This is a genomic window from Tessaracoccus luoxuelianae, from assembly GCF_055326245.1.
In genome coordinates, this window is record NZ_JBUZNO010000004.1 from 1 (window position 1) to 56,335 (window position 56,335).

Here is a 56,335-nt window from a genome sequence, read left to right on the forward strand (position 1 = left end):
TGCCGCGGGTTGCGCGAGGGTCGTGTGTCGGCTCCGCTTGCCGCAGCGCGGTATGCCTTCGTGTTGAACGCTGTCCGCAACGAGCGGGTGGCCCCGTTCCCGCACATCAGGAGTGGGGCGCTACGGCCTTACCCTTGCGGTATGGCCCTGCCTCGCCACACGACGGACGCCGCCCTGTCGGCTTGGCTCGCGCCCCGGCTGCTGCCGTGGGGACCGGCTGGGGTTCCGGTGGGTGCCATGGTGCCGACGGGCTTCGCGGCGTATGTGCGGGTCCTGCACCCCCTGCCGGACGGACGCCGCTGGCGGGAGATCGCGGCGTCCAATGGACGCGTCCTGCATCCCCTGGCGCAGTGGAGCCACATGTTCGACACCCTGCGCCACCCGAACCTGTGGCCGCCGGATGGCCATCTCCCGCGCCCCGACCACGACGCGCTGGTCGCGCACCTGCAGGCGTCTGGGGACGTGACCTACGCGGTGTGGGAGGGCTACGGGTTCTGGGGAGGCGGCGCGGTCGAGGCGCACCACCCCGATCTGATGACCTACGAGGTCCCGGTGCCGAGCCGGGTCCCGGGGGGTGCCGAGCCGGTGTTGGCCCTGCCGCACCGGCGCTACCACCTGTTCCGGGCGCCCCTGGCCGCGCACGAGACGTGGGTCGAGGACGAGAGCTTCGGGCAGTCGGCGAACCTCGTATGGCCGGACGACCACGTCTGGTGTCTGGCCACCGAGATCGACTTCGGCTTCACGCTGCTCGGCTGCGAGCGCGCGGTCGCGGACGTCGTTCTCGCCGATCCCGCTCTTGAGGCGTTCGAGGTTGGTGTGGACGACAACATGAGCTGGTCCGGGGACGCCATCAATCCGGCGCCCCGGCGGGCCTGACAGCCGCCTCCGACCCGCCGACCGGCCCGTTCGACCCGGCCGATCCAGCTCGCCCCGCCTGCTGAACCGCCGCACGACGCGTGAACCGGGCACCAGACGATTCCACCTGAGCTGGAGTTGGTGAAGCGCGAACATCCGCTCTTGCCGCGGTGGGTGGAGTTCCTCGGTCAATCAAGGAGCTCGTCGGCGTGCCCACCATCGTCCAGACGCGAGCAGGACCGCCGCGGTCGCCAACAGCCACCACAGTTCGTCCATCCCCGGTGGATCGGCCCACGGGCCGAAGTAGAACATCGTGACCATGATGGCCGCCGTGACGATCGCCGCCAGGGCGACGCCGACGATCAGCTCGACGATGAATCGCATCACCCTGGGACTCCTTCACCTGCCGGCCGCGCGCACCACGCTTCCGTCGCGACTGCCCTTTCGCGATCACTGACGACGACGTAGCCCCAGTTGAAAACCGGCAACTCCGCTCACGACGAGCGAGCCGGCGAAGACCAGGGCTAAGCCCCAGACTTGTCCGGGCTGCAGCACCATGGTGGTGGACCACGGTTGGTCCGCTAGAGGGGCGTAGGCGAACCACCCGAAGGAGCTCGGTCCCGGCGCCGTCATTGCGAAGGTGATGATGCCTGAAGCAGTGAGAGCGGCACCGATGCCGCCTAGGACCAACTGCGCTACGGCTCGCGTGTTCGCCATACACAGCAGTGTGGCATGCGTCGAGCGCACCACTCCTGGCAGCAACTGGAAAGGCACTCATCCACCGCACCTCGTGGGTTCTCTTCATGCAGCAGTAGCCAGGTGGCACGGGCGCTTCAGCACGAGATCACTCACCGCCGTAAATCGGCCCGCGTCACCTGAGCGAGTCGACCCACAGGATGAGCGTGGTGCAGACGGCGACGGTCGCCAGGGAGACCGCGGCGTCGAGGGTGGTCACGTCGGTGGCGTTGAGGTCGCCCCAGCCGATGGCGCCGAACACGAAGCCTAGGGAGTTGTTCACCGCGTGCAGCACGATGGCCGCTTCGAGGCCGCCGGTGCGCCACACCAGCACACCCGCCGCCACCGCGAAGCCGGCCACGCCGATCATGCCGGGCGGGTTGTAGGCGTGTCCGACGACGAACAGGGGGAGGGGTAGCAGGATGCCCCACCACGGGTTGCGGAGCCAAGCGCCGAACACCTGCAAGGGCAGCGCGCGGAACGCAAACTCCTCGGCGGCGGCCTGGAGGGGCACGATCAGGAGCGCCCCGGCGATCAGCCACCCGCTGTACGGGTGCCACGAGGGCGTGATCGGCTCGCCGGCGACCCAGCCCACAGTGAGGTACCCCAACTGGACGGCAAGGTACACGCCGAGGCAGATCGCCAGCGAGCGGAGCAGCAGGCCGGTGCGCAGGCGTCCAGCGACGGACAGGAGTGTGCCGACGGGGCGGCGTCCGGCGGCCACGCCGATCATCACCGCGGGGATCAGCAGGATCAGCGTGACCATCAGCGCCAGGAACTGGTACGGGTTGTACAGGTCGGTCTGCTCATCCACCAGGCCTAGTGACGCCTCGAGCGCCGGGTTGATCAGCACGGCGGCGACTATCCCGGTGAGGACCAGCAGGATCAGGGCGAGGTAGGACACCGACGCCGCTAAGAGGGTGACCAGGGGGCGCCACCACCGATAGTTCGCCTCGGCGCGGGCGAGCCGGTGGTAGCGGGGAAGAGGAGAGGCCGAGGCCGCCGGAGCGGGGGTGGGCGTGTCGCGAATAGTGGTGGAGATCGTCATGGGCTCATCGTGTCGGGCGGCACTCCGAAGGCGGTATCGGTCGGCCGGGTGCCTCCGGGAGCCGAAGGGATGGTCTCCGATTCATACCGTCGGTCGACACCGCTCGCACCGCCGGCTGGCCTAGGGTGGCGCGGTGACCGTTCAACCCGCGCCTGCTGCCTCCGTGCCCCGAGGGCTGCGGGAGGGGAGCGTGGTGTTCCTGGTCGCGGTCGCGGTGTTCTCGATGCTGGGGATGGTGATCGCTCTGCCCGGGTATCTGGACTCGCCGCTGGGTGGGTGGCTTGGCCCGGCCGCGATGCTGGTGAACCTGGCCGGCCTCGTCGCTTCCCAAGTGCTGTTGCCGAAGGTTCTGGACCGGGCGCCGAGCTTCGTGGAGGCGCCGGATGAGGAACGCGAACGCCGGGTGCTGCGCTACGCCTTGGTGATCATCGCGCTGGCGGGCGTCTCTGACGGGGCGGGGCTGGGGGCCGCGATCGTGTTGGTGTCGATCGCCGGACGCCGTCGCTGGCCGCCGATCCTCGTGACCGTGGTCGCCTTCGGTGTCGCGTACGCGGTGGGCCGGTGGTTGATCGTCCCACCGGGGGCGAACACGCTGACGGCGTCCGAGGAGGCCATCGGGATCGCCCTGCTGATCGCGATCCTGGTGTTGTTCGGCCTCTACCGCGGCAGCCGGCGCGCCTTGTGGCGCTCGCTGCACCAGGAGGCCGTTCTGGCCCGGCGGGAACAGGCCGCACGCCTGCTGCAGGCCCGCGAGGCCGAACGCACGCGCATCGCCCGCGAGATGCACGATTCGTTGTCGCACCGCCTGGCCCTGATTTCGCTGCACGCGGGCGCCCTGGAGTACCGCGACGACCTCGACCCCGCCGCCGCCCGCGAGGCGGCCGGGGTGATCAGGTCGGCCGCGGAGAACGCTGCGGACGAACTCGGTGCGGTGCTGGCCGTCCTCCGCCCGCCCTCGGAGGGCACCTCCCCCGCGCCCACCCTCGACGACGTGGGCACGCTCGTCGACACCGCCAACACCCCCGGGAGCCCCGTCCACCTGATCCTCGACATCGGCCCCGGCGAACCCGTCCCGGCCGCGATCGGACACCTCTACCGCCTCGTCCAGGAATCCCTCACCAACGCCGTCAAGCACGCCCCCGGCCAGCCCGTCACGGTCACGATCACGGGAGCGCCCGACAGCGGCGTCCACGTCTCGGTGAGCAACCCGCTGCCGGCCACCCCGGCGGACGCCCCCGGGTCCGGTCTGGGGCTGGCCGGGCTGACCGAACGGATGGCCCTGATCGGAGGCCGCTTCACCGCCACACCCGACGCAGGCGCTTTCCGGGTGGACGCATGGTTGCCATGGGCCTGACCCAGATCCGGGTGCTGCTCGTCGACGACGAGCCGCTGATCAGGGCCGGACTGCGGATGATCCTCGACGGGGCCGGCGGCATTGCCGTGGTCGGTGAGGCCGCCGACGGGCTGGACGCCGCCGCGCGCGTCGCCGATCTGCACCCCCACGTGGTACTCATGGACGTCCGGATGCCGCGGTGCGACGGTGTCGAGGCCACCCGCACCATCCGCGCGCGAACCCACCCGCCGACCGTGGTGATGCTCACGGCCTTCGACACCGATGACTTCCTGCTGCGCGCGCTCGACGCGGGAGCCTCCGGCTTCCTGCTCAAGCACACGCCACCGGCCGAACTGGTGGCGGCCGTCCAGCAGGCCGCCGATGGGACGATGTCGTTCTCGCCGAGCGTCCTGCAGCGGCTGGTGACGCACGCCACGCGCGCACCGCAGCCCACGGCGTCCGACCCCCTCGACGGGCTCAGCGCCCGCGAAGCCGAGATCGCGCGCCTGGTCGCTGACGGGCTCACCAACGCCGAGATCGCCGGCCGCCTGTTCCTGTCACTGCCGACGATCAAGACCCACCTCGCCCGCATCTTCGACAAACTTGGGGTCACCAGCCGCGTCCAACTGGCCCTCGCGGTCCACGGACACACCGGCGCTAGTGGTCGTCACCGTTAGTTCGCCAGGGGTCTAGCCGGCCCAGGCACGCACATTGCATCGTTGTCCTCGATCGATGATGCCCCCGCATCGCCTCACTCCTCCGCCTTGCACTGCACGCACCTGAACCACCCATCCCCCCGACGAACTAACGGTGATGACCACTAGCCGGCGACCAGGTACTCCTCGTAGGTCAGCCGGTGTCGCGGGCGTGGTCGGTCATCGCTCACGTCGAGCCTTCCGATCGCGGCCGGATCAACGGCAACATGGCGGCATGATCAGCGTCCAGCAGCTCGGGACCTTCCGTGCTTTCAGGTGGCGAACCAGTCGCCGAACTGGTAATCAGACCAGGGCGGCTGACACGCGGTTTGTCGACGCCGAGCTTGCCTCGGCGCCGTCGACAGCCTGCCGAGCCACCTCAATGTCGGCCTCGCCGCCGAGGATGAACGTCAACCCTGTGCGGACCATCGCATCATCGTCGACGATGCCCAGCCTGATCAGAGTCTCCACCCGCCGGGCCGTGGCCTCGACCACGAATTCTCGCGCGTGGACGCCGTGACATACCGAGCCGCCCACGAGCTCGACCGGCTCGTCGCCGCCCACGATCCCCAGCCCGGCTCCCGACCGGTCAGGGGCGGCGAGGTCGGCCAGCGGGTTGCTGGCGCGGAGGGTGACGGCCGCGGGGTGACGTCGAGGGTTAGCGTCACCGGAACCCCGGGGGCGTGCTTGCGTGCGTTGCACCGGATGGCACCGAGACTGCGACATCCGGATCTGCCGCCCTCAGTGCGCTGCGATTGGATTCGCACTGTAGGTAGGGGGCTTGGCGGCGCAGAATCTGGCCATGACCAGTCCTGACCCTGTGCTGTTTCCTGTGCTCATCGACGCGCCACTGCTCCGCTCGTCAGGGCGGTGGCCGCGTACTTGGCTCGGTACCGTGGGCAGACCCGAGTCCATACTGAGTCGGACCTTCGCGCGTATCTGGTGTGGTGCTGCGAGCGGGTGCTGGAGCCGTTGGAGGCTAGTCGGGCGCAGATCGAGTTGTATGTGCGCTGGATGCAGGAAGTGCGACACTTCCAGCCCTCGACCGTGAGCCGTCGGGTCACGGTGATGGCAGGCTTCTATCGCACCTGCGTTATCGACACCAAGTCCTCGCGGCCTCGCCTGCTGACTACGTCAGGCGCCCCAACGTGCCGCCGGAGTCCCCGACTCTGGGACTTTCGCACCTTCAGTTCGAGGCCATGCTCAGCGCCTCACGGCTGTCGGCTAACGTCAACGACTTCGCCTTGGTGGTGATGCTGGGACTGCTCGGACTCCGGATCTTCGAAGCATGCGGTGCCAACATCCAAGACCTCGGTGAGGAGCATGGTCACCGCGTGCTGAAGGTTCACGGCAAGGGTGGCAAGGTTCGTCGCGGGACGAGCGGAGGGGCCGATTCTGCTCAACCGTCGCGGCTCTCAGATCGCCGCCCGACACGCAGACCCCAGAACCACCATGCGCTACGACCGCGCCCGCAAGAACCTCGACAGGCATCCCAACTGCATCCTCGCCGCCTACATGGCCTCCGGCACCTGACATGCCACGAACCCGGTTCGTACTACATTGTCCGACGCAAGGTACACTGGGCGACGTGGGAGAGGAACTCGACTGGGACGACGAGTCCGCGGCGTACATCCGAAATCGCGGCGACCGTTACCCCGGCGGGGGTGGCGTCGAACCGAACTGGGCGCAGGAGGTGATGGATGACCCCGACCTCGCAGCGTTCGAACCGGACCCGAAGTCACGGATGGGTGCTTCTCGATTCATCGGCTACTCCATGGCTGCCGGCAGAGTGCTGGTGGTCATCGCGTTCCGAGACGCTGATGGAGATCTGCACGGGATCAATGCGTGGCCGGCAACCGGTGCCGATCTGAGGTTCTATCGAGAGGGAACTAGACATGGCAAAGACAATTGACCCTGCGCTGGCGGCTCGGCTGCGAGATGACTCTGAGAGAACCCGCGAGAACGACTACCCGGAGGGGGCGCGACCGTCCCGCCCGAACCGGACGAAGGTGTACTCGATCCGGCTCAGCGAAGACGAGCAGGCCCGGGTGCAGCAGGCCGCCGATGCCCAGCACCTTCCACCGTCGACCCTGGTGCGTTCCTGGATCCTCGACCGACTCAACCAGGACAAGACCGCCTGAAGCCATCCGGATCTGCCGCAGCCAGCGCGTTCGATCCTGCCGAGATGAGCTAGTTGTTCTCCTGCTTATGTCTTCGGCCCGGCCAAGCACCTCGGCAGCGTCCCTGTTGCGGGCGTTCACCTGCTCAGCTAGCGCTGTAGTAGTCGCACTGAGCGGTGAGAGGGCAGTCGCCGCACCTGGGGGTGCGCGCGACGCAGACCTTCATGCCGTGCTGGATCAGCCACTCGTGGGCATGCTGGCGGTAGCACACGGGGGTGGCCTCGGTGAGTGGGTCGACGGTCTGCTCCGCGGACAAGCTGGCGTCGACGAGGCCGAGGCGTTGCACGAGGCGCTTGACGTGGGTGTCGACGGCGATGGTGGGTGCGGCATGCAGGGTGTTCATCAGAATGTCGGTGCACTTGCGGCCGATGCCGGGAAGCGCCATCAGCTCCTCGCGGGTCGCGGGGACCTCACCGCCGTGTTCGTCGAGGATCTGTCGGGCCATCGCCTTCAAAGTCTTGGTCTTGCGGTTGTAGTGCGCGACCGAGCGGATCGTCTCGCGCAGGTCGTCGTCGTCCATCGCGGCCAGCCCGGCGAACGAGTCAACCTTCTTGTAAAGGGCGACGGCGGCCTTGATGCAGCGCGGCGAGCTGGTCATGGTCGACAGCGCGACCGACACGGTGCTGCGGAACGAGTTGTCGGACAGCCCGTTCGTCATCCACTCGTCGTCGGACTCGGCGTAGGTGGGATAGGTCCCGGACAAGATCTCGTAGATCTTCTCGACGGTGCCGGGCTGTTTCACGAGGGCCTCCAAGCTGGAAGAGGTTGGGATGCCCGCTCGAGGCAAAACACGGGAGCCGTATCGAGGGATGTCGACACCGCTTTTTGGTGTGCCTCTGGACACTACCCGGCTGGGGCAGGGCTCCACCAGCCGGCTCGCGTGCGAGGCCGGCCGTGGAGAAGCACTGGATCCCAGGGTCCGCGGAGGCGGGACGCCAGTGCCGCCTCCCACGCTCAGGAGGCAGACCAGTGGGTGCCACTGTGGGCACGGTTCCGCGCCCTCGGCTTCGGCACCTGGCGGTGGCGTGTGGCCCTGTCCGCGGAGGCGTGCCCCGATGCTCGGATGTTCCGCGAAGGCGCGACGCCCTGGTTTCTAGGTGCGTCCATGGCAGTCGGCGGCGACTATTCGGCAGGTCTGATGTCGCAGTCGGTACCAGACCTACCGCTTGGTCCCTTCGCCGGTGAGACCAGGGGCCGTCCCGCTTGCTGAGGTGCCGCGGAGCGCGGCCCGGAAGCCCCAGGAACGTGACATCGTCAATTCGCGTTTCCGAGGCTCGTGTCTGCGCTCCTCGACCTCAGGCAACGGAAAGTGGCCTGGGTCAGGCGATCCTGCGCCTCACAGCCAGCGAGCCGTTCGAGCTAGCATGCCGGGCATGCCTGGAAAGTAGATCTTCGCTCGACAGCTCACACCTCGACGTGCATGGCAACGGTGTGACGGCCGCCCGCCGGGATCGACACCGCGTCTCCCTGCACGCAGCCGTACTCAACGCAGACGAACTCGGACCACTGGTCGCCGGAGACCTGCGAGCCGCCGGGGCCTGGGTTCCAGACGATCACGTTGGACGCTCCGTCGGCTGAGAGCCGCATGCTGCCCGCCGGGTCACTGAGCGTCACCGCCGGCGCGCCGACATACACGCGATCCACGTGCCGCCCCAGCGCGATCGGCGCATGTTCTGAGGTGGGCCTGGCGTCGGCCGCGAAGTCCCGGAACGGCACCCCCTCCAGCCCTTCAACCGAGGCGCGCCGGGCGTCGACGGCGAAGTACGGGTGCAGTGCCACATCCACCACCACGTCGCGCGTCGGGCTGGAGACCTCCAGGGCGGCTGTGAGCCTGTGGCGGTCCATGTGGACGTCCAGCCGGTAGCCGAGGTCCGGAGGATAGAGCTCCGCGCTCGGCAGGTGCTCGATCGCCGCGGGCTCCACCGTGAGGACAGCGCGGGCGCCGTCGTCGCTCTGCTCCAGCAGATCCAGCACCCAAGGCGCGCGGGCGACGAGCCCATGCGGGTAGGGCACGGGGAACTCGCCCCGGCCGGTGCCGAACCACGGCGCGCACACAGGGATGCCGCCGTGCCACATCCACCCGATCTGTGGCTGCGCCTCCTCTGCCATCCACAGCACCTCGCCTCGGCCCGACGGTGCCCACGACAGCACGCAGCCGCCCACCGTTGTGAGGCTCCCGCGTCCCCACGCCCCGTGCACCTGGTGGATGGTCATGCCGGCCACGCTACCCTCGCGGGACCCGCCCGTGAGCCCATACGATGTGGCTCATGCCGACGATCCGTCCCGCCCAGCCCCGAGACCTGCCGGCCATCACCGACATCTACAACGAGGCCGGCGTCGGGACCACCGCCTCCTACGCACTCGATCCCGTCAGCCTCGACGACCGCCGCGCCTGGTGGGAGCGCCTGACCGCCTCCGGATATCCGGTGTTGGTCCTGGAGGACGGCGACGAGGTGGTCGGGTATGCCAGCTATGCGCAGTTCCGCCCGCTGGCCGGCTACGCCCACACGGTCGAGCACAGCGTCTACATCCGTTCGGGCCGTCGCGCCGCGGGGGCCGGCCGGATGCTGATGCTGGCCCTGATCGACTACGCCCGTGGGCGGGGGGTGCACGTCATGGTGGGCGTGGTCGATGGCGCCAATGAGGAGTCCCTCACGTTCCACCGCAAGCTCGGGTTCACCGAGTCGGGGCGACTGCCGCAGGTGGGCCGCAAGTTCGACCGCTGGCTGGACGTGGTCTTCGTCACCTTGGTGCTCGGCGAGGCGCACCCCTGAGCCTCCCGTGGATGCGCAGGGGCCCCGTTAGCATGGACGCCATGGCCTACCACGCTGACGCGACCAACCTCGCCCACAAGGAGATCCTCACCTGGGAGGGCTTCGGCGCCGCCCAGCGTGAGCTCGCCGGCATGGTGGCCGACTCCGGGTTCCAGCCCTCGATCATCGTGGCCGTGGCGCGTGGGGGCATGCCGGTGGCCGGCGGCCTCACCTACGCACTCGGCGTGAAGCTCACCGACGTGATCAACGTGGAGTTCTATACCGACGTGGACCAGACACTCCCTGACCCCATCCTGCTGGCGCCCATGCTGGACACCGCCTCGATCGCGGGCAAGCGGATCCTTGTGGTCGACGACGTGGCGGACTCTGGCCGCACGCTCGGCCTGGTCATCAAGCTGCTGCGCGGCTTCGGGGCGGACGTGCGCAGCGCGGTGCTGTACGCGAAGTCCGGGACACTCCTCGAGCCGGACCACGTGTGGAAGCACACCGACGAGTGGATCGTGTTCCCCTGGTCCGCCGAGCCGCCGGTCATCGGCGAGGGCCCGCGCTGAGCATCTGCCCAACCTTTCCTGCGCGCCACGGCAACAGGTGGGAACCCTGGCAGCCCGCGCGACCGCGCAGGATAGTCTGGTCACGCACATTCGCGCGGCGCCTTGCTCGGTCGTCGCAGATCAGTTAGGAACCGAAAAACGTGACTCTTGAGTGGACCGAACAGGACACACGGGCCGTCGACACCGCCCGCATCCTCGCAGCCGACGCCGTAGAGAAGGTCGGCAACGGACACCCCGGCACCCCGATCTCGCTGGCACCGGTGGCCTACCTGCTCTACCAGAAGGTCATGAACACGGACCCCTCCGACGACCTGTGGCTCGGCCGCGACCGTTTCGTCCTGTCCGCCGGGCACGCGTCGCTGACGCAGTACACGCAGCTGTACCTGGGCGGCCTCGGCCTCGAGCTCGAGGACCTCAAGTCCCTGCGCACCTGGGGCTCCAAGACCCCCGGCCACCCGGAGTACCACCACACCAAGTTCGTCGAGTGCACCACCGGCCCCCTCGGCGCCGGTATCTCCAACGCCGTCGGGATGGCCATGGCCGCCCGCCGCGAGCGAGGTCTCTTCGACCCGGAGGCGCCCCAGGGTGAGTCCGTGTTCGACCGCCAGATCTACGTCATCGCCGGCGACGGCTGCCTCCAGGAGGGCCTCTCGTCCGAGGCTTCGTCCCTGGCCGGCACCCAGAACCTGGGCAACCTCACCCTCATCTACGACGACAACCGGATCACCATCGAGGGTGAGACCGACATCTCGTTCACCGAGGACGTCAACGCCCGCTACGAGGCGTACGGCTGGCACGTGCAGAGCGTGGACTGGACCAACGGCGGCACCGAGTACGTCGAGGACATGGACGCCCTGTATGCGGCCATCGAGGCGGCCAAGGCCGTCACCGACAAGCCGAGCTTCATCAAGCTGACCACCGTCATCGGATGGCCGCTGCCCAACAAGCAGGGCATGCACGCCGTGCACGGCTCGAAGATCGGCGGCGACGAGATCGCAGCCCTGAAGGACGCGCTGAAGTTCGAGCAGGAGCCGTTCGCGGTCGACCAGTCGATCGTGGACTACGCCCGCGCCAACGCAGCCGAGCGGGGCCGTGCGGCCCGCGCTGCCTGGGACGAGAAGTTCGCGGCCTGGTCCGCGGCCAACCCGGAGCGCGTGGCGCTGCTGGAGCGCGCCGCTGCCCGCAAGCTGCCGGAGGACCTGAGCCTTCCGGTGTTCGAGGAGGGCAAGAAATCCACCCGCGCCGCCTCCGGCGAGGTGCTCTCGGCCCTGGCGCCCCAGCTGCCCGAGCTGTGGGGCGGCTCCGCCGACCTCGCGGGCTCGAACAACACGACGATGAAGGGCGAGCCCAGCTTCCTGCCCGAGGAGCGCGCCACGCACGACTGGCCCGGCCACAAGTACGGCCGGACGCTTCACTTCGGCATCCGCGAGCACGCCATGGGCGGCATCCTCAACGGCATCAACCTCTCGGGCCTCACCCGCGCCTACGGCGGCACCTTCCTGGTGTTCGCGGACTACATGCGGCCGGCCGTGCGTCTCGCCGCCATCATGCAGGTCCCGACGATCTTCGTCTGGAGCCACGATTCGGTCGGGGTCGGCGAAGACGGCCCCACCCACCAGCCCATCGAGCACCTCGCCTCGCTGCGCGCCATCCCCGGTCTCGACGTCGTTCGTCCCTCGGACGCCAACGAGACCGCCGTTGCGTGGGGCGAGGTGCTGCGCCGCGCCGACCGCCCTGCCGGCATCATCCTGTCCCGCCAGGACCTCCGCACCATCCCGCGCGGCGAGAAGTTCGCCTCCGCGGAGGGCGTCGCCAACGGCGCCTACGTGGTGAGCGAAGCCGACGGGGAGGCAGCCGTCATCCTGCTGGCCTCCGGCTCCGAGGTGGAACTGGCGCTGGCCTCGCAGGACGCGCTGCAGGCTGAAGGCATCGCCACCCGCGTGGTGTCCGTGCCCTGCCAGGAATGGTTCGACGAGCAGACGCCCGAGTACAAGGAGTCCGTCCTGCCCGCCGCCGTCACCGCGCGGGTCAGCATCGAGGCCGGCATCGCCATGGGGTGGTCGAAGTACCTGGGCGCCAAGGGCGCCTCGGTCAGCATCGAGCACTTCGGGGCCTCGGCCTCGGGCAGCAAGTGCTTCGAGGAGTTCGGCTTCACCGTCGCCAACGTGGTAGCCACCGCCAAGTCGGTCCTCTGACGAGGACACCTGCACCTCCCGCCGGCGGCGCTCCCTCACCCGAGGGGGCGCCGCCGGCGGCGTCTATGCTGGGCGGCATGGGCATCAAGGACGTTGTGGGCAAGGTCATCGGCGACAAGACGATCGTGCTGGAACTCGACATGGCCCGCGGCGTGTTGGTGACCAGGCCCACCAACCCGATGCAGGCCATCCAACTCATCAACAGCGCCACGCTCGGGGCGCTGCGCCAACACCTCGCGGACGCTGCTGAGGACCCCCGGGTCGTGGGCCTCATCGTCCATGCGGTCCCCTCCCAGACCCTCCTCGCCCACGTCGAGGAGATCGCGGGCCTGGTGGAGGCCTTCGGGGAGAAGAAGCCGACGGTGGCCTGGGCCGAGTCCTTCGGCGAGCTCAGCGGCGGCCTCGCCGCCTACCGGCTCGCCGTCGCCGCCGACGAGGTCTGGGTGCAGCCCACCGGCATGCTCAGCATCCACGGCGTGGAGCTCACCATCACGCTCATGCGCGGGCTGTTGGAGAAAGTGGGCGTGGAGCCGCAGTTCGGGCAGCGCCACGAGTACAAGACCGCCGCGGACAGCTATGCGGCAGACCACGTCACCGAGGCCAACCGCGAGATGGTGCAGCGGCTCGGGCAGTCGCTGGTTGACGAGATCGTCGCCGCGGTGGCCCGCCGCCGCGGGCTGAGCGCGGAGCAGGTCTGGGAGGGGGTCAACGGAGCCCCGGTGACGCCGGAACGGGCACTCGAACTCGGCCTCATCGATCGGATCGGCTACCGGGACGAGGCCTACGCAGCGACGCTGGGCGCCTGGGGAGCGGAGCCGGAGCACCTCCTGTTCGCCCACCGCTACACCTCGAAGGCGGCGCTCAAGCGGAAGCTCCGGATGGGCCAGCCCAAGGTGGCGGTGGTCACCCTCCGCGGCGCCATCGTGACCGGCCGCGGCCAGCGCAGCCCCCTGGGCGGCGAGCAGGCCGGGGCGGACGTGATCGACGAGCACCTCCGTGCCGCCCTGCGCGACGATGACGTCAAGGCGGTCATCTTCGACGTCGAATCGCCCGGCGGTTCGGCGGTGGCGTCTGACTTCATCCGGCGGTCAGTCCTCCGGCTCCGTGAGGCGGGCAAGCCGGTGGTGGCCCAGATGGGCCACTTGGCCGCCTCCGGGGGGTACTATGTGTCGATGCCCGCCGACGAGATCGTCGCGCACGCCTCAACACTGACCGGCTCCATCGGCGTCCTGGGCGGCAAGATGGTGACTCAAGGCCTTTACGACAAGCTCGGATTGATCCGGGAGGCGCTCCCGATCGGCGAAAGCGCCGGCTTCCTCTCATCCGCCTCCCGCTTCTCCGACGCGGACTGGGAGCGCCTCAACGCCTGGCTCGACCGCGTCTACCTGGAGTTCACCACCTTCGCGGCGCAGGACCGGGGCATGGAGTACGCCCAGCTCGAGTCGCTCGCCCGCGGGCGGGTCTGGACCGGGGCAGACGCCAAGGAGCGGGGCCTGGTGGACCACATCGGCGGTAGGGCGCTCGCGGTGGAGCGGGCCTGCGCGTTGGCGGGCCTCGATCGCGACGGGATCAAGCTCACGCACCTGGGGGAGTCCGGGGTGCTCGCGCTGATCAAGCCGGCCACCTCCAGCGAGGCCGCGGCCGGCGGCATGGGTCTTCCTGACGCGGAGGGCATCCTCGCCGGGCTGGCCGCGCAGGCCGGTCTGCACGGTCACGGGGCGCTCAGCCTCCCCTGGGCCCTGCGCCTGCGGTAGCGGCATTTGGGGCTGCCGTCGGCGGTTTCGTACCATGGTGTACTGCGCGGCCTTTCTGCCGCCACTGAGGGGTGGATGTGAAGAGAGCGACAAAGATCGCCATCGGTGTCGGGACCGGGGCCGTGGTGGTGTTGGGTGGCGTCTACGTCGCGTCCTACTTCGTCGCGGGAAACCAGGTGCCCGTCAGGGCGTCGGTGGAGGGCGTGGCCATCGGCGGCATGTCTCCGGAGCAGGCGGCCGAGACGCTCCGCAGCGAGCTCGGCCCGGCGGTCGAGGCGCCCATAGCGCTCACCGCCGGCGACGTGTCAGTCCCCCTGGAGCCGGCCTCGATCGGGCTCTCGGCAGATTTCGAGGCCACCGTCCGCGAGGCGGGCGGCGGGTTCAGCTGGAACCCGGCCGAGATCCTGGCCACCCTGGCCGGCGGTGAAGAGATCGCGCTGGTGCGTGTCGTCGATGAGGAGGCGCTGACCGACGGTGTCGCTGCGGTCGCCGACCGCTTCGCCGTCGACGGTGTGGACGCCACACTCGCCTTCGCGGACGGCGAAGTGGCGCGCACCGAGGCGGTCGAGGGGCAGCAACTCGACGTGGACGCCACGGCCGACGCCGTCGAGGGCGCCTTCCTGGCCAGCCAGGACACCGCCGAGGCGGCCACCGCCGCACAGCCCCCGGCCGTCACTGACGCCATGGTCGACGAGGCCGTCACCGCCTACGCCGAGCCCATCCTCAGTGGGCCCGTCACGGTGACCCACAAGACCGCTTCGATGGAGATCGCGCCCGCCGCAATCGCCGGCGTGACCACGTTCACCGTCACGGACGGAAAACTGGTGCCGGTGATCGACGGCGAGGCCCTCTCTGCTGTGGCGGAGGGCGCGGAGAAGGCGCTGGGCCTGAACACAGCCAAGGACGCCGGGTACCGGTTCACCACCGGCGCGCCAGTCGTGGTGCCCGCGGTGACGGGGGAGACCCTGGAGTTGGACGCGTTCGTCGAGGCCGTCAAGACGGCGGCCACGGCAACCGGGGAGGCCCGCACCTTCGCGGCCACCGTCACCGTCGAAGAGCCCGAGTTCACCACCGCCGAGGCGGAGGCTTTGGCGCCGACGGAGGTGATCGGCGAATACTCCACCCGGTTCCCTTACGCGGCATACCGCAACACCAACCTCAGCCAGGCCGCAAACTCCGTCAACGGCACTGTGGTTCTCCCCGGCGAGATCTTCTCGCTCAACGACACGCTCGGACCGCGCACCGCGGCCAACGGCTACGTCGATGGCTACGTCATCAACGGTGGGCGGCTGGTCAAGGAGGCCGGCGGCGGCATCTCGCAGGCCGCCACCACCTTGTACAACGCCGGCTTCTTCGCCGGGTACGAGGACGTGGAGCACAAGCCCCACAGCCTCTACTTCGACCGGTACCCGGCGGGCCGTGAGGCCACCATCTACTACGGCGTCCTGGACATGAGGTTCCGGAACGACACCAAGTACCCGGCAATCATCCAGGGCAGCGTGACGAAGGCGAGCTCGGGAAGCCGTGGCACCATCACCTTCAGAATCTGGTCCCAGCGCACCTACACCAAGGTGGAGTCCACCGAACTGGTGAAGTCCGGCTTCTACACCGGCGCCGAGCGAGTGGTCACCGAGACCCCGTGTGAGCCGCAGGCCCCGATTCAGGGCTTCACCGTCACCTGGCAGCGCCTGTTCTACCAGGGCTCAGAGGTGGTCAAGCGGGAGAACTACTCGTGGAAGTACAGCGCCGGGGACCGGATCACCTGCGGCTGAGGGATCGGTACGAGCCATCCGCCCCCCGGCGCGGCACGCTAAGCTGTCCACGTCCGCCCTTGAAGGAGTGAAACGTGACGTACATCATCGGTCTGCCCTGTGTCGATCTGAAGGACCGCGCCTGCGTTGAGGAGTGCCCGGTGGACTGTATCTACGAGGGCAATCGCATGCTCTACATCCACCCTGAAGAGTGCGTGGACTGCGGCGCCTGCGAGCCTGTATGCCCAGTCGAGGCCATCTACTACGAGGACGACGTGCCGGAGGATCAGGCGCAGTTCTACGACGTCAACGTGCAGTTCTTCGACGAGATCGGCTCGCCTGGCGGCGCCGCCAAGCTCGGCGTGATCCCCAAGGACCACCCCATCGTCGAGGCGCTCCCGCACCAGGGCGAGTGATGGCCCTCGGGGCCCGGCTTCCGGACTTCCCCTGGGACACGCTGAGTGACGCCAAACGGGCCGCATCTGCGCACCCCGACGGCCTCGTCGACCTGTCCGTCGGCACCCCCGTGGACCCCACGCCCCACCTGGCGCGGGAGGCCTTGGCGAGTGCGTCTGACGCGCCGGGCTACCCCACCGTGTGGGGCGCGCCGGCCACACGCCGAGCCATCCTTGACTACCTGGAGCGCCGTTGGGCGGCCGTCGCGCTGCCCGTTGAGGGCGTGTTGCCCGTCATCGGCACGAAGGAGCTGGTGGGGTGGCTTCCGACGCTGCTGGACCTCGGCCCATCCCACGCGGTGGTGTTCCCCGAATGCGCCTACCCCACCTACGAGGTGGGCGCGTTGACCGCAGGGTCGCGGGCGGTGCCGCTGGACGACCCCTCGCGCATCCCCGAGGACTCCAGGCTGATCTGGATCAACTCCCCAGCCAACCCCACTGGCCGCATCCTGTCGCTCGACGAGATGCGGGCTTTCGTGGCGGCTGCGCGGGAGCGCGGCGCGGTGCTCGCCAGCGACGAGTGCTACGGCGAGTTCGCGTGGGACGCGGAGCCGTTCTCGGTGCTGGACCCGCGCGTCAACGACGGCGATGTCACCGGCCTGCTCGCGGTGGGCTCGCTGTCCAAGCGGTCCAACGCCGCCGGCTACCGCGCGGGCTTCGTCGCGGGTGACCCCGCTGTGGTGCAGCAACTGGTGGCCGCCCGCAAGCACCTCGGGATGATCGTTCCCGCGCCCATCCAGGCCGCGATGGTCGCCATGCTGGGGGACCAGGCCCACGTCGAGGAGCAGCGCGCCCGCTATCTGGCCCGCCGCGCGGCGCTCAAGCCGGCGCTGGAGGCGGCCGGTTTCCGGATCGAGCACTCCGAGGGATCCCTGTACCTGTGGGCGACCCGGGACGAGGACTCCCGCGCGAGCGTGGCCTGGCTCGCCGAGCGGGGCATCCTGGTTGCGCCAGGAGACTTTTACGGCGTCGCGGCGGCCAGGCATGTGCGCGTCGCTCTGACGGGAACGGACGAGAGGGTCGCGGCGGCAGCCGCGCGCCTGGGGGCCTCTCGGGATTGACACGGACGGGCGATGTCCTTACTGTTTCCCTGTTGTCGACACGGAGGAGGTGCTGCAGATGTTGATCCACTCTGCGGTTCTCGGTCGGCCGCGCGCGTACTTCGCCCGCTGACCTGACTCCGCCGGGGCACAAGCCCCTCGTGACGCACTGGCGTCCCCACCTCCATCCAACAACCTTGCCGCGTCGTTGATCGACGCACGTCAGGACCCCCTTCATGCATGCATCGCCGCGCGGGCGCTTCGATTTTCCGCCCGCCATCCCTGCCGACCCGCGCCCGGACGTGCGCTCTCCCAGTCGGTTCCTGTTCTGGCTGATCCGCTCTTACGGCTGGGTGGTGCCTGCCATGACGTTGGCCGCATCGTCGTGGATGGTGCCGGCGGCACTGACCCCCTGGCTGCTGGGCCGTGCCATCGACGCCGGCGTGGTCGGCGGCGACAGCTCCGCCACCCTCGGCTGGGTCGCGTTGCTGCTGGGCGTCATCGCGGTCGGCGTCGTCGGCGGCATCATGTTCCACACCTTCGCCGTGCGGATGTGGTTGCTCGGCATCTACGGCATCCAGCGTCGAGTGTCGCGGCAGTCCGTGCACCTCGGGCACGTCCTCAACCGCCGCGTCCCGACCGGAGAGGTGCTGAGCGTGGCCTCCTCGGACAGCGACCAGTTCGGCGCCACCATCGACTCCTTCGGGCATGTCATCGCGGCGGCGGTCAGTTTCCTGCTGGCCTCAGCGCTCATGCTGACGACCTCTCCGACGCTGGGAGCCGTCGTGCTCGTCGCCACCCCGGTGCTTCTGCTCGCCTCGACCCCGGTGCTGCGCCCCCTCACCAGGGCCCAGAGCGCCGAGCGGACCGAGAGCTCGTCGCTGACCACGATGGCCACGGACATCGCCACAGGCCTGCGGATCCTCCGCGGGATCGGCGGGGAGCGCACCTTCGCCCGCAACTACGAGCGCCAGTCCCAGAAGGTGCGTGCGCTGGGGGTCCGGCTCGGCACGTGGCAGGCGGTTGTCGAGGCGATCAGCATCCTGCTCTCGGGCCTCCTCCTGGTGGCGCTGGTCTACCTGGGCTCACGCCAGATGCTGGAGGGGGCGCTCAGCGTCGGTCAGCTGATCAGCTTCTTCGGGTACGCACTCTTCCTCACCTCTCCCATGCAGACCTTCTTCGATTTTGCGCAAAAGTGGGCACAAGGCCTGGTCGCCGCGCAGAAGACGTTGTCGTTCCTGGGGGCCGATGTGCCTTGGCGCGCCTCGGGTCAGGAGCTGACCGGTGTCCCGGTGCTCCGGGACGAGGAATCCGGTGTGGTCGTGCATCCCGGGCGGATGCTCGGGGTGGTCTCGGCCGACCCGGACGCCTCCGCCGCGCTCGCGGACCGGCTCGGCCGCTACCTGCCCGAGGCCGCCGTCGAGAAGTCGGAGGACGAGGACCTCACCGGACGGGCGCTCAAGGCGTCGCGGCGCGAGCGGCTCGCAGCCAGGGCGCGGCGCGCGGAGGCCGACGCCGAGCTGGCTGCCCGACCATGGGGCGTCACCGCCGACGGAGTGGATTACACGGACCTCGACATGGCCGCGCTGCGCAGGCTCGTCGTCGTGTCCCACACCGGCGCAGGCCTGTTCGCGGGCACCCTTCAGACCGCCGTCGACCCGTGGGGCACCCACAGCCGCCAGCAGGCGGAGCGGGCGCTGATCGTCGCTTCCGCGGAGGACATCTACGACGCCATGCCGGGGGGCTGGCAGGGCCGGATCGACGAGAAGGGTCGCGGTCTGTCCGGGGGGCAGCGGCAACGTGTCGTCCTTGCGCGCGCGCTGGTGCTTGACCCGGAGGTCCTCATCCTCGTCGAGCCCACGTCTGCGGTGGACGCTCACACGGAGGCGCGGATCGCCGAGCGGTTGGCCGAGCATCGTCGCGGGCGCACCACCATGGTGGTCACCGCCTCCCCGCTGATGCTGCGCCACTGCGACGAGATCGCTGTGCTCGCAGGAGGCCGCGAGGTCGCCCGGGGTAGCCACGATCAGCTCCGGACCCACCCTGACTACCACCGCGTCATCGCACGCGGCATGGAGGATGACGATGAGTGAACACCTGTTGGCGGAGTCCTCCGCCTCCACCTGGCGCAGCGAGCCGTCGGGGCCGCGCCTCCAGGAAGGCCTGGACGTACCCCGCGGCACCGGCCTGCGCGCCCGGATGGCCGCGCTGGCCAGGCGACACCACATCCGCACCAGCACCGCACTGGCCGTGTTCGCCGATGCCCGCAACCCCGAGCACGGGTTCCCGGTGGCCACCTCGGGCCAGGCCGTGGGGTTCCTCGGCCGGATGCTGAAGGGCCGCCGGGCCAGGCTCGGCTGGGCGATCGGGTTCAACGGCGCCGCGGCCGCTGCGGGGTTGGTTGCGCCCTTCATGCTCGGCCGCCTGATCGACCAGGTCACGGGCGGGCGGCTCGACGTGCCGGGGCTCACCGCACTGGTGATGATCATCGCGGGAGTGATCGTGGCACAGGCCCTGCTGACCTTCGCGGCGCGATGGGCGTCCGCTGTCCTGGGCTACGACCTCCTCGCGGCTGCCCGCGAGGAGGTGGTGCGCATCGTGCTGCGGCTGCCGCTCGGGCACGTGGAGTCCTCCGGTTCGGGCGACCTGCTCACCCGCATCACCTCGGACGTGTCGAAGATGGCCACCGCCGCGCGATGGGCGTTGCCGACGCTCATCGTGTCGGTGGTCCTCATCGGCGCCACCCTCGTCGCGATGCTGCTGAACTCCTGGCTCCTGACCATGCCCATGCTGCTCACGGCAGTGGTGATGTGGGTGGGGGGACGCTACTACCTCTCGCGGGCCACCGCCGGTTACATCACCGAGTCCCGGTCCTACTCCGTCATCAACGCCACGACCACCGAGACGGTCGAGGGCGCCCGCACCGTCGAGGCGCTGGCGCTGGGGGACCTGCGCGTGGCACAGCTGGATCAGGACACTGAGGTGTCGGCCCAGGCCGAGCGCTACACCATGACGCTGCGCAACATGCTCTTCGCCATGGTGGACTCATCGTTCCAGCTTCCGCTCGTGGGCGTGGTGCTGCTCGGCACCTGGGGCCACGCGAACGGCTGGGTGACGATCGGCCAGATCACGACGGCCGCGCTGTACGTGGCACAGCTCCAGGGGCCGCTCGACCGGGTGATCATGGTCCTCGACCACCTCCAGCTCGGCCTCGTCTCCACCGCCCGCCTCATCGGCGTCGCCCAGGTGGAGGACGACCGGACCCCCGGCGATGGCCAGCCCGACGGCGCCAAGCTCACCGGCAGCGGTCTCCGGTTCGGCTATCGGGCCGGCTTCGATGTCCTGCACGGCGTCGACGTCGATCTCCGGCCCGGGGAGCGACTGGCGATCGTCGGGCCCTCCGGCTCGGGCAAGTCCACCCTGGGACGACTGGTGGCGGGCATCAACCGGCCGCGCTTGGGCGAGGTGACCGTCGGCGGAGTCGACGTCATGGACCTCCCGCTGGACCGGTTGCGCACCGAGGTGGCCCTGGTCACGCAGGAGCACCACGTGTTCGTCGGGTCCGTCCGCGACAATGTGGTGCTGGCGCGCGAGACCACCGCCTCCGACGGCGAGGTGGAGCAGGCGCTGCGAGCCGTCGACGCGTGGGGGTGGGTCTCCAAGCTGCCCGGCGGTCTGCACGCCGAGCTGGGTCACGGCAAGACGCCCCTCAGCCCCGCCCAGGCGCAGCAGGTGGCGCTGGCCCGGCTCATCGTCGCCGATCCCCACACCCTGGTGCTGGACGAGGCCACCTCGCTCATCGACCCCTCGTCGGCCAGGCATCTGGAGGGCTCGATGGCGGCGCTGCTCGACGGGAGGGCGGTCATCGCGATCGCCCACCGCCTGCACACCGCCCACGACGCTGACCGGATCGCGGTGGTCGACGGCGGGCGCATCGTCGAGATCGGCTCCCACCACGAGCTCCTCGAGCTCGACGGGCAGTACGCAGACCTGTGGCGGACCTGGCGTAACTGATCGCTAGCCGAGGGTGAGGACGGCGGTGCCCGGGGCGGCGGGCTCGGCGGCGTCTCGCCAGGCGCCCTCGCCGGCGACCCACTCGCGGTCGGCGACGACCACGGAGGTGAGGCCCCCGGCGTAGCTGTTGGCGATGGCGAGCTGCGCCGCCGCCCAGAGCGACGTCTCGTCTGCGGCCGTGACCGTGAGCGTGCCGCCCTCCGCCGCGACACTCACGCCGCCGCCGAGCGCCGCGAGCACGCGCTCGAACGCCGTCGGGTCCGGGGTGGGGGAGTCCTCGAAGCTCAGGCAGGCGATGGATTCCTGCCGCGACCCCCGCAGGGCGCCAGCCACCCCCGTCGCCTTCTCCACATGCTGGCGGTAGGCCTCGGGGAAGCCGCTGCGCTGCACCTGTTGGGCCACGTCGTTGATGTCTCCGGTTTCCCAGCCGTCGAACTTGACCAGCTCCTCGTAGAACCGGGCCGACGAATACCAGGGATCCAGGATCTCCTCCTCGGTGCCCCACCCGTAGGAGGGCCGCTGCTGGAAGAGGCCCAGGGAGTCCCGGTCCCCGTAGTCCAGGTTGCGCAGGTCCGATTCCTGGTAGGCCGTGGCCAGCGCGATCACCGCCGCCCGCTCGGGCAGGCCACGCTCGACTGAGACCGCGACGATGATCGACGCGTTGCGCGCCTGCTCCGCCGTCAGCACGGTGCTGCCGCCGTCGAAGAAGACGGTGCACTGCTGCGGAGTGAGGCGCTTCTGCACGTAGCGGTAGGCCGACCATCCCCCGAAGGCGAGGCCCGCAAGCAGGGCCACGGTGAGGAGGGTCGCGATGAGGCTTCTGCGCATCAGTTGTCGTGCAGGTCTGAGTTCAGCGAGACCTTGGAGCCACGACGGTGCCGCGCGCGCACCGCGCCGGTCACCGAGTCCCGCAGGAACAGCAGGTCGTCCTGGCCGGACAGCTCGCGTGCCTTGACGACGGTGCCGTCCTCGAGGGTGACCTTGGTGCCGGCCGTGAGGTAGAGGCCCGCCTCCACCACGCAGTCATGGCCCAGCGAGATACCCACACCGGAGTTGGCGCCCAGCAGGCACCGCTCCCCGAGGCTGATCACCTGCTGGCCGCCCCCGGACAGGGTGCCCATGATGGAGGCGCCGCCGCCCACGTCCGTGCCGTCGGCAACGACGACGCCGGAGGAGATCCTGCCCTCTACCATCGAGGTGCCCAAGGTGCCCGCGTTGAAGTTGACGAAGCCCTCGTGCATCACGGTGGTGCCCTCCGCGAGGTGGGCGCCGAGACGGACCCGGTCCGCGTCCGCGATCCGCACCCCCAGCGGGGTGACGTAGTCCACCATGCGGGGGAACTTGTCCACGCCGTAGACGGTGAGCTGCTCGCCGCGGGCATGCAGCAGCATGCGCACGCGGTTGACGTCGGCCACCCGGACCGGTCCGCGCGTGGTCCACGCGTTGTTCGGCAGCACCCCGAAGATGCCGGTGAGGTTGAGCCCGTGCGGGGCGACGAGGCGGGCGCTGAGCAGGTGAAGCCGCAGAAACGCGTCCTCGACCGTCTCCGGCGGGTCGTCGAGTTTGATCTCGACCCGGACCACCTTGGATTCCACCTGACGGATCTCGTCGACCTGCTGCGCCTCGGCCAGCAGCGACGGTGGCTCGTCGGTGACGGCCGAGCCCAACCGAGGTTCGGGGTACCAGGCGTCGAGGACGGCCCCGGTGGTGTGGACGGTGGCCAGGCCCCAGGCCCAGGCGGTGCGGGTCTCGTTGGTCATGCCGGCAAGTCTAGTGGCGCACCACGTCACGGGTCGGCTGCGATTCTGGGCCCGCTGAGCGTCCGTCAGCGAACAGGTAGGTAAGGGTTGTGTGACAGATGCCCATCCGGCGTGCCCTGAGGCCTGCGCCCCACTAACCTGTGCCCATGACTGCGCTGTTCGACGATTACCCGCCGGGGGAGGCCTTCGACGAGATGGTCGGCGCCGACGGCATCCGCGCCGCCGCGCAGACCATCGCCCAAGGTCTGGACCGGCTCGGCATCGAAGAGGTCAGGGCCAGGGCCGAGTACCTGCGCACCATCTACATCGACCAGGGCGTGACTTTCGACATCGGCGGTGAGGAGCGACCCTTCCCGCTGGACATCGTCCCCCGGATCCTGCAGGCCGACGAGTTCGCCCACGTCGAAGCGGGCAGCAAACAACGGGTCCGCGCGATGGACGCCTTCCTCGACGACGTGTACTCGGAGGGTCGCTGTTTCGTGGAGGGGGTGATCCCGCGACACGTGGTGGCCTCCTCCCCCCACTTCCACCGCGCTATGGCCGGGGTCACCACGCCCAACGGGGTGCGGGTCCACATCGCCGGGATCGACCTGGTGCGCGGCCGCGACGGCATCTTCCGCGTCCTGGAGGACAACGTGCGCAGCCCATCGGGGGTGTCCTACGTGATGACCAACCGCCGCGCCGTGCACGCCGCGCTCCCGGAGATCGCCGCCAAGCACCGGATCCGGGCGGTGGACGACTACCCGTCGCAGCTTCTCACCGCCCTGCGCGCCGCCGCGCCGTCGAGCATCGCGGACCCCACCGTCGTGGTCCTGACGCCCGGGGTGCACAACTCCGCCTACTTCGAGCACGCCATGCTGGCCCGCATGATGGGCGTCGAGCTGGTCGAGGGCCGGGACCTGGTGGCCCACGGTGGCCACGTGTCGCTGCGCACCACCCGGGGGCTCCGCCCGGTGCACGTCATCTACCGGCGCATCGACGACGAGTTCCTGGACCCGGCGGTGTTCCGGGCGGACTCCCTCATCGGGTGCGCCGGGCTGCTCAACGCCGCTCGAGCAGGCAACGTGACCATCGCCAACGCCGTCGGCAACGGTGTGGCCGACGACAAGCTCGTCTACACCTATGTGCCGGACCTCATCCGCTTCTACCTCGGTGAGGAGCCCATCCTGGCCAGCGTGGACACGTGGCGGCTCGAGGACCCTGCCGCCCGCGAGGAGGTGCTGGACCGGCTGGCGGAGCTGGTGGTCAAGCCGGTGGACGGCTCGGGCGGCAAGGGCATCGTGATCGGCCCCCGCGCAACGCAGGAGGAGCTGTACAAGCTGCGTCGCCAGATCCTCAAGGACGCCCGCGGCTGGATCGCGCAACCGGTGGTGCAGCTGTCCACGGTGCCCACCATGATCGACGGGGAACTCAAGCCCCGGCACGTTGACCTGCGCCCGTTCGTCGTCAACTCCGGCGGAGACAATATCTTCGTGCTGCCAGGCGGACTCACCCGCGTGGCGCTGCCCGAGGGGGAGCTGATCGTCAACTCGTCGCAAGGGGGCGGGTCGAAGGACACGTGGGTGCTGACCTCCGGCCGCCCGGTTGCCCCGCCGCTCGCGCCGGCACCGCCACGCAGGCCATCCTCGGTGCCGATGTCCGAGCCGGTGCTCAACCGGGTGATCCGACACCAACACGAACAGCAGCAGCAGAGCGGGGAGGTGGCCCCATGCTGAGCCGGATCGCCGACTCCCTGTTCTGGATCGGGCGCTACCTGGAGCGGGCGGAGGACACCTGCCGCATCGTCGAGGTGCACCTGCACCAGCGCCTCGACGATCCGGGCGTCTACCCAGCGCAGGCGGCCCGGGACCTGCTGCTCCTCATGGGCCAGGAACCCAAGGACGACGAGCCGGACGTGCTGCAGGAGCTGTGCTACGACGAGAACTCGCCCATCAGCTTCCTCGCCGCGCTGGGCAGCGCGCGCGAGTCCGCCCGCCGGGCCCGCGAAACGGTCTCGACAGAGGTGTGGGAGTCCATCAACACCACCTGGCTGGCCGTCCGCGGGGGCAGGCTGCAGCGGATGCGGCCGGCCTCCATGGTGAAGTTCGTCCGGGAGCGCTGCGCCGTCATCGCGGGGCTGGCCGACGGCACCATGAGCCACGATGAGGGCTGGCTGTTCCTGACTCTGGGCCGGAGCATCGAGCGCATCGACATGACGGCCCGGCTCCTTGCCACGCCGTCGCTGGTGGGTAACTCCCCGCGCGCCTGGGACCACGTGCTCAGCGGCTGCGGGGCCCACCACGCGTTCGTGCAGCGCTACGGGGCGCTGGCCTCGGACCGCGACGCCGCTGAGTTCCTCATCCTCGACCGCCTGTTCCCCCGCTCCCTGATCTACACCCTCAACACGGCGGTGGACTCGCTGTCACAGCTGGGCCCCGGCAATCAGCGGATCCGGCCCGACGACCCGGCCACGCGCCTGCTCGGCGCCGCCCGCGCCAACCTGGAGTTCCTTCCCGCTGAGGAGATCCTCCTCGATCTGACCGAGCAGATGGCCAGGCTGCAGGTGGTCTGCTCGCAGGCCACGCAAGCGGTGTCTGCGCGGTATTTCGAGGGCTCGGCCGCGGCCGAGTGGGTCGGAGGAGCCTGGTGATCGACGTGCGAAGGAGCCTCCTGTGAGTCAGTACCGGATCGTGCACACCACGGGCTACAACTACGGCGGCGGTGCCTCCGACTCGTTCAACGAGGCCAGGATGACACCCCTGACGAGCCGGCGGCAGCTGGTCCTCTCGTCCCGGCTCGACATCACCCCGGTGGCCTGGACGCATGCCTACCGCGACTACTGGCGCACCTCTGTGGTGGCGTTCGAGATCCACGAGCGCCACTCGGACCTGAAGGTGGTGGCCACGTCCACCGTCGAGATCCACGATGTCGCTCCCGACGCCGAGCCGGTGGGCTGGGCAGGGCTCGAGGACCCGAACCTGCAGGACCGCTACGTGGAGTTGCTCACCCAGACCCGCTCCGTGCGGCCGCACCGCGAGGTGCTGCGCATCGCACAGCAGGTGCGCAGCACCTCGGCCACCCCCGGCGAGGCCGTGGTGGAGCTCGCCCGCAGGCTGCGCGAGCACGTGGACTACGTGCCCGGCGTCACCCAGGTGCACACGCTGGCCAGCGAGGTGTGGGACCACAGGGCAGGGGTGTGCCAGGACATCGCGCACCTCACCCTGGGGGCCCTGCGCTCGATCGGTATCCCCGCCCGCTACGTCTCCGGCTACGTCGTGCAACTCGAGGATCCCCAGATCGGGGTGCCCATGGTGGGGGAGTCGCACGCCTGGATCCAGTACTACGACGGCGAGTGGCTGGGATTCGATCCCACCAACCAGACCGTGCCCCGCGGGTCCCACGTGGAGGTGGGATTCGGGCGTGACTACACGGACGTGGCCCCGCTCAAGGGCATCTACACCGGCTCCGGCGGATCCGAGATGTTCGTCTCCGTGGAAATGACCCGGCTCACCTGAGCCCGCCTCGACCCGGACCTACTAGGCTCGCGGCATGGACCCTTTGGTGGAGTTGCTGCAGGAGATCATGGACATCGAGTCCGTCTCGGGCAACGAGCGCCGCCTCGCGGACTGGGTGGAGGCCCGGCTTGCCGCCCTCCCGCACCTCGAACTGCACCGGGACGGTGACTGCATCGTGGCCCGCACCAGTCTCGGCAGGGCTGAGCGGGTGGTCATCGCCGGGCACCTGGACACCGTGCCGGTGGCAGGCAACCTCCCCTCGCGCCTCGTCGAGCACCCGGAGGGCCCACGGGTCTGGGGTCGCGGGGCCTCCGACATGAAGGGCGGGGTGGCCGTGATGCTCACGCTCGCAGAGGAGCTGGCGGCGCCGTCGCGAGACATCACGTGGATCTTCTACGACCACGAGGAGGTGGAGGCGGCGCGCAACGGCCTCGGCCGGCTGAGCCGCGCCAGGCCGGACCTCGTGCGCGCTGACTTCGCGGTGCTGATGGAGCCCACCAACGCCCAGATCGAGGGCGGCTGCCAGGGCACCATCCGGATCGACCTCACGACGACGGGGATCGCGGCCCACAGCGCCCGCGCCTGGATGGGACACAACGCCATCCACGACCTTGCCCCCGTGCTGTCTACCCTGGCCGCATACCGGTCCGAGGAGATCGAGGTCGAGGGGCTGGTCTACCGCGAGGGCCTCAACGCGGTGGCGGTCACCGGCGGCATGGCCGGCAACGTGATCCCGCCGTCGGCCACGGTGCAGATCAATTACCGCTTCGCTCCGGACAAGACGGTCGAGCAGGCGCTCGAACGGCTACGCGGCTGGTTCCAGGGGTACGACTTCGTGGTCGCGGACGCATCGCAGGCAGCCCGGCCCGGGCTGGACAGGCCCGCCGCCGAGCAGTTCGTGGCCGCGATCGGCGAGCCGGCGCGCCCCAAATACGGGTGGACAGACGTGGCGCGCTTCAGCGAGCTGGGAATCCCCGCGGTCAACTACGGGCCCGCGGATCCCTCCGTCGCCCACCGGGACGACGAGTACTGTCGCGTCTCAGACCTCGACAAGTGCGCCGCCGGCCTGCGTCGGTGGCTCACCCCAGAAGGAGCACGTCCATGACCCAGCCCAAGCGTCGCTCCGGCGCAGTCGAGCTCGGCGGTGAGGAGCGCACCCGCCAACCCATGGCGGACGAGGCGCTCCTGCAACACACCCGGATGCCCTGGAGCCACCTGGATCCCTGGCGCGTGCTGCGGATCCAGTCCGAGTTCGTGGAGGGCTTCGACGCGCTCAAGGAGCTGCCCCCGGCCGTGAGCGTATTCGGATCGGCCCGCACCTCCTCTGACCACCCCATGTACGAGGCGGCCGTCGAGCTCGGCCGGGGCCTCGTGCACCGGGGGTTCGCGGTCATCACCGGGGGCGGCCCCGGCATCATGGAGGCCGCCAACAAGGGGGCGACCGAGGCCGGGGGACTGTCGGTGGGCCTGGGCATCGAGCTGCCGCACGAACAGGGGATGAACGAGCACATCAGTCTCGGCGTCAACTTCCGCTACTTCTTCGCCCGCAAGACCATGTTCCTCAAATACAGCCAGGGCTTCATCACGATGCCCGGTGGTTTCGGCACTCTGGACGAGCTGTTCGAGGCGCTCACCCTGATCCAGACCGGCAAGGTGAAGAACTTTCCGATGGTGCTGTTCGGAACCGCGCACTGGAATCCCCTGATGGACTGGGTCCGAGACACCATGGCGGAACACGGTTTCATCTCCCGCGCCGATCTGAGGCTGGTCACCGTGACCGACGACGTCGAGGAGGCCCTCGACGCGATGGGCACCCCCGGTCAGTTCGAGACCTGAGCCATGTGGATCGCGATCGTCGGGGTGGCCATCGTCACCTTGGGCCTGGCGGCCTTCGCGGGCCTTGGCCGGCTGGGTGAGATGTCCGCCGACGCAGTCAATGATCGTCCCCGCGGACGGGTGCCGGCCGGCCCCGTGACGCCCGAATTCCTCGCGGCAGCCATCCTCCCGACCGCCTGGTCCGGCTATCGCCGTGACCAGGTGGACCGCTATCTCGCCGAGCTGGCCGATGGCACCGCCGTCCCGGAGGCGGAGGTGGTCTTCGACGTGGTCCGTCGCGGATACGACATGCAGGTCATCGACGAGCTGCTGCTGCGCGGAGCCTACGAGCGGCCCAAGGCGGCGGAAACGTTCACTGAGGAGCCCACCCAGGAAGGGTGATCCGGCCGGTTTGGGCACCGTGCGGGCGGCTGCTTGCCCTGATGCGGAATAATAGAGCCTGTCCACAGTTCGAGCACAGAGAATGAGAGTGGCAGATGGCAGCGATGAAGCCCCGCACGGGTGACGGTCCGATGGAGGTCACAAAGGAGGGTCGCGGCATCGTGATGCGCGTTCCCGTCGACGGCGGCGGACGCCTCGTCGTCGAGATGAACGCCACCGAGGCCACCGACCTCCTCAATGCATTGAAGGGCATCGTCGGCTGAGAACCCCTTGAGCATGCCAAGGGCCGCCCCCGTGGGGAGCGGCCCTTGTCCGTGTCTAGCCTCGGGAACCGATAGCAGCTTCGTAGACCGCCACCGTCTCCTCGGCGATCTTGGTCCATGAGAACTCGTCGATGCAGCGCTGGCGCCCAGCCTTGCCGAACTCGTCGGCGAGCTGCGGATCGCGGGTCAGGCGGTTGACCTGCGTCGCGAAGTCGGACTCGAAGCCCTTGGCGAAAGCAGGGTCCCCCGCCTGGGCCGGATCGTAGGCCACCAGCAGTCCGGTCTCGCCGTCGTTGACCACCTCCGGGATCCCTCCCACTGCGCTCGCCACCACAGGCGTCTCGCAGGCCATGGCCTCCAGGTTGACGATCCCCAGCGGCTCGTAGACCGAGGGGCAGGCGAACACGGTGGCGTGGGTGAGGACCTGGCGAACCGACGCGCGCGGCAGCATCTCCTGCACCCAGATCACGGGAGCGGTGCGGCGTGCCTTGAGCTCGGCGAAGGCCACCTCGAACTCGGCCGCGATCTCCGGGGTGTCCGGCGCCCCGGCCAACAGGACGAGCTGGGTATCGGGATCGAACTCGGCCGCCGCGCGCACCAGGTGGACCAGGCCCTTCTGACGCGTGATGCGTCCCACGAAGACCACCGACGGGCGGTCCAGGTCCACGCCCAGCCCCGTGACGACGTCGGTGTCGGTGTCCGGGCGGAACTCGTCCGGGTCGATGCCGTTCTTGACGACATGGACCTTGGCGGGATCCAGGTTCGGGTAGCTCTCGAGGACATCCCTGCGCATGCCTGCGCTGACTGAGATCACCGCGTCCGCGGCCTCATAGGCCGTCTTCTCCGCCCACGACGAGACCCGGTAGCCGCCCGCCAGTTGCTCCGCCTTCCACGGGCGGTGTGGCTCCAGCGAGTGGGACGTCACCACATGCGGAACGTCGCGCATCAGGCCGGCCAGGTGACCGGCCATGTTGGCGTACCACGTATGCGAGTGGATGATGTCGACGTCGCCTACGGCGGCGGCCATCGACAGGTCGGCGCCCAGTACCCGGAGGGCGGCGTTCGCGCCCGGCGGGAAGTCCTCCGCGTGCGCCGTCGCGCCGTCGCGCGTCGCGCCCATGCAGTGCACCTCAACATCGATCAGCCTGCGCAGCTGGGGCACCAACTGGGCCACGTGGACGCCCGCGCCACCGTAGATCGTCGGCGGGTATTCGCGGGTCAACAAAGACAGTTTCATCGTCATGACGGCATCGTGTCACACCGGGTTGAGCCCGGGGGAGGTCATTTGGTGGATTTCCCTGTCGGAGGCCCCAATTGGCAATAGGTTCGGGGCATGTCCGTTCGTCCGAAAACCTTGTCCATTGTCCTCGCCGGCGGTGAGGGCAAGCGGCTGATGCCGCTCACCGCAGACCGGGCCAAGCCTGCTGTCCCGTTCGGGGGCACGTACCGGCTGATCGACTTCGTCCTGTCGAACCTCGCCAACTCCAACCTTCGGCAGATCGCCGTTCTCACCCAGTACAAGTCGCACTCGCTGGACCGCCACATCGCCAAGACGTGGCGCTTCTCGACCATGCTGGGCAACTACGTCGCTCCCGTGCCCGCTCAGCAACGGCTGGGCCCCCGCTGGTACCAGGGCAGCGCTGACGCCATCTACCAGTCGCTGAACCTCATCCGGGACGCCGATCCGGACTACGTCGTCGTGTTCGGCGCGGACAACATCTACCGGATGGACATCGAGCAGATGATCGATGCCCACATCGATTCAGGGCTCGGTGCCACCGTGGCCGGCATCCGGGTGCCGCGCAGCGAGGCGTCGGCCTTCGGGATCATCGACTCCGCTCCGGACAAGAAGATCAAGAGCTTCCTTGAGAAGCCCGCCGATCCGCCCGGCCTGCCAGACTCGCCGGAGGAGTCCTTCGCCTCGATGGGCAACTACGTGTTCAGCCGGCAGGCGCTGGTCGAGGCCCTGCGCGCGGACGCTGAGGACCCGACGGCCCGCCACGACATGGGCGGCGATATCATCCCCTGGTTCACGGCGCAGGGCGAGTCCCAGGTCTACGACTTCAAGGACAACGTGGTGCCGGGCGCCACCGAGAAGGACATCAACTACTGGCGGGACGTGGGCACCATCGACGCGTTCCACGAGGCCCACATGGACCTGGTCAGCGTCGAGCCCGAGTTCAACCTGTACAACTACGACTGGCCGATCTGGACGGATCTGGTGCAGGCGCCCGGGGCCAAGTTCGTGATCCGCGGACGGGCAGAGGACTCGATCGTCAACGCCGGGTGCATCATCTCCGGCGGCGAGGTGGACCGCACAGTCCTCAGCCCCAACGTCCAGGTGGATAAGTGGGCACAGGTGTCCGAGTCGGTGCTCATGGATTCTGTGCAGATCGGCAAGAACGCCGTGGTGCGCCGCGCGATCCTGGACAAGCACGCGGTGGTCCCCGACGGCGTGCAGATCGGCGTGGACCAGGAGCATGACCGGGCACGCGGGCTCGCGGTGTCGGAATCGGGCATCACCGTGGTGGGCAAGGACGTCGTCGTCCCCCGCGACTGAGGCGGTGGCCTCCTGGTCAGTCCTTGACGGCGACCAGGAGGCCGTTGCCCACCGGCAGCAGGGCCTGGGTGTAGGCCTCCGAGGCGGTCACGGCGTCCAGCGCCTCCCGGATGATGATGGACTCGTCCGATTCGTTCGCGTCGTCGGCGACCTGGTTGTTCCACAGGGCGTCGTGGACGATCAGCATTCCGCCCGAACGCAGCAGCCGAAGCGAGCCCGCGACGTACTCGACGTACTCGAGCTTGTCACCGTTGATGAAGACGACGTCGTAGGCGCTGTCGCGAAGCTTGGGCATGATCTCGATGGGCGAACCGGCGATCAGCCGGAATCGTGAGGACGGGAAGCCGGCAGCCGTGAAGAATTTGCGCGCAGGCAGCTGATTGTCCGCCTCCACGTCAATGGAGGTGAGGATGCCGTCGGTGCCCATGGCGCCGAGGAAGGCCAGGCCGGAGCTGCCCATCATGGTGCCGACCTCGACCACGGCCTTGGCGCCGATGGCGCGCGTCAGGACCTTGAGGGTGGCCACCACGCCGAGCGACACGGGCGTCAGCCCCGCGATGGTGGCCTCGTCGCGCGCCTCGGAGATCTCCGCCGTGGGGGGCACGTGGTCCTCGGCGAATTCCCAACTGGCGGGGGTGGGCGGTTCCAAGTGGCTGGCAGGCGTGTTCACGCGCCCAGCCTAGTGGCCAGTAGGATGACGCGCATGAGTCACGTCGTCAATGCTGAGATCGCCGCAACGGTGCTCTCAGTCTCAGTGGAAGCCGGCCAGAAGGTCCAGGCGGAGGACGCGGTCGTCGTGCTTGAGACCCTCAAGATGGAGATCCCGGTGCTGGCCGGGGTGTCCGGAACCGTCACGGAGGTGGTCGTGCGGGCAGGCGACGTGGTCCACGACGACGACCCGCTCTTCATCATCGCGGAGGACTGATGACCGACGAAGACATGCAGCCCCTGTTCGGACGCGTCCTGACCGCGATGGTCACGCCGTTCACAGCTGACGGATCGGAGGTGGACTATGCACAGGTGGCACGCCTGGCGGCTCATCTCGTCGACGATCTGGGCAACGACGGGCTCGTGATCAACGGCACGACGGGGGAGTCCCCTACCACCACGGACAAGGAGAAGCGTGCGGTGCTGGACGCCGTGGTGACGGCGGTGGGGGACCGGGCCAGCGTCATCGCGGGCGTAGGCACCTTCTCCACCGATCACTCCGTCGAGCTCGCCAGGCAGGCGGCCTCGGTGGGGGTCGACGGGCTGCTGGTGGTCACCCCGTACTACTCGCGGCCACCTGAGGACGCGCTCGAGGACCACTTCGTGACGGTCGCGGACGCCACGGACCTCCCTGTGATGCTCTACGACATCCCGCACCGATCGGGCCTGCCCATCCCCGAAGACATGCTGATCCGGCTGGACGCGCACCCGCAGATCCGGGCAGTGAAGGACGCCAAGGGAGCCATCGTCTCCTCCGCGACAGTCCTGTCGCGCACCAACCTCGCCTACTACGCCGGCGACGACGCGTTCCTCCTGCCGTTGCTCGCGGTGGGCGGCGTGGGCGTGGTGGGCACCTCGTCGCACTTCACGGCGCTGGCCATGCGCGAGATCATCGAGCACTTCCTCGCCGGCCGCGTGGAGGAGGCTATCCAAGCCAACCGGTACGCGCTGCCCGCCTTCCAGGGCGTGTTCGCGACTCAGGGCTGCATGATGGTCAAGGCGGCGCTCGCCGCCCGAGGCTTCGACGCCGGACCCTGCCGGGCGCCCATGGGGCGCGTGGCCGACGACATGCTTGGCCGGTACACGACGCTGCTGACGGACCTCGGATTCGAGGCGTAGGGAACAAACCGCGCCCGTTGAGCGTTGACTCCTAGTCGGCAGCCACACTCACAGGCTGCGCACAGGTGGAGCTGTCACCCTAGAGGTATGGAGAGGCGAGCGATGTTCAAAGGCACACGGTCGGCGAAGGCCGGCCAGGAGCCTGCCTGGACCGCGCCCACCTGGCAGGAACTCGTCAGAGATCATTCGGCGCAGGTGTATCGGCTCGCGTATCGTCTCACCGGCAACCAGCACGATGCCGAGGACCTCACCCAGGACGTGTTCGTCCGCGTGTTCAAGTCCATCCACACGTTCCAGCCGGGCACCCTCGAGGGCTGGCTGCACCGGATCACCACCAACCTCTTCCTGGACCAGGCGCGCAGGCGCCAACGGATCAGGATGGACGCGTTGAGCGTGGCCCCCGAGCATGTCTGGGGCGCGGCCACAGGGCCGGCAGAACTGCATGACGACGCTCAGCTGGACGCGGACGTCGCCGCGGCCCTGCGCTCACTGAACCCGGAGCAGAGGGTAGCCGTGGTCTTGTGCGACATCGAGGGCTTGAGCTACGAGGAGATCGCAAAGGTGCTCGACGTCAAGCTCGGCACTGTCCGCAGCCGTATCGCCCGCGGGCGCGCCGCGCTGCGCGACTCCCTCGCACACCGCGCCCCCAGCGAAGGGCGCAGCCGGTATCTCGGAGTCTCCTGAGTTCAGTGCACCGATGTGAGCGCTTCCGCCCCGACCTGTCGGCCTTCGCCGACGGGACGTTGGCGCCCAAGCGGTGGGAACAGGTCAGCTACCACCTGGCGGGCTGTGCCTCCTGCCGTGACGAGGTGGCGGCCATCTCCACGCTGTGCACAACCCTCAGTGGCTGCAGCCGCTCGGCGGCGCCGGACTCCCTGACCGCCAAGCTTGAGTCGATCGCCGGTGAGCACGCCGAGGCTCCCCTGTACATGGCCGCGGGGATGGGCGACCTTCCCTCCCTCCGACGCCGCCGCACCCGCCTCGCGGTCCGATCCGGCGCCGCGCTGCTGGCCGTCATGGTCTCCGTCGTGGTGTTGGCGGTGCTCGTGGCTCCAGACCCGGCCCGGTTGACCGACCCCGTGAAGTCCGCCCGTGAGCAGTACTCCATGTCGAGCTCCGCGATCAGCGTCACCGAGGCGGTGGGTGCCGTGCTGCTCGCCTACGAGCGTGGGGCGGACCTCGGCGAGTCCTCCAGCTACGCGCGCAGGGCCTCGCCCCACGGGGGCACAGAGCTCAGCGCCGAACAGGCCGCCGCCCTGCTCCGGGCCTCCACGGAGGCCGACCTCACCCTCACCGGCGTTCAGCGGGTCTGGATCTCCAACGGAGAGGGCCGCTACCGCACCGCGGACGTGCACACCACCAAGGTGGAGGGCCAGGGGGGCCAGCTTGAGGTGATGGACGCGCGGGGTGACCGGTTCAGCTCGAGTTTCCTACCCGAGTTCTCCGCCCGCCCAGTGGCCGCCCCAGAGCGCTGGAGCTTCACCCAGGGCGTGCTGCCCGAGCAGGTAGCCGGCCGGGCCGCAGTGCGGCTGGTGGCCTCAGACGGCGGGGGCGCCGTCGCCAGCTGGTGGGTGGACGCGACCAATGGTCTGCTGCTGTGGGGCGAGAGATATGACCCCACGGGGGCGGTGAGCCTCGCCGTCGGGTACACGCAGCTCAGTCTCGGCACAGCCCAGTTCCACGAGGACTCCCTCACCCAGCTGATCGCCCTCCAGCCGGCCACCGCCAGCGGCGCCGCCGGATGGTGCGTGGGACTCCCCACCTGTCCTCAGGAGATCGGCGGTCTGCCGCTGGTGGCCTACTCGTCCTCGGAGCGGCACGGCGCGACGTCGATGAATCTCGTCTACTCGGACGGCATCGAGACCGCCGTCGTCGGCTGGGCGGAGGGCGTTCTGGGAGACCATGTGACCTCCCGCACCGATCTGGCCTCGGGGCTCCCAACCGTGAGCCTCTGGCAGTCCGGGCCGGCCGTGGTGTCGGTGACCACGAACGGTTCCCCCGCGTTGCTCGCGGCCATCTCGGGCCAGCTTCCCGGCGAGGAGCCGTTCGCGCCGACGCTGCTGGACCGGGCCGCCGTCGGGTTCAAACGCCTGACCGGCGTGCGCTGAGGGTCGAAGTCGAGACTGTACCCTAGGGGACGTGTTCGGCATCGACGCGATAGACCTCGTCCTCATTCTCGTGCTGGGCGTCGTCATGTTCGGCCCCGAGCGGCTTCCTGAGTATTCCCGGAAGGCGGCGCGGGTGTTCATCTACCTCCGCGGGATCGCCAACAACGCCACCAGCACCCTGCGCACCGAACTCGGCGCGGACTACTCGGACCTTGAGCTTCGCGACCTGAACCCCAAGACGTTCATCGCCAAGCACATGCGCGAGGAGGTCGCCGCACTCGACGAGGCCCGCCGCGAGCTTCAGGCCGCCGAAGCCTCACTCAAGCAGACCACACGGGAGGCGGAAAAGGAGGCCGGCGCCGCCGTCGAGGCCATCCGGACGACGACGCCCGCGCTCCCGGCGCCGGTGGTCAACTCCCCGTTCGACCCCGACGCCACCTAGGACACCCGCCTGTCAGGTGGACAGGGGCAGGCGCGTTCCCAGCAGGCCGCGCTTCCTCGCCGCGACTTCGCCGGCCAGGGACACCATGGCCTGCGCGGCCGGATGCTCCGGATGGGTCTCGACGATCGGGCGGCCCGTGTCGCCGCCGCTGAGCAGCGTCTCGTCGAACGGGATCTGCGCCAGCAGCGGAACCTCGTAGACGAACCGCTCAGTGAGTGCCTCGGCCACCAGGGTGCCGCCCCCGGAGCCGAACAGCTCCAGCCGGTGCGGCTCGGAGCAGTGCGGGCACACCGTCTCCATCCAACTCATGTTCTCCACCACGCCGATGACCCGCTGCTCCAGAATGTGCGCCATGGTGCCCGCCCTTTCCGCGATCTCCGAGGCCGCGGACTGGGGAGTCGTCACCACGATGACCTCCGAGCCCGGGATCTTCTGGCCCAGGGACATCGCGACATCCCCGGTGCCGGGTGGCAGGTCGAGCAGGAGATAATCCAGGTCCCCCCAGTAGACGTCCGCGAGCAACTGTGTGAGGGCGCGGTCCAGGATGGGGCCGCGCCAGGCCACCACCTGATCCCGCGACGGCTTGAGCATGCCGATCGAAATCACCTTGAGGCCACCGAGGGCGGGCACGGGCAGGATCATGTCGTCGACGACGGTGGGCCGCGCGTCTCCCAGCCCGAGGAGGTCAGGGATGGAGTGGCCGTAGATGTCGGCGTCGAGGATGCCCACCGAGCGGCCCTGCGCAGCCAGGGCGAGGGCGAGGTTCACGGTGACGGAGGACTTGCCGACGCCTCCCTTGCCGGAGGCGATGGCCAGGACCCGGGTGAGGTTGCCGGGCTGGGCGAACGGGATGACGCGCTGCTTCTCGCCGCCGCGCAGCATGGTGCGCATCGCCTCGCGCTGCTCGTCGCTCATCACCCCCAGCTCCACCGCGACCGTCGAGACGCCGGCGACGGCGGAGACCGCCGTCGAGACGCGGGTGATGATCTCGGAGCGCATCGGGCAGCCGACCACCGTGAGGAGGATCCGCACCTGCACGGCGCCGTCGTCCGAGACCGCGACGTCGTCGACCATGCCGAGGTCCGTGATCGGACGCCGGATCTCGGGGTCCTCCACTCCGTGGAGGGCTGCGCGGATGTGGGGGAGCAGGGGGTGTTCGGTCACGATGTCCTTCAGGGTGCAGGGGTGGGCTGGCGAGGCAAGTCTAGGGGCGCTCATTGAGGGCATCGCCGAGGAGGACAACGCTGGTGGCCATCAGGGCGGGCAGCCACAGGCCAGACAGGCTGCCGAGCACCACGACTGCGGGGCCGACGACCAGCGCCACTGTGAGCCTCTCACGGTAGTTCAGCCTCTGCCGGGTGCCGGGCGCCAGAAGCTGCTTCCACAGCGCCAGGTAACCGAGCATGAACAGCGCGGCGACGGCTGCGCCCACCCACCAGCCGCCGGCGATCCGCCACAGCGCGACCCCGCCCAGCACCGTCAGGGCCAGATGGCCCACCAGCAGGACGACGCCGAACCACCGGATCTCGGGACGGGAGCTCAACGGAGCGCCTCGGGATCCGAGGGGGACCGTCCCGACGCCGTCCGGTCGAGGTGCTCGGCCAGCTCGCGGAGCTCCGTGCGCAGCTCACCGCGCACGAAGTCGCGGGTGGCGAGCTCCCCCAGGTGCATGCGGATGGAGGCGATCTCGCGGGCCAGGAAGTCCATGTCCGCCCGCGACTGTGCAGCGATCCGCCGGTCCTCATCCAGGCTCAACTTGTCGCGCACCTCCTGCCGGTTCTGCGCCAGCAGGATCAGTGGCGCCGAGTACGACGCCTGGGTGGAGAAGAACAGGTTGAGCAGGATGAACGGGTACGGGTCCCACTTGAGGCCGAAGAGCCCCACCAGGTTGATGGTCACCCACACGATGACGAACACCGTCATGTAGACGAGGAACTTGGCCGTGCCCATGAAGCGGGCGAAGCTCTCCGCGAAGCTGCCGAACGTCTCCGAGTCCACCGCGACCTTCGGCAGCCAGCTGCGCTCGCCCGGCTGGGACAGGGGGTTGCGCTCAGCCATGGCTCACCTCGGCGCCGGAGAGGTCCGAGGCCTCCACCTCGTCCATCTGGTCGCCGCGCCAGTCATCCGGCAGCATGTGGTCCAGCACGTCGTCGACGGTGACGGCACCCACCAGCAGCCCGGCGGCGTTGACGACGGGCGCCACCACCAGGTTGTAGGTGGCGAAGAAGCGGCTGACCTGCGCCAGCGGATCCGCCGGGGACAGGGGGTCGAGGTCCTGATCCAGCAGTGTGGCCACCAGCGTGGTCGGCGGCTCCCGCAGCAGCCGTTGCAGGTGCGCCGCGCCGACGTAGCGTCCGGTGGGGGTCTCGAGAGGGGGCCGGGTGACGAACACCATCGACGCCAGCGCCGGCGTCAGGGCGTCCATCCGGGCGAACGCCAGCGCCTGGGCCACGGTGGCGTCGGTGTCCAGCACGATCGGTTCGGGCGTCATCATGCCGCCGGCGGTGAACTCCTCGTAGACCAGCAGGCGGCGCACATCGGCCGAATCCTCCGGCTCCATCCGCTGGAGCAGTTCCTCGGCGATGTCCGGGGGGAGGTCGCGGAGGAGGTCCGCCGCGTCGTCGGGGTCCATCTCTCCGAGCACGTCCGCGGCCCGCTCGGTTCCGAGCGCGGAGATGATGTCGATCTGTTCGTCCTCGGGGAGTTCCTCGATGGCCTCCGCCAGCGACTCGTCGTCGAGGGCGTCCACGACGGCTGCCAGCGATTCGGGCTCGAGGTCGTGGAGTTCCTTGGCGACGTCGGCCGGCTTCATCTCGGAGAACTCGGCGATGAGATGGGCCGCGGTGCGGCCGCTGGCCAGGATCAGGTCCGGGATCTCGCGCCACGACACCAGCTGGGGTGCGCTGCGGCTCCCGAAGCCGAACCGCCCCGCGCCGCCGCTCGCGCGCAGCGCCACCGTGTCCAGCTCCCATTCCCGGTTGCGCACCATGTGCATGGACACGTCGAGGATCCGGGTGGGCCGCGCCCGCTCGATGCTCCTGTCGAACAGGTCGCCGGCCACCAGGAGCTCCGCCTCGCGTCGCTGGAAGCGCCGGGCGTCCACCTGCCCGGTGATGGCCACCTGGTTGGGGGTGATGTCGTGCACGCGGATCATGGGCACGAAGATCCGCACCCGGGCGAACAGCTCCGCCACGAGACCCTTCACGCGCGGAGCGCGTCCCTCGGTGCGCAGGTAGCACACCACATCCTTGACGCGACCCACCTGGTCACCGGCGGAGTCGACGAGGGGGAGACCGATGACCCGCGAGATGAAAACCTGCGTATCTTTGGCGGTCATAGGGCAAATCTAGCCGCAAGGACCCGACGATGAACCAACGCCCCGCACGAGCCCGCCGCACCGTGCTGTCCGTCCCGGCCTCCAGCGAACGCTTCCTGGACAAGTCGGTGGGGCTCGACGTGGACCAGGTCTTCCTGGATCTGGAGGACGGAGTGGCTGCGGCGGCCAAGGACGAGGCGCGTTCGCGCGCCGTGGAGACCCTGCGCGCCCGCACCTGGCTGGCGCCCACGGTGTCGGTGCGGGTCAACGGCTGGGCCACCCCCTGGACGTACCGCGATGTGATCGACGTGGTGGCTGGGGCCGGCGACCGCCTAGACACGGTGTTCCTTCCGAAGGTCACCTCGCCGGGCCAGGTGGAGGCGCTGGACCTGCTGCTGACCCAGCTGGAGCGCGCCCACGGGCTCGCCGTGGGCCGCATTGGGATCGAGGTCCTCCTCGAGGACGCCGTCGCCTTGACAAGGGCCGACGACATCGCCTCGGCCAGCCCTCGCCTGGAGGCGCTGCACATGGGCCCTGGCGACCTGATGGCCTCGCTCGGCCTTCCGTCGCTGCTGGTGGGAGGACTCAGCGGCGGATATCCCGGGGACCCACTGCACCACGCCTATGCCCGGATCCTGGTGGCCGCGCGGGCCCGGGGGCTGCAGGCCGTGGACGGTCCCTACGTCGCGGTCCATGACGCGGCCGGATTCCGCGCCTCGGCCGGACGCGCCGCCGCCCTCGGCTACGACGGCAAGTGGGTGCTCCATCCGGCCCAGATCGCGGCCGGGGCCGAGGCGTTCACCCCATCGCCGGAGGCCCTGGCGCGCGCGGAGGCGATGGTCGCGGCGGCCGCACGCGGAGCGGCCTCGGGGATCGGCGCCGTCCTTCTCGGCGACGAGATGGTTGATGAGGCGGGCGTAAGCTTGGCTCAGGCCACCTTGGCGCGCGGACGGAGGAGCACATGACCGAGCCGGCGAACCGGAAGCTGATGCAGCTGAACTACCCTCAGCACATCGCACAATTCGGCACCTACGACGAGGCACAGTCGGCGGTGGACTTCCTGGCAGACGAGAAGTTCCCCGTCCAGAACCTTCTCATCGTGGGCACCGACCTCAAGCTGCTCGAGCGGGTGACGGGGCGCCGCACCTGGGCCACCGTGCTCGGCGAGGGCGCCCTGTCCGGACTCAGTACCGGCCTGTTCGTCGGCGTGATGCTGATGCTCTTCGTGGGTAACGGCAACTTCGCCATGCTCTACGTCGGCCTCGCGATGGGCGTGGTCTTCGGTGTCCTGTTCCGCGCCCTGGCACACTCCCTCACCGGGGGTAAGCGCGACTTCAACTCCGCCCGGATCACGGTGGCCACGAGCTACGAGGTGCTCGCTGAGCACAAGGTGGCGCAGCAGGCCCGCGACATGCTGACGGCTCGGCCCGGCTCCCGCGCGGCCCTGTTCGAGTAAGTGCCCCGGGCTGCCGAGGAGCGGATCCCCCTCGGGTAAGTTGTCCCTCACCACCACTGTCCAAGGAGCACGTCGATGGATCTGAACTGGACCACCTACAACCCCGGCACCCCCGCGGAGCGCGTGCTGCTCGTCGGGCCCAGCCTCGGGGGCAACGCCGCCCATCAGTGGACCCCCGTGGCGGCCCAGCTGATCGACGATGCCCGTGTGGTCTTCGTCGATCTCCCGGGTACCGGGCTGGGGACGGTCTGGGACGACGCCGACGAGCCCACCCTGGACGCGGTGGCCGCAGGCATCGCGCAGGTCGCGGCCGAGGTGCGCGAGGAGGTGGGGGCAGAGGTGCCCGTCTACTTCGCCGGGCTGTCCATCTCCGGGGCAACCGCGCTGCACGTGGCGCGCGACTATGACAAGACCTTCTCGGGTGTCGTGGTGGTGGCGTCGGCCGCCACCGTCGGCGAGCCGGCCCGCTGGCTGGACCGCGCGGATCAGGTGGAGGCCACCGGCACCCAGCAGTTGGTGGAGGAGACCACGAAGCGGTGGTTCACTCCGATGTTCCGCGCCCAGCAGCCCGCCGTTGTGGACGCCGTGATGGAGGGGCTGTCCGCCGCGGACGACCACTCCTATGCCCAGCTCTGCCGGGCGCTGGCCGCCCACGACGTCCGGGACGACCTGCCCTACATCACTCTTCCCGTGGTGATGGTGGCGGGGGAGCGGGACACCTCCACCCCGATCGCCAACGTCGAGCTGGTGGCCGAGACGGTGCAGCGCGGCGAGCTGCACGTGGTGCCGGAAGCTGCGCACCAGGTGACGGTGGCGCGCCCCGCAGACGTGGCCCGCGTGATCCGGGGGCTCCTCACCCGCGGCCAGACCTCCACCGTGGTCTCGGAGTCCGAGGACTGAGCCTCAGCCGCGGCTCCGGGCCAGCCAACGCTCCACGTCGTCGGCGGTGCGGGGCAGCGCCTCGGACAGGTTCACCGGATCCGAGTCCGTGATGAGGATGTCGTCCTCGATGCGCACCCCGATGCCGCGGTACTCCTCAGGCACGAGCAGGTCCGTGGACTTGAAGTAGACACCGGGCTCCACCGTGATGACCATCCCGGAGCGCAGCGTGCCGAGGCGGTACTCCTCCGCTCGGGCGTGGGCGCAGTCGTGCACGTCGAGGCCGAGGTGGTGGGAGGTGCCGTGCACCATCCAGCGGCGGTGCTGGCCGCCGTCGGCCGACATCGACTGGGCGGCGCTGACGGGCAGGATGCCGAGCTCCTCGAAGAAGCCCGCCAGCACGGTGATGGCTGCCCGGTGCACATCAGCGAAGGCGGCCCCGTCGCGGCAGGCCGCGATGCCCGCGGTCTGCGCCGCGAGGACGGCCTCGTAGACCCGCCGCTGGGGCGGGGTGAAACGGCCGCTGACCGGGAGCGTGCGCGTGATGTCGGCCGTGTACAGGGTGTTGACCTCCACCCCGGCATCAAGCAGGAGCAGATCTCCGTCGCTGAGGTCCCCGTCGTTCCTGATCCAGTGCAGGGTGTTGGCGTGATCCCCGCCGGCGGCGATGGTGTCGTAGCCGATGGCGTTGCCGAGGTGCCGTGCGTGCAGCTCGAAGATGCCCTCGACCCACCGCTCGCCGCGGCCCTGCTCCACGGCGCGCGGCAGCTCGCGGGCAACGGCCTCGAAGCCGACGGCGGTGGCGGCGCAGGCACGCTGCAGCTCGGCCACCTCGAACTCGTCCTTGACGAAGCGGGCCTCCGAGGAGGCTCGCTCCAGTTCGGCGTCTCTCGAGAGGTCTTCGTCGGTGCGTGCACCGTCGACGAGGGCGGTGACCGCCGGGTCCGCCTCGCGGATGACGGCCAGCGGCCCCGACGCGTGGCCGATGACGTCCTCCAGTTCGCGGATGTCGCGGCAGGGGAGTCCGACAGCGGCCGCCATCTCCTCCAGCGAGTCGCGCCGGCCCACCCACATCTCGCCGTAGCGGGCGTCGGCGTAGAACTCCCGGTCCGTGCGCGGGGCGCGCGGACGGAAGAACAGCGTGGCGTCGTCGTCCTGGATGAGGAGCACAGCGTCCGGCTCCCTGTCCTCGCCGAGGCCTGTGTAGTAGGCGAACGCGCTATGGGGCCGGAACCGGTAGTCGGTGTCGTTGGAGCGGGGCTTCAGCGGACCGGCCGGTACAACGAGGGTGGTGCCGGCGAACTCCTGCGCGAGCTGCACCCGCCTGGCGGCCGCGTAGCGCGCGGCGGGCAGCCGATCGGGCAGTGCGTGGTGGTCCGGAGCCCATCCACTGACGATGAAGGTCTTGAACTCCTCGGAGTAGGGGTCGCGGCGGTTCCCGGAGCGGTCGTCGGTCATGCGCCCCACTGTACGCGGGCGCCCTTCCCTGTACGATTGCCGATCGACCCCACGAAGGAGTGCCGGTGACCGGACCGTACGTCACGCTCGAACGTCACGCGTGGGCGGCGTTGGCCGACGCGACGCAGATCGATCTCGATGAGGTCACCCTCGACAGACTCCGCGGCATCGGGGATCCCACCTCCCACCGGGACCTCGTGGAGGTCTACCGCCCGCTGACGCAGCTGCTCCACCTCTACATGGAGAACACCGGGAGGCTCTACTCGCAGAGCCATGACTTCCTGGGACTGGATGTGGACCGCACGCCGTTCGTCATCGCGGTGGCCGGGTCCGTGGCGGTGGGCAAATCCACGGTCTCGCGCCTGCTGCAGGAGCTGCTCCGCCGGGCGCCGGGGCAGCCGCGGGTGGACCTCATCACCACCGACGGCTTCCTCTACCCCAACGCCGAGCTGGAGCGTCGCGGTCTCCTGGAGCGTAAAGGATTCCCCGAGTCCTACAACCGGCGGGCGCTGCTGGACTTCGTCATCGACGTGAAGTCCGGCGTGCCGAGCGTGTTCGCACCCGTGTACAGCCACATGGTCTACGACATCGTTGCGGGCGAGCACATCGCTGTGGAGCGCCCGGACATTCTCATCATCGAGGGCCTGAACGTGCTGCAGCCAGCCCGAGTCGAGGCGGACGGGAAGCCGGGGCTGGCGGTGAGCGACTTCTTCGACTTCTCCGTGTTCGTCGACGCTCCCGAGTCGCACATCAAGCAGTGGTTCCTAGAGCGCTTCCTCACCCTGCGGCGGACCGCGTTCACCGACGAGCGGAGCTTCTTCAGGCGTTACGCGGAGCTGTCCGAAGCCGACGCCGTCGCGTTCGGCGCCCGGGTCTGGGAAGAGATCAACGGCCTCAACCTCCGCCTCAACATCGAGCCCACCAGGGATCGGGCCACGGCCATCCTCGTGAAGCGCGAGTCGCACGCAGTCGACTCGATCCTCATCCGCAAGGTGTAACCGCAGCGGATCCCTCACAGGCGCGGATGTCAAGAAACGCGCATTCATCATGTACGGTTTTTCGCGTGTGTGGAATCGTGGGATATCTCGGACAACGTGACGGACTCGATGTGGTACTGAGCGGGCTTCGCCGGCTCGAGTATCGCGGCTACGACTCAGCGGGTGTCGCCCTGCCGAGCGGGGGGCGCGTCGAGTGGCGCAAGAAGGCAGGCAAGATCGTCAACCTTGAGGCCGCCATCGCCGCGGATCCGCTTCCCACCGGGCACGTGGCCATCGGCCACACCCGCTGGGCCACCCATGGAGCGCCGACGGACCAGAACTCGCACCCGCACGTCTCGGAGCGCGTGGCCATCGTCCACAACGGCATCATCGAGAACCATGGCCAGCTCCGCGCCGAGCTGCCGGGCGTCGAGTTCTCCTCCGAGACCGATTCCGAGGTGGCCGCGCACCTGCTGCGACGCGAGCTGGAGGCGGGCCTGGACCTCCTCGCCGCGATGCGCGCCGTCGTCTCGCGCCTGGAAGGCGCCTTCACGCTGGTGGCCGTCGACGCCCAGGACCCGGACCGGATCGTCGCCGCGCGGCGCAACTCGCCGTTGGTGGTCGGCGTGGGGGAGGGCGAATGGTTCCTCGCCTCGGACGTGGCCGCGTTCATCGCCTACACCCGGGACGCCATCGAGCTCGGCCAGGACCAGATCGTCGAGCTCACCCCCGCCGGGGTCAGCGTGACCACCTTCGACGGCGCGCCGGCGCCGACCAAGGAGTTCCACGTCGACTGGGATCTGGAGGCCGCGCAGAAGCAGGGCTACGACTGGTTCATGCGCAAGGAGATCTTCGAACAGCCCCGCGCCGTGGCAGACACGCTGCTCGGGCGCCTCAACGAGCGCGGCGAACTTGTCCTCGACGAGATCCGCATCTCCCCCGAGATCCTGCGCCGGATCAACAAGATCGTCATCGTCGCCTGCGGCACCGCCTTCTACGCGGGCCTGGTGGCGAAGTACGCCATCGAGCACTGGACCCGCATCCCCTGCGAGGTGGAGGTGGCCTCCGAGTTCCGCTATCGGGACCCGATCATCGACCCGATGACGCTGGTGGTGACCATCTCCCAGTCCGGCGAGACCGCCGACACGCTGATGGCCATCCGGCACGCCCGGGAGCAGGGCGCCAAGGTGATCGCCATCTGCAACACCAACGGCGCCACCATCCCGCGCGAATCCGACGCCGTCATCTACACCCACGCCGGCCCCGAGATCGGGGTGGCCTCCACCAAGGGTTTCACCACCCAGCTGGTGGCCTGCTACCTGCTCGGCCTCTACCTGGCGCAGGTGCGTGGCATGAAGTACGGAGACGAGATCGGGGCACTCCTGGCCGAGTTGGAGCGGATGCCCGATGCCATCCAGGGCATGCTCGACAACCAGCAGCAGGTCCTGGACCTGGCGCGCGAGTTCGTCAACGAGCCCTCCGTGCTGTTCCTCGGCCGCCACGTGGGCTACCCCGTCGCGCTGGAGGGGGCGCTCAAACTCAAGGAACTGGCCTATATCCACGCGGAGGGCTTCGCGGCCGGGGAGCTCAAGCACGGCCCCATCGCGCTGATCCGCGAGGACCTGCCGGTGTTCGTCGTGGTGCCGCCCCGCGGCCGGGACCAGCTTCGGGACAAGGTGGTGTCCAACATCGCCGAGGTCCGGGCCCGTGGCGCGAAGACGATCGTCCTGGCCGAGGCCGACGACGAGGAGGCGCGTGCCGCGGCGGCGGTGTTCATCGAGCTGCCGAAGCTCTCCACGCTGCTGCAGCCGGTGGCCGCCATCATCCCGCTCCAGCTCTTCGCCTGCGAGTTGGCCACCCTGCAGGGCCACGACGTCGATCAGCCACGGAATCTGGCCAAGTCGGTCACCGTCGAGTAGGGGTTCAGCCCTAGAGTGGCGCCATGATCGTGGGTATCGGCACGGACCTGTGTGTCATCGAGCGTTTCCGGGACATGCTGGAGCGTCGCCCCGGCCTGGATGAGCGCCTTCTCACCCCGGCCGAGCGTGCTCTCTCCATCGAGTCCCAGGCCGCCCGGTTCGCCGCGAAGGAGGCGTTCGCCAAGGCGCTCGGCTCGCCGGGCGGCATGCGATGGCTGGACTGCGAGGTGGTCAAGAACGCCGACGGCGACCCGGCCTTCCGCAACGCCGGGTCCGTCGCGGCCAGGGTGGAGGCGCTGGGCATCCGCCACATCCATCTGTCCATCAGCCACGACGGTGGCTTCGCCACGGCGATGGTGGTGTGCGAAGCATGAGGCCCGTGGTGACCGCGGCCGGGATGCGCGCGGCCGAGGCGAGGGTCTTCGCCGCCGAGCCAGGCGTGGACCTCATGGGACGAGCCGCGGCCGAGGTGGCCCGGGTGGCCACCTCCGTCGCCCCGGAGGGCCCGGTGCTGGTGGTGGCCGGGCCCGGCAACAACGGGGGAGACGGACTGTTCGCCGCCGCCCAGCTCGCCCAGCGCCGCGCCGTCGCTGTCTGGTGCGTGGCCGGCAGCGCGCACGAGGGTGGCCTCGCCGCGGCGCGGGCGGCCGGCTGCCAGGTGGTGGAGGCGACGGCCGCCGTCGAGGCCCTCGCGGAGTGCGCCCTGGTGATCGACGCGTTCACCGGCCTGGGATCGCGGCCCGGGCTGCCGCCTGTGGTCGAGACCATGGCCGACGCGTGCGCGGACCTGGGTGTGCCCGTGCTGTCGGTAGATCTGCCCAGCGGCCTCGACGCGGACTCCGGGGCGACGCATCCGAGTTTTCGCGCCGCCCACACCGTCACGTTCGCCGCACTGAAGCCCTGCCACGTGCAGGAGCCAGCCGCCTCGCGCTGCGGCCAGGTGCACGTCGCCGACATCGGCGTGGAGGCAGACGCTCCGCTGCTGCAGCAGGCCGAGGTGGCCGACGTGGCGCGGTGGTGGCCCGCGCCGGTGCCCACGTCGGACAAGTACACCCGCGGAGTGGTGATGATCGACACCGGCTCCGACCAGTACCAGGGCGCCGCGATCCTCGGCGTCTCGGGTGCCCTGCATGCCGGGGCCGGCATGGTGCGCTACACCGGTCGCGTGGCCTCCGGACTGATCCTGTCGCGGTTCCCCAGCGTGGTGATCGGCGAGGGGCGCGCCCAGGCGATGGTGGTGGGTTCCGGGTGGGGCGACGGTGAGGGCACCGAGGGGCGCGTGGCGAACGCGGGACTCCACGAGGTGCCTACCGTCGTCGACGCCGACGCGCTCACCTCGCTGCCCGCGGGGCGACTCGACGGGTGGCTGCTCACCCCGCACGCCGGCGAACTGGCCCGGATACTGGGCTGCACCCGTGCCCACGTCGAGGCGCATCCGCTGGTGTGCGTGCGGGAGGTGTCGCGGCAGACGGGCGCGGCGGTGCTCCTCAAGGGGGCCACGCAATACGTGGCTGAGCCGTCGGGGCGCGTGACCATGGCGGTGAGGGGGCCCGCCTGGACCGCCCAGGCCGGATCCGGTGACGTGCTGGCGGGGATCTGCGGAGCCCTGCTGGCCGCGGGGCTCCCGGCGTGGCGGGCGGGCGTGTTGGGTGCCAGCGTCCAGGCCATCGCCGCCGAGCGGAATCCCGGCCCGTACCCGCCAGACGCGCTGGCGGCGCGGCTGCCCGCGGTGATAGCTGGGCTGATAGGACACTAGCCTCTGGGCTCCCGTTCCCTGAGGAGGGCCACCCCCCTCGCTCCCTGAGGAGGGCCGCCCGCGGAGCAAGCGTGGCCTGTCCCCATCGCTCCCTGAGGAGGGCCGCCCGCGGAGCGGCGTGGCCTGTCTCGAAGGGTCGTGACTACCACCTTCACGCCAGTTCTTGTGGTCGGGTGTGGGGAGCCGTGAGTCGATGTCCGGGCGGCCGTTGTCCAGAGTCTTGCTGATCGCCGCCGGTGGATCTGGGGTCGGGTGGTTGAGGCCGCCCGGGCATCGTCTCCCGTCTCCCCGCACTCGTCCTGTCTGTGGGGTTGCCTGGTCCCGGGTGCGGGCCGGCAGGGCGGCGTTGGGGCCGGGTCTGCTCGGGCGGGATGCCGGTTGGGTGGTCGTCGGGTTGGGCACCGCTGCGCAGTGCCGCCCTGCTGTCCCCCACCCTCGCTCCCAGTCGCGGGACCCTCCGTCGATTGAGAATAATCATGCCCGCGGAGCCGCGCAGCCCGCGTCGAAGCCAACCCGGCCTACCCCGACAGCTGGGTGAGCCGGGCGCGCGCGAAGCGCCGCACCCGCGTCGAAGCCCCTGGCACCCGGTCCGGTGTCTCGACCGACGCCCCGCCTCCACGAATTGGGACACGTGCTCCAAGAACCCAAGCGGAGCGCGGCCGTCGCGGTGATGGGACGGGTGCCACTGACGGAAGTTCGTTCCTTGACGTCCACAGTCCCGCGTCACGAAGCGACCGCAGGACGTCTCGAAGGGTCGAAAACCGACACGTCAGCGCAAGGGTGGGGGACGGCAGGGCGGCACTGCGCAGCGGTGCCCAACCCGAGGATCGCCCAACCGGCATCCCGCTCAAGCAGACCCGACCCCAAGGCCGCCCTGCCGGCCCACACCCGAACCAGGCAACGCCACAGGAGGACCGAGTGCGGGGAGACGGGAGACGATGCCCGGGCGGCCTCCACAACCCGACCACCGATCCACCGGCGGCGATCAGCAAGAGCATGGACAACGGCCGCCCGGACATCGACTCACGGCTCCCCACACCCGACCACAAGAACTGCGTGAAGGTGGTAGTCACGACCCTTCGAGACAGGCCACGCCGCTCCGCGGGCGGCCCTCCTCAGGGAGCGATGGGGACAGGCCCCGCCGCTTCGCGGGCGGCCCTCCTCAGGGAGCGGGCGTAGACAGTCCACGCCGCTTCGCGGGCGGCCTTCCTCAGGGAGCGATGGGACGGGCCACGCCGGTTCGCGCGGCCCCTCCACTCGAGAGCCTCAGGGAGACACTCAGGTAGCGATGGGCGCCGGGCGCCACATGCCCACGGCGGGCATCTGAGTGCCGGTGAACCGGCACATGTCCACGAAGCCGAGGCGACGGTAGAGGGCTGCGGCCCGTTCGGTGGCCGCCTCGAGATAGACCGGCTCGGCCACCGTGCCGAGGCGGTACTCGAGGAGCGCCCGGCCAACGCCCCGGCCCTGCGCAGCTGACGACACGCCTACATAGCCCAGGAACCAGTGCGGCACGGGCGGCCGGTGCCGGGTGAGCTCGCATTCGACCCGCAGCATGGTGACGGCGTGACTCCCGAGGGTGCTCCAGAGGCCCGCCAGGTGTCTCGCCGCTGCCGCGATTCCGTCGACATGAGAGCCTGGCGGCTGCCAGAGTCCGGCTCCGAGCACGGTGGTGCCGTCGACCGCCACATCGACCGTCCACGCGCCGTCGAGCTCATGGTCCATGTAGGCCCGCACCCGCCGCGCGCGCTCGCCGGACGGGAGGAAGGCGAAGGTGGGATCGTCGGTGAACGCATCCGCCAGCGCCTCGGCGGCGCCGGGGAGGTCCGATGGCCGGGCCGGACGGACGAGGGGTGCGGTCATTCGAGGAGTCCTTGCGCGAGGTAGGAGTCCGGCCCGAAGCCAGGCGGGATCGCGAATACGGCAGATCCGATGGCCGTGGTCCATTCGTTGAGCGCGTCACCGTGGTCCAGCATTCGCTGAACCGGGATGTACTGCTCCGCGATGTTGGCCTGGAAGGCGCCGAAGATCAGCCCCGCCGTCGAGACGGGGGCGCCATCGGCCCACTCGTCGTGGGTGTAGTTGAGCCCGCGGCGCAGCATGGTGCGGCCCGAGTTCTGCGACGGATGGGCGCGGCGGGCGTGGGCGTCCGCCGCGATCACGGGCACCCCGTCGGCCATGGCCTCGAGGTCCAGGGCATCGTGCTCGGCCTCTCCGGTGAGTGGCGCCCCCGTGTCGAGGCGCCGGCCCACGGACTGCTCCTGGCGGTCGCGTGTGGCATCGTCCCACTCGTCCAGGTGCATCTCGATGCGGCGGATCACCAGCTGGGTGCCTCCCGAGAGCCAGCCGTCCTCGGAGAACACGGCGCGGGTGAGGGCGTCGTCGGTGGGGTTGGCTGTGCCGTCAACCTGACCGAACAGGTTGCGGCCGGTCGCCGGGTTGCCCTCGGCGTCGACAGGGCGCCACGAACCGCCCTGGACCCACCGGCTGGTGGCGAAAGGGCCGGCGTCTGCGGTGAGCCGGCGCGCGGCGTGTGCTGTGGTGGTGGCGTCGTCGGCGGAGATCCAGACGAGCAGGTCCCCGCCGGACCAACGCTGCTGGAGTTGGTCGTGCTCCATCGGGGGGATCTCCTGGAAGCCAGCGGGGCGCTGGGGGTTCAGACCGTCCAGGTCGAAGATGCGCGGGCCGAGGCCGACCAGGACGCTGAGCGAGGCGCCGGCCTGGGCGAGGTCCGGGGCGGAGTCTCCCGGGGCTGGGCGGCCGGCCATCAGCGCGGCGATGTCCGCGCTCCACACGCGCATGAGGCGTCCGAGCGCGGAGCGGTCCGTCTGGGGGAGGAGGTCGAAGGCGATGAGGTGGCCGACGGCGGGCTGCGCTGTCAGGATGCCGGATTGATGCACGCCGTGGGCCGGGTACGTCTGACCGCCCACTGAGGATGTCGCGGCGTCCTCCGCTGCCCCTCGGGACGCCCGACCGGCGACCACACCGGCAGCGCCGCCCAGGGTGGCGGCACCGGCGTAGCCGAAGACCCCACGACGGGTGACGTGCTGCGTGGACATGCGGCGCAGTCTACCCGCGGGACCGATGTCCACAGACCCCGGTGGGGTACCCCCGGGGGTATCAAAATTCGGCTATGATCCCAGGGTGAACTGGAAGCTCGCTGTCCCCGTCCTCGCCGCCGTCGCCCTCGCCGCCTGCTCCCAGGCCGAGAGCGCCACCCCCGGCATCCTCGCCGCGGATCCCTGGGTTCGGGCCACCGTCGGCACCGAGATGCCGGAGATGACCGCCCTGTTCGTCAATCTCACCAACCCCTCCGAGGAGGACCGGATGCTGGTCTCCGCGGACTGCGGGGATGTCGCGGCGAAGGTCGAGCTGCACGAGATGGTCAAGGTGGACGGCCAGATGGTGATGCAGGAGGCAGAGGGAGGGCTCCCCATTCCCGCGGGGGAGCACCAGCACCTGGCGCCCGGCGGGCCGCATGTGATGCTGATGGGCCTGACCGGCGAGCTTGTTGCCGGAGGCGAGGAGATCGAATGTAGGTTGGAGTTCGACGACGGACAGACCATCGACCTCGTCGCCCCGGTGAAGGAGTTCACCGAGGAGCAGGACACCTACCACACGCACGCACCCACCGAAGACAGCTGAGGCGCCGCCGGCGGTCGGCCGCCGAGGAGAGGACGCCCATGTTCGCGATGTCGGACGGCCAGCCGGCCCCAGCCCATCCAGATGCCGTCATTGCCGGGGCCACGTACCGCATCACAGTGCTCACCAGCCGGCTGCTGAGATTTGAGTGGCACCCGGAGGGACGCTTCGTCGACGAGCGCACCCAGACCGTCGTCAACCGCTCCTTCGAGGTGCCTGAGTTCACCGCCGATGTCGTGGGCGGGTCCCTCGAGGTGCGCACGGATCACCTGCGCGTGCGCTACGACGGCGGGCCTTTCAGCGGCTCCGGGCTCAGCGTCACCCTGACCCGTGGCGCATCCGATCCGCACTACTCTACGTGGCGTTTCGGCGAGAGCTACCCGCAGAACCTGCCCGGTCGCGGCAACCTGCTCGGCACGGCCCGCACCCTCGACGAGGTGGACGGCGCCTGCCCCCTGGAACCGGGCATCCTCGCCACCTACGGATTCGCCGTGCTGGACGACTCCACCTCGGTGCTGCTCTCCCCGGACGGATGGGTGGCCGGGCGTGAGGGCGGCGGCCGAGACCTGTACCTCTTCGCCCACGGTCGCGACTATCGGGGCGCGCTGTCCGACTACCACCGCCTCACCGGTCCCGTCCCGCTGGTGCCCCGCTTCGTCCTGGGCAACTGGTGGAGCCGCTACTGGCCCTACCGGGCCGACGAGTATCTGGGTGTGATGGACCGCTTCCGGTCCGAGCGGATCCCGCTCTCGGTGGGCGTCATCGACATGGACTGGCACGTCGTCGACGTCGATCCGGAGCTTGGCACCGGCTGGACCGGCTACACGTGGAACCGTGAGCTGTTCCCGGACCCGCAGGCCTTCCTCGCCGCCCTGCATGAGCGCGGGCTCGCCGTCACCCTCAACCTGCACCCCGCAGACGGAGTCCGTCGGCACGAGGAGGCCTACCCGGCCGTGGCGGAGGCGGTAGGGATCGACCCGGCAACGGGCGCCGCCGTCGAGTTCGATGTGACGTCCCGAGAGTTCGTCGACGCCTACCTCAGGCACCTGCACCATCCTCTGGAGGACCAGGGCGTGGATTTCTGGTGGATCGACTGGCAGTCGGGTGGCGCGACTGCGGTGGCCGGGCTGGACCCGTTGTGGATGCTCAACCACATCCATTACCACGACTCCGGCCGGGGTGGGCGGCGGCGCCTGACGTTCTCGCGCTACTCAGGCCCCGGCAGCCACCGATACCCCGTGGGCTTCTCGGGCGACACGATCACCACGTGGGACTCGCTGGACTTCCAGCCGTACTTCACCGCCACGGCCGCCAACATCGGATACCCGTGGTGGAGCCACGACATCGGCGGGCACATGTTCGGCAGCCGCGACGTCGAGATGGCGGTGCGGTGGTTCCAGCTGGGCGTCTTCTCGCCGATCAACCGGCTGCACTCCTCGTCGAGCCCCTTCGCGTCGAAGGAGCCGTGGGGTTACGGGCCTGAGGCCGAGCGGATCATGGCCGCGTTCCTCCGGCTCCGTCACCGCCTGGTGCCCTATCTCTATACGGCGGCCTGGGCAGCGCACGCGGAGCAGGTGGCCCTGGTGCGGCCGATGTATCACGACCACCCGGATGTCGCGGCGGCCTACGAGGTGCCCAACCAGTCGATGGTGGGAGAGCACCTGCTCGTGGCCCCGCTCACCTCGGCGGAGGACGGCGCCTCGCACCTGGCCTCCACTCGCGCCTGGCTCCCTGAAGGCTCGTGGATCGACCTGTTCACGGGCCACCGCCACGACGGGGGACGCACGGTGGTCCTGCATCGCGGGCTCGGCGGGTATCCGGTCCTGGCAAGGGCGGGCGCTGTCATCGCGCTCAGCGCGGACCCGATGGCCGACGTGTCCGAGTCCCCCCGGGCGCTGGACCTGCGCGTGGTGCCCGGCACCGCAGTGTCGCACCTGGTGGAAGACGACGGGAGCGCGGCACCCGGGCCCGAGGCCCGTCGTCAGGTTCGGATCGAGCAGGTGCTCGACACGCACCCCGACGGCACCGCCACGCTCACCGTGACCCTGCGGCCCGGCCCCGGCGCGGCGCCGGACCACAGGACGGTCGCCCTCGACGTGGTGGGAGTAGAGTCCGTCGAACAGGTGGAGGTGTGGGTGGGCGGCATGGTGCAGCACGTCGACCACCCGGTGCGGATCACCGACGAAGTTCTCGCGCCCGCGCTCCGGGTGAGGCTGGGGGAGGTGGACCTCGGTTCGGTGGTCGCTGTGCGCCTGGGTGGGGCGAGGCGGTCGCCTCGCGACGTGGCGGGCGACGCGTTCGCGCTGATCGACGCGGCCGAGATCGAGTTCACGGCCAAGGAGGCGGCGTGGCGGGCCGTCACGGGACTGAGCGGATGGGCGATGGTGCAGCAACTCGCCACCGTCGACATCCCGTCGTCTCTGAGGGACGCGCTCGTGGAGGTTGCTGCAGCCGGCGAGGTGTGGTGAGCCGGTTGCTCAGGCGACGAGCTTGGGGCCCCGCACCGAGAGTCTGACGGCCTTGGCGTAGTGACCCACCAGTTCGGCGCACACCGTGTCCCAGCTCCGGTCCAGCGTGGAGTGTCGTGCCGCCCGGCCGAAGGCGCCGCGCTTCGCGTCGTCGCCGATCAGGTCCAGCACATGGCCGCGCATCGCGCCCAGGTCTCCGGGGCGGTACAGCCAGCCGGTGCGGGACTGGTCCACCAGGTCGATCGGGCCGCCGCGTCGCGGCGCGATGACGGCGAGGCCGGATGCTTTCGCTTCCTGGATGGACTGGCAGAACGTCTCCAGCTCGCCGGGGTGGACGAAGAGGTCCAGGCTGGCCAGGGCCGTGGGTAGGTCCTCGCCCGTCAGTTCGCCCAGGAAGGCGGCGCGGGGGAGGGCGGCCTCCAGCTGGGGGCGGAGTGGGCCGTCGCCGATGATGACCAGGCGCGTGCCGGGGATGTCCGCGAGCGTGGCCAGGTCTTCGACCCGTTTCTCCGTCGCCAGCCGACCCATGTAGCCGATCAGCCGTTCCCCGTTCGGGGCATGGAGGGCCCGGAACTCTGTGCTGCGTTTGGTTGGATCGAACCGGCCCGAGTCCACGCCACGCCCCCACACACCGACGCGAGGCACCCCCTGGTCGATCAGCTGATCGCGGGCGAACGTCGAGGGCGCGAAGTTGAGTGAGGCGAGGGAGTGGACCTGCCTGACGTGGTGCCAGAGGAGTGGCTCAAGTTGTGGGAAGCCGTACCGGCTCGCGTACGTGGGCACCTCGGTCTGATAGATGCCCACCATGGGAATGCCGAGCCTGGCCGCGACAGTGGCCGCCTTGTATCCGACGACGAACGGCGCCGCGAGGTGGATCACATCGGGGGCGAATCCGGTCAGCAGCCTCGCGATGGAGGAGGACGTGGTGGTGACCACCCTCACCACGTCGTAGCCGGGCAGGCCGACGCTGGTGACGGTCTCGACGGGGAAGCCGCAGTACTCGTGCGGAGTGCGGTCACCCGCCTGCGGGGCGATCACCATTGCCTCGTGGCCGGTCGCCCTCAGATGTTCGAGGACGCGCAGGACGGAGTTGGTGACCCCGTTGACGCTCGGGAGAAACGATTCCGCGACGATGGCAACTCGCACAGCCCCAATTTTACTGACGGCGGTGTCCGGGGCACCTCCGTCAGGGAAACGCTCAATGAACGTCTGGTGACGTTCGAAGGACCGTGGATTCGGAGATTCTCGGTCGAGACCGTAGACTCGACGGGCCCGGTAAGGCGATTAACGCCAGCGTGTGACAGATGAGCGGGCAAATCGTGGGGCCCCGATGTGGGCCCGAGCGGCCCGAATCCAGGGCCCACTATCCCGCAGAGGACCTCTTCTATCATGAACGCACCACGCCAGAAAGACCGTTGGTCACCCGAGCAGCGCACCGCCAAGGGCCTCAAGGCCCAACGTCGCGGCCGCACCGAGCCCCCGGCCCCGGGCGCCCCGCTCAACCGCAAGCAGCGCCGCGCGCTGGAGTTCGGTGACCGTCCCTTCGTCCCCAAGACCGACGAGGGCTCAGACCGCCCCGCCCGCGACGAGCGCCCCGCCCGCGACGACCGCCCGCGCCGTGATGACCGTCCCGTTCGGGACGATCGTCCCCGCGACGACCGCTACTCCGATCGCTCCCGCGATGATCGTCCCCGCCGCGACGATCGTCCCCGCGACGATCGTTACTCCGATCGCTCCCGCGATGATCGTCCCCGCCGCGACGATCGCCCCCGCGACGACCGTTACAGCGACCGGTCCCGCGACGACCGTTACAGCGACCGATCCCGCGACGATCGCCCCCGCGACGACCGCTACTCCGATCGCTCCCGCGACGACCGACCCCGCCGCGACGACCGCCCCCGCGACGACCGTCCCCGCTGGGGCGACCGCGACGACCGCGGTGGGGATCGCTCCGGCGGTCACCGCCGCAGCTCGATGCCTCCCCACGTCGACGTGCGCCGCCCGCACGAGCCGCGCGGCCACGATGACCGCCGCGGCCATGACCGCCGCGACACCCGCGCGCCCCGCCAGGACAGCTTCGACGCTCCCGAGGCGGACCAGATGAGCTGGACCGCCACGACGGCTGAGGCTGTGGAGGGCGACGTGGCGTCGGGCTTCTTCGAGCTCGGTGTTGCCGAGCCCTTGGTGCGCGTCCTCGCCGGCCAGGGCATCAGCGCCCCGTTCCCCATCCAGGCCGCCACCATCGGCGACGCCATCGCCGGCCGCGACGTCCTGGGCCGGGGACGCACCGGCTCGGGCAAGACGCTTGCCTTCGGCCTCGCGATGCTGACCAGGCTGGCGGAGGGGACTCCCGTCGGATCCCCGCGAGCCATGATCCTGACGCCCACCCGTGAGCTGGCCCTCCAGATCGCCG

55 protein-coding genes (1 of these 55 cut by a window edge) are annotated in these 56,335 nt (G+C 69.8%); 38 read left to right on the plus strand and 17 right to left on the minus strand.

Going from position 1 to position 56,335, the window contains the following annotated elements:
• Positions 1-141: 141 nt before the first annotated feature.
• Entirely contained in the window at positions 142-876 is a 735-nt protein-coding gene (locus tag ACZK39_RS06860; RefSeq protein ID WP_344676232.1) for a hypothetical protein, read from the plus strand.
• Positions 877-1,047: 171 nt separating this feature from the next.
• On the opposite strand, the gene ACZK39_RS06865 is transcribed toward ACZK39_RS06860, so the two are convergent.
• Complete coding sequence (locus ACZK39_RS06865) at positions 1,048-1,242, minus strand: hypothetical protein (RefSeq protein ID WP_182798548.1); 195 nt, start codon at positions 1,240-1,242, stop codon at positions 1,048-1,050.
• Positions 1,243-1,726: 484 nt separating this feature from the next.
• A complete protein-coding gene (locus ACZK39_RS06870) occupies positions 1,727-2,638 on the minus strand; it encodes a CPBP family intramembrane glutamic endopeptidase (RefSeq protein WP_459054846.1) in 912 nt (303 codons plus the stop codon).
• 133 nt (positions 2,639-2,771) lie between these two features.
• On the opposite strand from ACZK39_RS06870, the gene ACZK39_RS06875 reads away from it, so the two are divergent.
• Together ACZK39_RS06875 and ACZK39_RS06880 are read left to right on the plus strand one after the other, a co-directional pair.
• Positions 2,772-3,992, plus strand: a complete 1,221-nt coding sequence (locus tag ACZK39_RS06875; protein WP_459054845.1) for a sensor histidine kinase — start codon at positions 2,772-2,774, stop codon at positions 3,990-3,992.
• On the plus strand, positions 3,983-4,648 hold the full coding sequence (locus ACZK39_RS06880) for a response regulator (RefSeq protein WP_459054844.1): 666 nt from the start codon (positions 3,983-3,985) through the stop codon (positions 4,646-4,648). Before ACZK39_RS06875 ends, ACZK39_RS06880 begins: the two co-directional genes overlap by 10 nt.
• A gap of 321 nt (positions 4,649-4,969) precedes the next feature.
• Here ACZK39_RS06880 and ACZK39_RS06885 read toward each other — a convergent pair whose 3' ends face one another.
• Entirely contained in the window at positions 4,970-5,368 is a 399-nt protein-coding gene (locus ACZK39_RS06885) for a helix-turn-helix domain-containing protein (RefSeq protein ID WP_459054843.1), read from the minus strand.
• 654 nt (positions 5,369-6,022) lie between these two features.
• Between ACZK39_RS06885 and ACZK39_RS06890 the strand changes: the two genes are divergently transcribed.
• From ACZK39_RS06890 to ACZK39_RS06900, 3 genes are read left to right on the plus strand one after another with little or no spacing between them, the layout of a single operon-like run.
• Complete coding sequence (locus ACZK39_RS06890; RefSeq protein WP_459054842.1) at positions 6,023-6,199, plus strand: hypothetical protein; 177 nt, start codon at positions 6,023-6,025, stop codon at positions 6,197-6,199.
• Positions 6,200-6,254: 55 nt separating this feature from the next.
• Positions 6,255-6,578: a hypothetical protein gene (locus ACZK39_RS06895; protein ID WP_459054841.1), complete on the plus strand. Its 324-nt coding sequence runs from the start codon at positions 6,255-6,257 to the stop codon at positions 6,576-6,578.
• A complete protein-coding gene (locus tag ACZK39_RS06900; RefSeq protein ID WP_182784575.1) occupies positions 6,562-6,807 on the plus strand; it encodes a YlcI/YnfO family protein in 246 nt (81 codons plus the stop codon). The genes ACZK39_RS06895 and ACZK39_RS06900 overlap by 17 nt, the downstream gene beginning before the upstream one ends.
• Positions 6,808-6,931: 124 nt before the next feature.
• On the opposite strand, the gene ACZK39_RS06905 is transcribed toward ACZK39_RS06900, so the two are convergent.
• Both ACZK39_RS06905 and ACZK39_RS06910 read right to left on the minus strand, forming a co-directional pair.
• Positions 6,932-7,588, minus strand: a complete 657-nt coding sequence (locus ACZK39_RS06905; protein WP_459054840.1) for an endonuclease III domain-containing protein — start codon at positions 7,586-7,588, stop codon at positions 6,932-6,934.
• Between the two features lie 662 nt (positions 7,589-8,250).
• Entirely contained in the window at positions 8,251-9,060 is an 810-nt protein-coding gene (locus tag ACZK39_RS06910) for an aldose epimerase family protein (protein ID WP_459054839.1), read from the minus strand.
• A 53-nt stretch (positions 9,061-9,113) separates the two neighbouring features.
• Here ACZK39_RS06910 and ACZK39_RS06915 point away from each other — a divergent pair, with 53 nt between their 5' ends.
• The 9 genes from ACZK39_RS06915 (at position 9,114) to ACZK39_RS06955 (ending at position 21,380) form a co-directional block, all read left to right on the plus strand.
• Positions 9,114-9,620 carry a GNAT family N-acetyltransferase gene (locus ACZK39_RS06915; RefSeq protein WP_220491074.1) on the plus strand — a complete coding sequence of 169 codons (507 nt, stop codon included), beginning with the start codon at positions 9,114-9,116 and terminating at the stop codon, positions 9,618-9,620.
• A 41-nt stretch (positions 9,621-9,661) separates the two neighbouring features.
• Entirely contained in the window at positions 9,662-10,171 is a 510-nt protein-coding gene (locus ACZK39_RS06920) for a phosphoribosyltransferase (RefSeq protein ID WP_182784561.1), read from the plus strand.
• Positions 10,172-10,311: 140 nt separating this feature from the next.
• Positions 10,312-12,366 carry a transketolase gene (gene tkt / locus ACZK39_RS06925; RefSeq protein ID WP_182784559.1) on the plus strand — a complete coding sequence of 685 codons (2,055 nt, stop codon included), beginning with the start codon at positions 10,312-10,314 and terminating at the stop codon, positions 12,364-12,366.
• Positions 12,367-12,443: 77 nt separating this feature from the next.
• Complete coding sequence (locus ACZK39_RS06930) at positions 12,444-14,120, plus strand: S49 family peptidase (protein WP_459054838.1); 1,677 nt, start codon at positions 12,444-12,446, stop codon at positions 14,118-14,120.
• Positions 14,121-14,197: 77 nt separating this feature from the next.
• Positions 14,198-15,892, plus strand: coding sequence for a VanW family protein (locus tag ACZK39_RS06935; protein ID WP_459054837.1), 1,695 nt, complete (start codon positions 14,198-14,200; stop codon positions 15,890-15,892).
• A gap of 74 nt (positions 15,893-15,966) precedes the next feature.
• Positions 15,967-16,287, plus strand: a complete 321-nt coding sequence (fdxA, locus tag ACZK39_RS06940) for a ferredoxin (protein WP_182784552.1) — start codon at positions 15,967-15,969, stop codon at positions 16,285-16,287.
• Positions 16,287-17,387: a succinyldiaminopimelate transaminase gene (dapC, locus tag ACZK39_RS06945; protein ID WP_459054836.1), complete on the plus strand. Its 1,101-nt coding sequence runs from the start codon at positions 16,287-16,289 to the stop codon at positions 17,385-17,387. Before fdxA ends, dapC begins: the two co-directional genes overlap by 1 nt.
• Before the next feature lie 215 nt (positions 17,388-17,602).
• Positions 17,603-19,459 carry an ABC transporter transmembrane domain-containing protein gene (locus tag ACZK39_RS06950; RefSeq protein WP_182784548.1) on the plus strand — a complete coding sequence of 619 codons (1,857 nt, stop codon included), beginning with the start codon at positions 17,603-17,605 and terminating at the stop codon, positions 19,457-19,459.
• Positions 19,452-21,380: an ABC transporter ATP-binding protein gene (locus ACZK39_RS06955; RefSeq protein WP_182800801.1), complete on the plus strand. Its 1,929-nt coding sequence runs from the start codon at positions 19,452-19,454 to the stop codon at positions 21,378-21,380. The genes ACZK39_RS06950 and ACZK39_RS06955 overlap by 8 nt, the downstream gene beginning before the upstream one ends.
• Positions 21,381-21,383: 3 nt before the next feature.
• On the opposite strand, the gene ACZK39_RS06960 is transcribed toward ACZK39_RS06955, so the two are convergent.
• Both ACZK39_RS06960 and dapD read right to left on the minus strand, forming a co-directional pair.
• Positions 21,384-22,208 (minus strand): hypothetical protein, encoded by an 825-nt coding sequence (locus tag ACZK39_RS06960; RefSeq protein ID WP_182800800.1) that lies wholly within the window; start codon positions 22,206-22,208, stop codon positions 21,384-21,386.
• Positions 22,208-23,140, minus strand: coding sequence for a 2,3,4,5-tetrahydropyridine-2,6-dicarboxylate N-succinyltransferase (gene dapD, locus ACZK39_RS06965; protein WP_182784543.1), 933 nt, complete (start codon positions 23,138-23,140; stop codon positions 22,208-22,210). The genes ACZK39_RS06960 and dapD overlap by 1 nt, the downstream gene beginning before the upstream one ends.
• 146 nt (positions 23,141-23,286) lie before the next feature.
• On the opposite strand from dapD, the gene ACZK39_RS06970 reads away from it, so the two are divergent.
• The 7 genes from ACZK39_RS06970 (at position 23,287) to ACZK39_RS07000 (ending at position 29,114) form a co-directional block, all read left to right on the plus strand.
• Complete coding sequence (locus tag ACZK39_RS06970) at positions 23,287-24,855, plus strand: circularly permuted type 2 ATP-grasp protein (RefSeq protein WP_459054835.1); 1,569 nt, start codon at positions 23,287-23,289, stop codon at positions 24,853-24,855.
• Positions 24,849-25,769 carry an alpha-E domain-containing protein gene (locus ACZK39_RS06975; RefSeq protein ID WP_182800799.1) on the plus strand — a complete coding sequence of 307 codons (921 nt, stop codon included), beginning with the start codon at positions 24,849-24,851 and terminating at the stop codon, positions 25,767-25,769. Before ACZK39_RS06970 ends, ACZK39_RS06975 begins: the two co-directional genes overlap by 7 nt.
• Positions 25,770-25,791: 22 nt before the next feature.
• On the plus strand, positions 25,792-26,634 hold the full coding sequence (locus tag ACZK39_RS06980) for a transglutaminase family protein (RefSeq protein ID WP_459054834.1): 843 nt from the start codon (positions 25,792-25,794) through the stop codon (positions 26,632-26,634).
• 34 nt (positions 26,635-26,668) lie between these two features.
• A complete protein-coding gene (gene dapE, locus ACZK39_RS06985) occupies positions 26,669-27,739 on the plus strand; it encodes a succinyl-diaminopimelate desuccinylase (RefSeq protein ID WP_459054833.1) in 1,071 nt (356 codons plus the stop codon).
• Entirely contained in the window at positions 27,736-28,470 is a 735-nt protein-coding gene (locus tag ACZK39_RS06990) for an LOG family protein (protein ID WP_182784535.1), read from the plus strand. The genes dapE and ACZK39_RS06990 overlap by 4 nt, the downstream gene beginning before the upstream one ends.
• A 3-nt stretch (positions 28,471-28,473) precedes the next feature.
• Positions 28,474-28,851, plus strand: a complete 378-nt coding sequence (locus ACZK39_RS06995) for a hypothetical protein (RefSeq protein WP_182784533.1) — start codon at positions 28,474-28,476, stop codon at positions 28,849-28,851.
• 95 nt (positions 28,852-28,946) lie between these two features.
• Positions 28,947-29,114 carry a DUF3117 domain-containing protein gene (locus tag ACZK39_RS07000; RefSeq protein ID WP_182784531.1) on the plus strand — a complete coding sequence of 56 codons (168 nt, stop codon included), beginning with the start codon at positions 28,947-28,949 and terminating at the stop codon, positions 29,112-29,114.
• 55 nt (positions 29,115-29,169) lie between these two features.
• Here the strand turns inward: ACZK39_RS07000 and glgA are convergent, their stop codons facing one another.
• A complete protein-coding gene (gene glgA / locus ACZK39_RS07005; protein WP_459056589.1) occupies positions 29,170-30,351 on the minus strand; it encodes a glycogen synthase in 1,182 nt (393 codons plus the stop codon).
• Positions 30,352-30,447: 96 nt separating this feature from the next.
• Here glgA and glgC point away from each other — a divergent pair, with 96 nt between their 5' ends.
• Complete coding sequence (gene glgC / locus ACZK39_RS07010) at positions 30,448-31,674, plus strand: glucose-1-phosphate adenylyltransferase (RefSeq protein ID WP_459054832.1); 1,227 nt, start codon at positions 30,448-30,450, stop codon at positions 31,672-31,674.
• 16 nt (positions 31,675-31,690) lie between these two features.
• On the opposite strand, the gene ACZK39_RS07015 is transcribed toward glgC, so the two are convergent.
• On the minus strand, positions 31,691-32,344 hold the full coding sequence (locus ACZK39_RS07015) for an O-methyltransferase (protein ID WP_182784527.1): 654 nt from the start codon (positions 32,342-32,344) through the stop codon (positions 31,691-31,693).
• 33 nt (positions 32,345-32,377) lie between these two features.
• On the opposite strand from ACZK39_RS07015, the gene ACZK39_RS07020 reads away from it, so the two are divergent.
• The 5 genes from ACZK39_RS07020 (at position 32,378) to ACZK39_RS07040 (ending at position 36,051) form a co-directional block, all read left to right on the plus strand.
• Positions 32,378-32,599 carry an acyl-CoA carboxylase biotin carboxyl carrier protein subunit gene (locus tag ACZK39_RS07020; protein WP_182784525.1) on the plus strand — a complete coding sequence of 74 codons (222 nt, stop codon included), beginning with the start codon at positions 32,378-32,380 and terminating at the stop codon, positions 32,597-32,599.
• A complete protein-coding gene (gene dapA, locus ACZK39_RS07025) occupies positions 32,599-33,501 on the plus strand; it encodes a 4-hydroxy-tetrahydrodipicolinate synthase (RefSeq protein ID WP_255422401.1) in 903 nt (300 codons plus the stop codon). Before ACZK39_RS07020 ends, dapA begins: the two co-directional genes overlap by 1 nt.
• 102 nt (positions 33,502-33,603) lie before the next feature.
• Positions 33,604-34,185: an RNA polymerase sigma factor SigE gene (sigE, locus tag ACZK39_RS07030; protein WP_220489611.1), complete on the plus strand. Its 582-nt coding sequence runs from the start codon at positions 33,604-33,606 to the stop codon at positions 34,183-34,185.
• A 5-nt stretch (positions 34,186-34,190) separates the two neighbouring features.
• Complete coding sequence (locus ACZK39_RS07035) at positions 34,191-35,609, plus strand: anti-sigma factor family protein (RefSeq protein WP_459054831.1); 1,419 nt, start codon at positions 34,191-34,193, stop codon at positions 35,607-35,609.
• 31 nt (positions 35,610-35,640) lie between these two features.
• Positions 35,641-36,051, plus strand: coding sequence for a sec-independent translocase (locus tag ACZK39_RS07040; protein ID WP_459054830.1), 411 nt, complete (start codon positions 35,641-35,643; stop codon positions 36,049-36,051).
• A 12-nt stretch (positions 36,052-36,063) separates the two neighbouring features.
• Here ACZK39_RS07040 and ACZK39_RS07045 read toward each other — a convergent pair whose 3' ends face one another.
• From ACZK39_RS07045 to ACZK39_RS07060, 4 genes are read right to left on the minus strand one after another with little or no spacing between them, the layout of a single operon-like run.
• Positions 36,064-37,269, minus strand: a complete 1,206-nt coding sequence (locus ACZK39_RS07045) for an Mrp/NBP35 family ATP-binding protein (RefSeq protein ID WP_459054829.1) — start codon at positions 37,267-37,269, stop codon at positions 36,064-36,066.
• Positions 37,256-37,594 (minus strand): hypothetical protein, encoded by a 339-nt coding sequence (locus ACZK39_RS07050; protein WP_459054828.1) that lies wholly within the window; start codon positions 37,592-37,594, stop codon positions 37,256-37,258. The genes ACZK39_RS07045 and ACZK39_RS07050 overlap by 14 nt, the downstream gene beginning before the upstream one ends.
• The gene (locus ACZK39_RS07055) at positions 37,591-38,109 is read right to left on the minus strand and encodes a DUF1003 domain-containing protein (RefSeq protein WP_459054827.1); all 519 of its coding nucleotides are present in this window, start codon (positions 38,107-38,109) and stop codon (positions 37,591-37,593) included. Before ACZK39_RS07055 ends, ACZK39_RS07050 begins: the two co-directional genes overlap by 4 nt.
• Entirely contained in the window at positions 38,102-39,388 is a 1,287-nt protein-coding gene (locus ACZK39_RS07060) for a magnesium transporter MgtE N-terminal domain-containing protein (RefSeq protein ID WP_182784512.1), read from the minus strand. The genes ACZK39_RS07055 and ACZK39_RS07060 overlap by 8 nt, the downstream gene beginning before the upstream one ends.
• 29 nt (positions 39,389-39,417) lie before the next feature.
• Between ACZK39_RS07060 and ACZK39_RS07065 the strand changes: the two genes are divergently transcribed.
• From ACZK39_RS07065 to ACZK39_RS07075, 3 genes are all read left to right on the plus strand, one after another.
• Positions 39,418-40,332, plus strand: coding sequence for an HpcH/HpaI aldolase/citrate lyase family protein (locus ACZK39_RS07065; protein WP_182784510.1), 915 nt, complete (start codon positions 39,418-39,420; stop codon positions 40,330-40,332).
• Positions 40,329-40,823, plus strand: a complete 495-nt coding sequence (locus ACZK39_RS07070) for a YflT domain-containing protein (protein ID WP_182784509.1) — start codon at positions 40,329-40,331, stop codon at positions 40,821-40,823. The genes ACZK39_RS07065 and ACZK39_RS07070 overlap by 4 nt, the downstream gene beginning before the upstream one ends.
• 75 nt (positions 40,824-40,898) lie before the next feature.
• Positions 40,899-41,723: an alpha/beta fold hydrolase gene (locus ACZK39_RS07075; protein WP_182800792.1), complete on the plus strand. Its 825-nt coding sequence runs from the start codon at positions 40,899-40,901 to the stop codon at positions 41,721-41,723.
• Positions 41,724-41,726: 3 nt separating this feature from the next.
• On the opposite strand, the gene ACZK39_RS07080 is transcribed toward ACZK39_RS07075, so the two are convergent.
• Positions 41,727-43,160: an aminopeptidase P family protein gene (locus ACZK39_RS07080; RefSeq protein ID WP_459054826.1), complete on the minus strand. Its 1,434-nt coding sequence runs from the start codon at positions 43,158-43,160 to the stop codon at positions 41,727-41,729.
• A gap of 35 nt (positions 43,161-43,195) precedes the next feature.
• On the opposite strand from ACZK39_RS07080, the gene coaA reads away from it, so the two are divergent.
• The 4 genes from coaA (at position 43,196) to ACZK39_RS07100 (ending at position 47,812) form a co-directional block, all read left to right on the plus strand.
• A complete protein-coding gene (gene coaA / locus ACZK39_RS07085) occupies positions 43,196-44,158 on the plus strand; it encodes a type I pantothenate kinase (RefSeq protein WP_370585816.1) in 963 nt (320 codons plus the stop codon).
• 65 nt (positions 44,159-44,223) lie between these two features.
• On the plus strand, positions 44,224-46,056 hold the full coding sequence (gene glmS / locus ACZK39_RS07090; RefSeq protein WP_459054825.1) for a glutamine--fructose-6-phosphate transaminase (isomerizing): 1,833 nt from the start codon (positions 44,224-44,226) through the stop codon (positions 46,054-46,056).
• Between the two features lie 23 nt (positions 46,057-46,079).
• The gene (locus ACZK39_RS07095; RefSeq protein WP_182784499.1) at positions 46,080-46,430 is read left to right on the plus strand and encodes a holo-ACP synthase; all 351 of its coding nucleotides are present in this window, start codon (positions 46,080-46,082) and stop codon (positions 46,428-46,430) included.
• The gene (locus ACZK39_RS07100) at positions 46,427-47,812 is read left to right on the plus strand and encodes an NAD(P)H-hydrate epimerase (protein ID WP_463612921.1); all 1,386 of its coding nucleotides are present in this window, start codon (positions 46,427-46,429) and stop codon (positions 47,810-47,812) included. Before ACZK39_RS07095 ends, ACZK39_RS07100 begins: the two co-directional genes overlap by 4 nt.
• A gap of 1,278 nt (positions 47,813-49,090) precedes the next feature.
• On the opposite strand, the gene ACZK39_RS07105 is transcribed toward ACZK39_RS07100, so the two are convergent.
• Together ACZK39_RS07105 and ACZK39_RS07110 are read right to left on the minus strand one after the other, a co-directional pair.
• Positions 49,091-49,675, minus strand: coding sequence for a GNAT family N-acetyltransferase (locus ACZK39_RS07105; RefSeq protein ID WP_463612922.1), 585 nt, complete (start codon positions 49,673-49,675; stop codon positions 49,091-49,093).
• Complete coding sequence (locus ACZK39_RS07110; protein WP_182799298.1) at positions 49,672-50,871, minus strand: Dyp-type peroxidase; 1,200 nt, start codon at positions 50,869-50,871, stop codon at positions 49,672-49,674. The genes ACZK39_RS07105 and ACZK39_RS07110 overlap by 4 nt, the downstream gene beginning before the upstream one ends.
• A gap of 85 nt (positions 50,872-50,956) precedes the next feature.
• On the opposite strand from ACZK39_RS07110, the gene ACZK39_RS07115 reads away from it, so the two are divergent.
• Entirely contained in the window at positions 50,957-51,457 is a 501-nt protein-coding gene (locus tag ACZK39_RS07115) for a copper chaperone PCu(A)C (RefSeq protein WP_370585814.1), read from the plus strand.
• Between the two features lie 38 nt (positions 51,458-51,495).
• Positions 51,496-53,922, plus strand: coding sequence for a glycoside hydrolase family 31 protein (locus ACZK39_RS07120; protein WP_463612923.1), 2,427 nt, complete (start codon positions 51,496-51,498; stop codon positions 53,920-53,922).
• A 9-nt stretch (positions 53,923-53,931) separates the two neighbouring features.
• Here ACZK39_RS07120 and ACZK39_RS07125 read toward each other — a convergent pair whose 3' ends face one another.
• Complete coding sequence (locus tag ACZK39_RS07125) at positions 53,932-55,068, minus strand: glycosyltransferase family 4 protein (RefSeq protein WP_182784486.1); 1,137 nt, start codon at positions 55,066-55,068, stop codon at positions 53,932-53,934.
• Positions 55,069-55,311: 243 nt separating this feature from the next.
• On the opposite strand from ACZK39_RS07125, the gene ACZK39_RS07130 reads away from it, so the two are divergent.
• Positions 55,312-56,335 carry the beginning of a DEAD/DEAH box helicase gene (locus tag ACZK39_RS07130; RefSeq protein WP_182784484.1) on the plus strand. 1,034 nt of this gene lie beyond the right edge of the window, so only the first 1,024 of its 2,058 coding nucleotides appear in the window; it begins with the start codon at positions 55,312-55,314; the stop codon falls past the right edge of the window.

Coding starts and splice junctions, on each gene's coding strand:
- ACZK39_RS07080 (WP_459054826.1), bottom strand. CDS start 43,160: ATGACCGACGACCGCTCCGGGAACCGCCGCGACCCCTACTCCGAGGAG.
- ACZK39_RS06860 (WP_344676232.1), top strand. CDS start 142: ATGGCCCTGCCTCGCCACACGACGGACGCCGCCCTGTCGGCTTGGCTC.
- ACZK39_RS06975 (WP_182800799.1), top strand. CDS start 24,849: ATGCTGAGCCGGATCGCCGACTCCCTGTTCTGGATCGGGCGCTACCTG.
- ACZK39_RS06920 (WP_182784561.1), top strand. CDS start 9,662: ATGGCCTACCACGCTGACGCGACCAACCTCGCCCACAAGGAGATCCTC.
- ACZK39_RS07120 (WP_463612923.1), top strand. CDS start 51,496: ATGTTCGCGATGTCGGACGGCCAGCCGGCCCCAGCCCATCCAGATGCC.
- ACZK39_RS06870 (WP_459054846.1), bottom strand. CDS start 2,638: ATGACGATCTCCACCACTATTCGCGACACGCCCACCCCCGCTCCGGCG.
- ACZK39_RS07095 (WP_182784499.1), top strand. CDS start 46,080: ATGATCGTGGGTATCGGCACGGACCTGTGTGTCATCGAGCGTTTCCGG.
- glgC (WP_459054832.1), top strand. CDS start 30,448: ATGTCCGTTCGTCCGAAAACCTTGTCCATTGTCCTCGCCGGCGGTGAG.
- dapC (WP_459054836.1), top strand. CDS start 16,287: ATGGCCCTCGGGGCCCGGCTTCCGGACTTCCCCTGGGACACGCTGAGT.
- ACZK39_RS07105 (WP_463612922.1), bottom strand. CDS start 49,675: ATGACCGCACCCCTCGTCCGTCCGGCCCGGCCATCGGACCTCCCCGGC.
- glgA (WP_459056589.1), bottom strand. CDS start 30,351: ATGAAACTGTCTTTGTTGACCCGCGAATACCCGCCGACGATCTACGGT.
- ACZK39_RS07065 (WP_182784510.1), top strand. CDS start 39,418: ATGAACCAACGCCCCGCACGAGCCCGCCGCACCGTGCTGTCCGTCCCG.
- ACZK39_RS06880 (WP_459054844.1), top strand. CDS start 3,983: ATGGGCCTGACCCAGATCCGGGTGCTGCTCGTCGACGACGAGCCGCTG.
- ACZK39_RS06950 (WP_182784548.1), top strand. CDS start 17,603: ATGCATGCATCGCCGCGCGGGCGCTTCGATTTTCCGCCCGCCATCCCT.
- ACZK39_RS07055 (WP_459054827.1), bottom strand. CDS start 38,109: ATGGCTGAGCGCAACCCCCTGTCCCAGCCGGGCGAGCGCAGCTGGCTG.
- ACZK39_RS06995 (WP_182784533.1), top strand. CDS start 28,474: ATGTGGATCGCGATCGTCGGGGTGGCCATCGTCACCTTGGGCCTGGCG.
- dapD (WP_182784543.1), bottom strand. CDS start 23,140: ATGACCAACGAGACCCGCACCGCCTGGGCCTGGGGCCTGGCCACCGTC.
- ACZK39_RS06900 (WP_182784575.1), top strand. CDS start 6,562: ATGGCAAAGACAATTGACCCTGCGCTGGCGGCTCGGCTGCGAGATGAC.
- ACZK39_RS07075 (WP_182800792.1), top strand. CDS start 40,899: ATGGATCTGAACTGGACCACCTACAACCCCGGCACCCCCGCGGAGCGC.
- dapA (WP_255422401.1), top strand. CDS start 32,599: ATGACCGACGAAGACATGCAGCCCCTGTTCGGACGCGTCCTGACCGCG.
- ACZK39_RS06915 (WP_220491074.1), top strand. CDS start 9,114: ATGCCGACGATCCGTCCCGCCCAGCCCCGAGACCTGCCGGCCATCACC.
- sigE (WP_220489611.1), top strand. CDS start 33,604: ATGTTCAAAGGCACACGGTCGGCGAAGGCCGGCCAGGAGCCTGCCTGG.
- ACZK39_RS07100 (WP_463612921.1), top strand. CDS start 46,427: ATGAGGCCCGTGGTGACCGCGGCCGGGATGCGCGCGGCCGAGGCGAGG.
- ACZK39_RS07060 (WP_182784512.1), bottom strand. CDS start 39,388: ATGACCGCCAAAGATACGCAGGTTTTCATCTCGCGGGTCATCGGTCTC.
- ACZK39_RS06960 (WP_182800800.1), bottom strand. CDS start 22,208: ATGCGCAGAAGCCTCATCGCGACCCTCCTCACCGTGGCCCTGCTTGCG.
- ACZK39_RS06910 (WP_459054839.1), bottom strand. CDS start 9,060: ATGACCATCCACCAGGTGCACGGGGCGTGGGGACGCGGGAGCCTCACA.
- dapE (WP_459054833.1), top strand. CDS start 26,669: ATGGACCCTTTGGTGGAGTTGCTGCAGGAGATCATGGACATCGAGTCC.
- ACZK39_RS06990 (WP_182784535.1), top strand. CDS start 27,736: ATGACCCAGCCCAAGCGTCGCTCCGGCGCAGTCGAGCTCGGCGGTGAG.
- ACZK39_RS07070 (WP_182784509.1), top strand. CDS start 40,329: ATGACCGAGCCGGCGAACCGGAAGCTGATGCAGCTGAACTACCCTCAG.
- ACZK39_RS07020 (WP_182784525.1), top strand. CDS start 32,378: ATGAGTCACGTCGTCAATGCTGAGATCGCCGCAACGGTGCTCTCAGTC.
- ACZK39_RS06955 (WP_182800801.1), top strand. CDS start 19,452: ATGAGTGAACACCTGTTGGCGGAGTCCTCCGCCTCCACCTGGCGCAGC.
- ACZK39_RS06930 (WP_459054838.1), top strand. CDS start 12,444: ATGGGCATCAAGGACGTTGTGGGCAAGGTCATCGGCGACAAGACGATC.
- ACZK39_RS07110 (WP_182799298.1), bottom strand. CDS start 50,871: ATGTCCACGCAGCACGTCACCCGTCGTGGGGTCTTCGGCTACGCCGGT.
- ACZK39_RS07045 (WP_459054829.1), bottom strand. CDS start 37,269: ATGAGCGCCCCTAGACTTGCCTCGCCAGCCCACCCCTGCACCCTGAAG.
- ACZK39_RS07000 (WP_182784531.1), top strand. CDS start 28,947: ATGGCAGCGATGAAGCCCCGCACGGGTGACGGTCCGATGGAGGTCACA.
- ACZK39_RS06970 (WP_459054835.1), top strand. CDS start 23,287: ATGACTGCGCTGTTCGACGATTACCCGCCGGGGGAGGCCTTCGACGAG.